This window comes from Methylobacterium sp. BE186 (assembly GCF_031457035.1).
Classification (GTDB): domain Bacteria; phylum Pseudomonadota; class Alphaproteobacteria; order Rhizobiales; family Beijerinckiaceae; genus Methylobacterium; species Methylobacterium segetis.
The window spans coordinates 1-56668 of sequence record NZ_JAVDVV010000027.1; the positions used below are offsets into that span (position 1 = coordinate 1).

Sequence of the window (56668 nt, forward strand, 5' to 3'; positions counted from 1 at the left end):
TCGGTGAGGGCGAGCAGGAAGGCTTCGTGCGCGTCGAGCTTGGAGCCGGGTGGGCGGCCCTGACGCTGAGCCCGCGTCTCTCCTGTCGTCGTCGCGTGCGCGGCCCAGCGGATCACCGTGGCGACGCCGACCCGATAGCGCAGGGCCGCGGCCCGGCGGGACAGACCCGCGCTCACCGCGTCCAGGACGCGGACACGCAGATCGTGGCTGTAGGCACGGGCCATGGCGATCTCCCTGACAAACCCTCAGGGATCAACGCTCACCCCGCCACGCCGACTCAGGGATCGTGGAAAACGCTCTAATAGGGATTGCCCTAACGGAACGTTCCAGAGCTTTTCCAACAGAGTGATCTCGGGCTTCCGGGACGCGCGGCCGGGGAACGGTTGAGAACCCTGTGGAACGGTTCAATGCATGTGCCCGTCCCTTGGGGTGTAGCGCGCTGTCCACTCCTCGACCGTGAGCGGCGGCTGCATTAGCCAGGGAACCTTGCCCTTCACGGATGCTCGGCCATCCGTAACCCACCCAAGTACGCTTAGGGCATCGTGGGCGCCTGCATCTCCTGCAGAAAAATCCGAGCCGATCGCGGTTCACGCAGGACCAGCGAAGCTCATCGAGCTTGAGCATGCGCTACTGGCATGCCAGTACCAACAAATGTGTGCTGGAGCACTGCGGCGCGGTATGGGATATGCCTGAAGACAGCGCGGCGATGGCGTCGCCGCACTGGCCCTTCATGGGCGTTTCCTCCCTAGACTGCGGGCCGCTCTCATCGGGCGGCCCTTTTTCTGTCCGGGAGGCAGGCTTCTAGCCGCCACGCCATCTCCCAGCAAGCATCATCTTTCATCGCTCGCGGGGGGGGTGGTGATTTTGTGCACAGTCGAGCTGGTTCGGAGAAGATCATTCTGAGGGTAGCGATACCCCCGACCTTACCTCCGTGGCAGGCAAATTAAACGGCTCGGCCTGCCAACGTGCCGCGTAACCGCTGCCCGCTCTCGCGCTTCATGCGGAACTTAAGCGCGCCGCAGGGACGATTTCTGCCAAACGGCATTTCCGTAAAATTTCCGTACGGATGCAACCCTGCGCCTTAACCAATCAGATAAGTCGTTGATTTTATTGGCGCGCCCTACGGGAATCGAACCCGTGTTTTCGCCGTGAAAGGGCGACGTCCTGGACCGCTAGACGAAGGGCGCTTGCGTGAGCGAGGCGTTCTATAATCGGCTTGGCGTGCGAGGGCAACGGGCCTCGCGCGGCAGCGCCTGCGGCTTGACGGATCGGCGCGCGGTCGGTTTGTCGCGGATCACGCTCAGATGTGCGGCCGGCTCGGACAGGGCCGGGTCCGCGAGGGGACCGGTGCAGCATGACCATCCGACGCGATCGACCCGGCGGCTCCCGCCCCGCCCCGCAAGGCGCGGGCCGGGGCCGGCCCGGCGGCTTTCGCCCTGGCGAGCGACGCGGCGGGCCCGGCGGCCCCCGGGGCGGCCCGGACGATCCCGTCGTGCTCTACGGATGGCACCCCGTCCTGCAGGCGCTCGGTAATGCGGGGCGGCGGCTGCACCGATTGGTCGCCACCGAGAACGGCGCCGCGCGGCTCACGGAGGCTCTCGGCACCCTGCCGATCGTTCCCGAGATCGTGCGGCCATCCGCGATCAACGCCCTGCTCGGGCCCGACGCGGTCCACCAGGGGCTTTACCTCGAGGTGGATCCCCTCGCCGCCCCCGGTCTCGACGACCTGCCGGCGGACGCGCTGCTCCTCGCCCTCGACCAGATCACCGATCCGCACAATGTCGGCGCCATCGTGCGGACAGCCGCCGCCTTCGGGGTGGCGGGGATCGTGACGACCCTGCGCCACTCGCCGAGCGCCACGGGCGTCCTGGCGAAGTCGGCCTCCGGCGGCCTCGAGCACGTGCCGCTCATCACGGTGCGCAACCTCGCGGAGGCCCTGATCGAACTCGGCGAGCGGGGTTTCACCCGGATCGGTCTCGATTCCGAGGCCGGCACCGATCTCGACGCGGTCGGCCCGCGGCGGCCGGCCATCGTCGTGCTCGGAGCGGAGGGCAAGGGCCTGCGGCAGCGCACGCGCGATTGTTGCGACATCCTCGCTCGCATCGCCTTCACGGGCGAGATCCGCAGCCTCAATGTCTCGAACGCCGCCGCGATCACCCTCTACGCCCTGAGCCGGCCGACCCAGGGCTGAGGCCTCTCAGCGCCAGAACGGCTTCGCGTCGGAGAGGTCGTCGTGCGCCTCCTCCGCGGCGGCCAGAAGCTGCTTCGTGCGCGCCTCGTTGTCGGCGGCCGTCAGGCCCGCGGCGAACAGGGCCGGCCCGCTCGCGGCCACGCCGGGCGGTCCGTCGGCGAGGCTCGCCATGACGGAATGCGCGGTCGCGAGGTCGTTCAGGGCGCCGAGATGATCCTGCAGGTCGGACAGGGCCGCCGAGAAGGTCTTGTGGCGCTTGCGCGCCTTCTTGTCCGGAAACAGCGAGGCGAAGAAGTCGGCGCCGTAGCGCAGCTTCTTGCCGGCAATCCGCACCTGGTGGCGCGCCTCCGGGTCGAGCTTGGCGAGATGGCGCCCGCGCTTGCACACCCGCTTGCGAAAGCGCTCCAGCACCGTGGCGGCAAAGTCCCTGGCGGGTTCGTCACGGGCGGGATCGGCGCCCTCCCCGAGCCAGGGGCCGGTCTGGAGCCAGCTGAGCAGATCGAGGAGGAGCCGCCGCCACTCGGGCGAGGCGAGGATCTCCGACACCGTCCCGTGCGCCCGGTCGCGCTCGGCCCCGAGCCGCGCCGCGAGCTCCTCCAGCCCCGGCTCGTCCGGGCGGCGCGCCATCTCCTCGGGCAGCGTCGTCTCCAGGAAGACGTCGAGGTTGCGGGCCCGGCCGAAAGGCTCGGTCGCCTGCTTGATCTCCGCCCCGAGGCCCGCGGCGCGGGGATCGTGCGCGAGGATCGGCTTGAACAGGCTGAAGGCCGAGCGCAGCCGCCGTAGCGAGACCCGGATCTGGTGGAGGGCCTCCGGGTCCCGGCTCGCCAGGAACACCGCCTCGTTGAGGCGCAGGTGGCGCAGGCAGGCCATCACGATGCTGCGGAAGGCGTCGCCCGCGCTCGCATCCTCGCGCAGCACCACGGCGCCCGCCTTGCTCGGCCGGCCGAGCCGCCCGTCGCGCAGCGCGAAGCCGCGCTCGCTCTTGGAAAGGGCGCCCAGGCGCAGGGGGACCGTCTCGGCGAGGGCCTGGGCGAGGGCGAAGAGGTCGGCGGTCGTGCCCTCCTCGAGTTCGAGCTCCAGTTCGCACAGGGGAGCGTCACCCGCTTGCGTCTCCACGCGCCCCTCGTCGAGGGTCACGCTGATGCGCGAGGCGCCGTAACTCAGCGTCCGCTCCCTCCGCATCACCACCGTGGTGAAGCAGGGCTCAAGGCGCGCGTCCTTGGCATCCGCGAGGATGGCGGCCACGGGCGTGTCGGCGTAGACGGCCGGGTCGGGCGCGTCGCCCGCGATCGGGCTCTCCCATTCCGGCCGGTCGAACAGGCCGGCCGCTGCCGCCCCCCCTTCCGCCTTGACGGTCTGAATCCGCTCCTCGCCCCGGCTGCGCACGCGAAGCGTCAGGCCCGCGGCGCGCAGGTCCTCGTTGGGCGTGTCGAAATAGGTCGAGACGAGGGTGGCGGGCGCGCCGTCTCCCTGGAGGAGCGGGTGGGCTCCGAGGGCGGTCAGATCGAGACGGTCGCATTCCAGCTTCAGCTCGGTCTCGCGCGGTCTGCTCATGCTCGTCTGGTCTCCTGCCCCGCCGGTCGTTCGTCGGCGTCGCCCCGCCAACGTTCGGGCGAGCCCCCGGTGCCGGGTCGGGCAGGTCATTCTGTCACGCTCGGGGCTGCCGTGCACGGGGGCGCAATCCCTCGCCGTCGCGGGTTCGCCGCTCCTCAGGCGTCCGCCGTGGCGGGGTCGCGGCGCGAGCAGGCCGCGTAGGCGGAGAGATGCCGGCTCGCGCAGGCCGCCCAGCCGTGCAGGGAGGCGACCCGGCGCCCGGCCTCGGCGAGCCGCGCCCGCTCGGCAGGGTCGAGGACGGCACGGAAGGCCTGCGCGATCGCCTCCGCATCCTCCGGATCGACGAGGTGCGCGTCCCGGGCGGCGAGGCTCTCCGTGAAGGGGGGCCGCGCCGCGCCGACGACCGGGATGCCGCAGGCCATCGCCTCGAGCACGCTCGGACCGAAGCCGCCCCTGAGGGCGGGGGCGGCGAGGACATCCGCAAGCCGGTAGATCGCGGGCATCTCCGCCTGCGGCACGATCCCGGCCTGGATCACCGCCCGGCCGATCCCGACTCCCAGAGACGCCCGGTCGAGGGCAGCGCGGCAACGGGCCTGATAGCCGGCATGGTCGAGGATCGAGCCGCCGCCGACGACGAGGAGTTGCGCCTGCGGCTGCTCCGTCCGGAGCCGGCGGAAGGCCTCGATCACGGCAAGCGAATTCCGCCGCTCCTCGAAGCCCCCGACGCAGAGCACGACCGGACCCGCTCCGAGGCCCCAGCGCAGGCGAAGGCCCTCGTCCTCCGCAGCCCCCGCCGGGCGGAACAGGGTCTGATCGACGCCGTTGCCGACGACCTGGGCCATGACGCCGTGATCGTGCGCCAGCGCCTCGGCCGAGGCCCGGTCGACACAGAGCAGCCGGTTCGCGTCGAAGATTGCCCGGTCCTGCCAATAGGCGAGCTGTGGGTCGGCGAAGGTCTCCAGGTGGTGGACGGTCCGCACGAAACCGTGCACCAGCCGGCGGCGGCTCAGGGTGGCGAGGGCGTTGCCGCCGATGCCGCACTGGGCGTGGAACACGTCGAAATCGCAGGCGGCCGGCGTCGCGAAGTGGCGAAGGTAATCCTCAATCCGCGCCCGCACGAGGTCGGCGGTCGCGCCGCCGACCGGCCGCGCGGCCACGGACACGACGGGACAGCGAGCGTCCCGGTAGAAGCCGCGGCCCGTGGGGTCGGGCGCGTGTACCACCGCCTCGTGCCCGAGGTCGCAGAGGGCCTCGCCGACGGCGAGCGCGTGAGCGACGCTCCCGCGCGGGCTCGTCGAGGTTGCCAGAATCGCGATGCGCGAAGGACCACCCGCCATGCCGCGTTGAAATCCGTAGCGGCCGGAGGAGCCGGCCGTGGAGCCCGGGACCGGCGGAGCCCGAGGCTGCCGGTCGTGCCGGGCACGACGCATCGTTCATGCCGGTCCGGGCACCGGGCGGCGGGCAGGATGGGCCGGCGGCGCCCTCCCCGGCCGGATCTACCGCGCCGGCCCGTCGAGGCAGAGCAGGTACTGCACGAGGGCCGCCTGCTCGGCCGGACCCACGCCGGCTTGCGCGTCCGCCCAGTAGGCGTGGCCCTCGCCGGTGACGCGGGCGGTCACCGCGCGGGGGCTGGCCCGGTTCGCCGCGATCACCCGCGCGCGCAGATCCCGGTCGACGAGGGCGCGCAGGCTCTCGGCCGGGTCGGCCTGCACCGCCGGATCGAGGAGCGGCCCGATCCCGGGCTCACGGGCGGGGCCGGGACCCACGGCGACCCCGCCGTCGTGGAGGTAGGGCGCGGATTCGTTGAGCCCGATCAGGTTCGGCACCTTGTAGCCGCCGGGCGTGCCGGCATGCGCCCAGGCGAGCTGCACCTGCGCCCGGTCAGCCTCGCCGAGCGGCACCGGGAGCGTCTTCGTCCCCGGCGGCACCGGGAAGGGGGTGCCGGCGGCGTAGAGGTCCGGCGGCCGGAGCGTTCCCTCGGTCTTGGCGAAGGAGCGGGCGCGTGTCGGCTCGGTGCCGATCTCGGGGGCCGGGACCACCCGGTTGTTGGTGTAGGCCGGCCCCGCATGGCAGCCGGCGCAGCCTGCCCGCTCGAAGATCTGCCGGCCGGTCGCGAGGATCTCCGGCGGCGCCGGCCGCGCGGGCGCGCGTAGAGCGTTCTGGAAGGCCGACATGGCGTCGTTGGCGTAGCCGACGGGCTCGCCCGGGCTCGTCGCCACGAGGCCGTTCGTGGTCACGTAATTGGCGTTCGGGAAACTCGGGAGCGCCGCATAGCTGTTCAGCCCCGGCGCGTCGGGCGTCGGGTCGGCCGCCTTCAGGACCTGCGAGGGCGTGCGCCCGCCCTGCGGGTCGAAGCGGAAGCTCGGGGACGGGGCCCGCTGCAGGAGCGTGCCGAGATAGACTTCCGGATCGAGGCCGAACAGGAACGGCGCGGCGTCGGCCTGGGCGGTCGTGTCGGAATTCAGCGCGTGGACGTTGTTGTTGAGCGCCGACAGGCCGCGGAAGGGGCCGATCCCGGCATGCCCGCTCCAGCCGTAGGGATGGCCGTGGGCCGTGAAACTCGACGGGATCGAGGTCGGGTTGGTGACGAGATCGGGCGAGGAATCGAAGCTGCCGGGGGGCCAGCTCGCCGCCTGCACCTTGGCGGCGGCCTCCAGCGCCTCCGGGTCCGGCAGGCGCTCGCGGCCGCCGGCGCGCGTCGCGACGCTGCGGTTCGGATCGGTCCGGAACGGGTCGAGGGAGGGCGTCGAGCCGTGCATGTAGTAGGCGGTGGTGTTCGAGGCCAGGGCCATCATCAGGCCGACGTTGAGGTCGCGGTTCGGCGCGCCGTCCACCACCTTGCCGGTGCCCGGGTCGTAGGCCGCATGGCAGAGGGCGCAGGTGATGCCCATGCGCACGTGGCCGCGGTCGTAGAAGGTCCGGATGCCGAGCGGGAACAGGCTGCCCTTCGCGACGTCGAGGCCGGTCGGGATCAGCTCCCCCACTTGGTAGGTCCGGCCGCCGACCGTCACCGGCCGGGCGACGCGCACTTCGAGGTTGGTGGTGCCCCGCCCCGCCAGCAGGGTGAGCGCGCGCGAGACCTCGTAGAGGCTGAGCGCGCCGTCGAGCATGCCCATCACGTCGGTGAGGAAGACCTCGTTGCCGAAGGTCTCCCGGTAGAAGGCCTCCCGCCCGCGCCGGATCAGCGCGTCGTCGATCCGCACGGCGCCGGGCTCGGGTGAGGCGGCGGGGCGGCCGAGCACGTCGTAGGCGGCGGGCTGGGCGTTCCGCGCAGGGTTGGCGAGGTCGGCCTCGTCCGGCAGCGGCGCGTGGCCGAAGCGGCCGAAGGCGGCCGCGAGCCCGCCGGCGGCGATCAGGATGCCGGCGGCGGCGAGGAGGCGGCGGGACGAGCCCATCGGGTGCGGCATGCTCCGGAAGCGGGGTTGCCGGGCACAACACCGTCGGGCCTGCGATGGTTCAGGCCTCCTGCCGTCCGAAATCCCCCTCGCCCGGCCGGGCGCGTGCCGCCCGCCCGATGGCAGGGTCAGGGGCGCGCGGAGATGCTTCCGTCGCGCCGGGAACGCAGGCAGAGGAACAGGTAATAGCCCGTCAGGCTCGTCGCGGCCTGCGCGGCGCGCGGACGGAAGTCCGGTGGCGCCTCCCGCGCATCCGCGATCGTGCCCGCGTAGGACCAGCCCTCGACGAAATCGGGCACGGGTTGATCCTGGCGGACGGCGCAGCAGAGGCCGCCGTCCGGCTCCTTCGCGAAGAGGCTGTAGGACAGGAACGGTCCCTCCTCGTCGGACATGCCCACTGATCCCCCGGTCCCGTTTCGCCGTGACGCCGCATCCGCCGCGCAGGCGCGGCGTCCGACGCCCTCTCGCATTGCAAGGATCCGGCCAGCGCTTAAGCTTCGCCCCGCAGCAGGTGGAGGCTGAACAGGCCCTCGGGATCGAGCCAGCAGCGCACCGGCTCCCACCCCGCATCGGCCGCCATCTCCTGGAAGACGCCCGGCGCGTAGCGGTAGGCGCAGCCCGTGCGCACGCTCTCCCCGTGCGTGAAGGGCACGGCTTCGCGGCCGACCCGGAGCAGGCCGGCCCGCTCGGCCACGAGATGGGTCTCGACGCGGAACGGGTCGAGCAGCACCCGCGCCTCGTGCCGGAAATCCTCCGGTGCGAGGGGCGCCCCGGCGCCCTCCCGGTCCGATCCCTCCTGGCCCGGCGCCGCCCCGCCATCGGCGCGGGCGAGGCGGCGGAGGATGTTGAGGTGCAGGGCCGCCATCAGGCCGTCGTCGTCCGCGTGCGCGCGCAGCAGGCTCTCCGTGTCGCCGTTCGGATCGATGCCGACGAGGAGCCAGCCGCGCCCGAGAACCGTGCGGGCGCGCTCCAGGAAGGCCGCGAGATCGGCCGGAGGGAGGCTGCCGGCGGTGGCTCCGAGGCAGAGGCCGAGGCCACCGCCCGGCCGCGCGCCGTCCTCGGGACCGGGCGGCGTCTCGCCCGCGGGCGCAACGATCTCCGGCGGATGCGGGCGGTCGAGGGCGGCGAGGAGGAGATCGACGCCGCGGGCCGACCCGGTCCCGAAGGCGAGGATCCGGGGCTCGGGCCCCACCAGGGTCGCGACTTCGGAAGCGACATCCGTGAGAAGCGCGATCTCCCGCTGGGTCGGATAGCAATCCGGATGCTCCGCGGCCCGCGCCATCAACTCCGCCCCCGCCTCGTCCCAGAGGCAGGCGGAGGGAAGCGCCTTCTCGGGCAGCGCGAGGCCCTGCGCCACGGCATCCAGAAAGGCCGAATCAGTGCCCGGATCGTCCTCCGCCAGCCGTGCCCGGGCGCCGGGCCAGGGCCGGACCGAGCAATGCGGCGCCTCCGCGCCGGCGTCGCTGCCGGGGTGCCATCGGTTCAGCCAGACGGGCTCCGAGGCAGTACGCGACTCGAACTCATGACGCATGGGCCTGTTCCGCACTGGAATTCAGACACTCCGGCAAGCATCCGAAGGCGCGGGACTGTAGCAATCCGAGACGCAGGGGATCTAACACGGGTTAAATTATTGGTGAGAAACGTCCCGTTTTCCCCGGGAGAGCGCCGGATTTCAGCTTCGTACGCGATCCGACATCGGGCAGGATGAGCGAGACTTCGCCGTGCGGGTTCGGACGGTTTCCGATGAGGCGAGCAGACGTATCATGAATTTTGTGTTACGAACTTCCGCCGCATTCAAGTGATCCAACGAGCGGGCTCTTCCAGTTTGGCCTGTATGCTCCCTAGTGTGAAGACGCCGACCCTGCTGCTCCGATGATCGCTCTGCTCGCCTCCTCCCTCCGGTCTCGTGTGCGGCCGCTGCGTGCCCTGATGCGGGGCATCGCCGTGCTGGCCGGCCTCAGCGTGCTGCCGACCGCGGTGCTCGCCTACGCGGATCTCCTGCCCGAGGGCTTCGATCTCGCCATCTTCGGCTTCGAGGCCTCGCCCGCCGTGGATCTGCCGCATGTCCGGGAGCAGCTCGCCTCCGGCGGCCCGCTGCGGATCGTCGCCTTCGGCTCGTCCTCGACGGAGGGCATCGGCGCGAGCAGCCCGGCGGCGAGCTATCCCGCCCGCCTGCAGGTCGATCTCAACCGCTCCCTGCCGCATCTCGTCGGCGGCGTCACGGTGCTGAACCGCGGCATCGGCGGCGAGCACGTCGACGACATGATGCGCCGCCTCGGCCGCGACGTCGTCGCGGCCAAGCCCCATCTCGTGATCTGGCAGACCGGCAGCAACGACCCGCTGCGCGGGATCGACCTCGATCATTTCCGCGAGGCGACCCTGGCGGGCCTGCGCACCCTCCGGGAGGCCGGCATCGACGTGGTTCTGATGGAGCCGCAATGGTGCCCGAAATTCGATGCGACACCGGGCTCCTACCGCTTCCGGGACGCGGTTCGCGAGATCGGTGAGGAGATGAGCGTGCCGGTGATCCGCCGCTCGGAGCTGATGCGCAGCTGGGTCGACGAGGCACGGCTCACCCGCAAGGAACTGTTCGCCGCCGATGGCCTTCACATGGCCGACCGCGGCTACGCCCTCCTGGCGCGCGCCGCGGCCGACGAGATCCTGCGCGACGCCGGACCTGTCCGGGTCGCCGCCGCGGAGTAGAGGCGAAGCCTCCCCCGTTTCCGGCCCTTCCTCGGTTCCCGCGCGGGGCTCCGCGTGATCCTGGCCCTCCGTCCCGTCCGGGCGTGGCGGCTGCCGAGCGCCCTTGTCTCGCCAAAAATCCCCTCCGCTCGTTCGGACATCGCCTCGTGCCGCTGGTGAGCCGCACGTCGTCCGTTGGCGTCGACCCAGCCGATCGATGGATTGCCGCATCGGCGAGCAGATCCCCGAAGGAAGACCGCTGCCTTCGGCCGAGGGAGTTCTCGCAGGGTCCCGCGAGCCGGGTCCGGGGCGGCCACTCCGTGTGGGACCGGGAACAGGCCAGGATCGGCCGCGGTTGCCCAGGCGAGAACGGAGGGAGACCTTTCATGAGCCCTGTGCGCTCGCGCCGCGCCGTGCCGCATGGGCCCGGCGGCCTCGTCCGAGAGCGGCGGACATGAAGGATCCGGAGGGACCCGTCATCGTCCTCACCGGCGCGTCGAGCGGCATCGGACGGGCCGCGGCTCTCGCCTTCGCGCGTCGCGGCGCCCGTCTCGCGCTCGCTGCCCGCAGGCCCGAGGCGCTCGATGCGATCGCCTCCGAGTGCCGTGCGTGCGGCGCCGAGGCCATCGCGGTCTCGACGGACGTCACCGATCCGGTGGCGGTGGAGCGCCTCGCCCGGCGCGCCGAGGAGACGTTCGGGCGGCTCGACGTCTGGATCAACAATGCCGGCACGGGTGTGTTCGGACCCTATCAGGATGCACCGCTCGACCTTCACCGCCGAACCGTCGAGATCAACCTGCTCGGCGGCATGTACGGCGCCTACGCCGCCCTGCCCCGCTTCCTCGGTCAGGGACACGGCGTGCTCATCACCAACATCTCGCTGGGTGGCTGGGCACCGGCCCCGTTCGCGGCTGCCTATTCCGCGAGCAAGTTCGGGCTGCGGGCTTTCACCGCGAGCCTGCGCCAGGAATTGCGGCGCCATCCCCGCATCCACGTCTGCTCCGTCTTTCCCGCCATGGTCGACACGCCCGGCCTGGAGCACGGCGCCAATGTCTCGGGCCGCAGGATCGACACGGGACCCCTCGTCTACGCCCCCGAGGACGTGGCCGAGACCTTCGTGCGCCTCGTCCGCCATCCTCGGGACGAGGTCGCGGTCGGCTGGCCGGCCCGCGCCGCGCAAGTGGCCTACGCTCTCGCTCCCGGCCCGACCGAGCACCTGACGGGTGCTGCCATCCACCGGATGCTCGACCGGGCAACGCCCGCGCGCCACAGCTACGGCGCCATCCGCCAGCCCCTCGACGACGTACCGCGCACGAGCGGCGGCTGGCGGAGGCGGCACGGCGTCCCCTCGGCGCGCACGCTGAGCCTGACGGGGCTGGCGATCCTCGGCGGGGCGACGCTCGTCGCGCTCGGCAGTGCGGCCGCCCGTGCCGGCCGCTGAGGTCGCGACTCGGCAGCGCGAAAGATTATTTTCACAATCGCCCGAAACCGCGAGCCAAGCTCGGCCGTAAGAGCGGTCGAGCCGCCCGGCGCGCCCGTGCCGGCCCCGCCCCCAGGAGCCGACCGTGCCCCCCGATGCCGCGCCCTTCCCCGCCGATTCGGAGGCGGACCTGCGCAGGATCCTTGCCGCCTCGGGCGTCGTCGGGACGTGGTCGTGGTTCGAGGCCGGCGATCACTGCGTGCTCGACGCGGGCGCCGCCGCGCTCCTCGCGGGAGACCGGGCGCTGGCCGGAGCGGCGCTTCCCGCGGATCGGGCGCGGGCCTGCCTCCACGCCGACGACCGGAATACGGTCCTCGCCCGCTTCTCCGCGCTTTGTCGCTCGGGTGGCCTCTTCGTCGCCCAGTACCGTGTCCTCGCCCCCGGGGGCCGGACGCATGCGATCCTCGACCGGGGCCGGATCTTCCGCGGGAGCGGCGGCGCGCCGGGCCACGGCCACGGTCTGCTGATCGATCTCGGGGACGAGGCTCTCCCCGATGGGGCACGGACCGGCCGGGCCCTCGACGAGGCGGCGTCCCGGATCATCGCCTGTCGGCGCACCATCGACCGATTCGGTTTCCTCAGCCTCAGGCCGGCCGTCGACCGGCTGCTCCTGCGCATCGCGCAGGACATCGCCCGCAGCGAGTGCGGACGCCTGCACTGAGCCGCCGCCATGTCCCGGATGTCCCGTCCCGTTCAGGCGGGCAGCGCCAGGGCGGCCCGCGCCTCGGCGGGCGTGGCCGGCCGCCGGCCGTGGCGGGCGATCGCCTCCACGGCGAGGCCGACGAGTTCGGCGTTGCTCGCGGCGAGGCGGTCCTTCGTGATCCGGATGTTGTCCTCGAGGCCCGTGCGGACCGCATCCGCCCCGCGGGCCAGCGCCCAATCCATCACCACCGCCTGCTGGCGGCCGATGCCGGCGGCCGTCCAAGTGGCGCGCGGCAGGATCCGGCGCAATTCGCCGAGCAGGATGTCGAGGAGGGGCTCCTCGGCCGGCATGGCGTTCTGCACGCCCAGCACGAACTGCACGTGCGGCCGCTCGTCGATCAGCCCCGCCTCGACCAGGCGCTTGGCACCGTGGAGGTGCGAGAGGTCGAAGATCTCGATCTCGGGCCGCACGCCGAACTCGCGCATCCGCGCGGCGAGATCCGTCACGAGGCCGGCGTGGTTCTCGTAGACGATGGTGGGAAAGTTCACCGAGCCCGTCGAGAGCGAGGCCATGTCGGGCCGGTGCTTCAGCGGCAGGCCGCGGGCGCTGGGGTCGCGCCCGCGCCCGCCGGTAGAGAATTGCACGATCAGGCCCGGACAGTGCCGGCGCAGGCCCTCCTGCACGGCGGCGAACCTGTCGGGGTCGGAGGACGGGCTCTCGTCGTCGTTGCGCACGTGGATATGGGCGAGGCTGGCGCCGGCCTCGAAGGCTTCCTGCGTCGATTCGATCTGCTCGGCGGCGGTGACCGGCAGGGCCGGGTTGTCCGCCTTGCGCGGCACCGACCCGGTGATCGCGACGGCGATGACGACGGGCTTGCTCATGATCTCAGGACCCTCGCTGGTCTCGCTCCGCGCCCCCGAGCGCTCGTAGCCGCGGCGGCCCGGGAACGCCAAGCGTCTTCCTGCCTCGCCACGTGAGAGCGGGGCTCGTCCGTCACGGGATCCGGTGCCGCGTGCCGTCCGCCGCGTGACAGGGGACCGGTTTCGCGCCACACTCGGCCCCTCGGTGCGAGGCAGGTCAACCGCCCGCGCCGGCGGGGGGGCGGGCAGCGGATGGTGCCATGCCGAGATTTTACTTCGACGTCCGGACCCCGTCGGGGGTCGTGTGCCTCGACCACGAGGGGCTCGATTGCGCCGACGCTTCGGCCGCGCTCGCGGAGGCCCGCCACGGTGCCCGTTTCGTGGAGCCGGAGGAGGGAGCGGGCAACCCGCTCTTCAGCGGCTATCGCTTCTCGGTGGCCGACGAGGCGCACCGGTTCCTGTTCACGGTGCCCTTCACGGAGCTGGAGATCGACGGCGCAGTGCCGCCCGCGCCGATAGGCAGGGGCGCGCCGGCCAAGAGGGCGCGGCACCTGTCCTGACGCGCCGCGCCGGAGACGTCCCGGAGGCGATGCCGCGGACGCGCGCCGGAAGGGGGGCGAGCATCACGGGAGATCGGCGTGTTCGACCGTCCGGACTTCATCGAGATCGAGACCCGCCTCGGCGCGCACAATTACAAGCCCCTCGACGTGGTGCTGACGCAGGGCCGGGGCGTCTGGGTCACCGACACGGACGGGCGGCGCTACCTCGACTGCCTGTCGGCCTACTCGGCGGTCAACCAGGGCCATTGCCATCCGAGGATCCTCGCGGCGCTGACCGAGCAGGCCGGCCGCCTCGCCATCACCTCGCGGGCCTTCCGCAACGACCAGCTCGGGCCCTTCTACGAGGAGCTCGCCGCCCTCACCGGGTCCCACAAGGTGCTGCCGATGAACAGCGGCGCCGAGGCGGTCGAGACGGCGATCAAGGCGGTGCGCAAATGGGGCTACGAGGTCAAGGGCGTGCCCGAAGGGTCGGCCGAGATCGTCGTCTGTGCCGGCAACTTCCACGGCCGCACCCTGGGGATCGTGTCCTTCTCGACGGATCCGGACGCGCGGGGCGGCTTCGGCCCCTTCCTGCCGGGCTTCGCCCTGGTGCCGTTCGGGGACGCGGCCGCGCTCGAGGCGGCGATCACCCCGAACACGGTGGCCTTCCTCGTCGAGCCGATCCAGGGCGAGGCCGGCGTGATCATCCCGCCCGAGGGCTACCTGCGCGCGGTGCGCGAGATCTGCACGCGCAACCGGGTCGTCCTGATCCTCGACGAGATCCAGACCGGGCTCGGCCGGACGGGGCGGCTGCTCGCCGAGGAGCACGAGGGAATCGTGGCCGACGTGACCCTCGTCGGAAAGGCGCTCGGCGGCGGCTTCTACCCGATCTCGGCGGTGCTCTCGACGACCGAGGTGCTCGGCGTCCTGAAGCCGGGCCAGCACGGCAGCACCTTCGGCGGCAACCCGCTGGCCTGCGCGGTGGCGCGGGCGGCGCTGCGGGTCCTCGTCGAGGAGGGCATGTTCGAGAACGCGGCCGCCAACGGCGCCTATTTCCTCGAGAGGCTGCGAGCCCTGACCTCGAACCGCATTCGCGAGGCGCGCGGGCGCGGCCTGATGCTGGCCCTCGAGTTCCACCCCGACGCGGGAGGCGCCCGCCCCGTCGTCGAGGGTCTGAGGGCCCGCGGCCTCCTCGCCAAGGACACGCACGAGCACACGATCCGCTTCACCCCGCCCCTCGTCATCACCCGCGAGGAGATCGACTGGGCGATGGAGCGGATCGAGGCCGTGATGCAGGGCTGATGGCACCTGCCGGCAGCGGAGCTGGCCCCGGCCCTACTGCGGCGCAGGGTCCGTGAACCCCGCGCCCCCGCGGTGCGGCCGAACGACCGGAAGCCGGAAGCCCGGGAAATCGAACGGACAGACGTCAGAACATGAAGATCGAGCCCGCCGCGGACTTCGCCGCCTGCTTCGCCTCGCGGGCGGATTCCAGGCGCTCGATCTCCCGTCGCAGCAGCGCGATGCGCTCGCCCAGTTCCTCGACCGAGAGGTCGTCGAGCTTCTGCCCGATCTCGTGCGCGGTCACGGTCCGGCGTACCGGAAAGATCTCGTCATCCATCGTCCGACCCCCGTCCCAAGCGTCAGGCTGTTCCTATCTGGGACCGGGTCGGCTGCCGTCAAACGGGCCGCTCACGCCTCCGCCAGCTCGCCGAATGCCGGGCCGCGCGGGCGTTCCTTCACGAAGTGCGGCAGGAAGCTCGACATGACGCTCGCGGGGATGTCGAGGGGCCGATGGCGCACGGTGTCGACGAACATCAGGGATTGCTCCCCACGCCCGAGCAGGCCCTGGGTGCGGCTGTGGATCTCGTGGGACAAAGTGACGAACTTGCGATTGTAGCTCGCGATCCGGATCCGGACGATGACGGGCTCGAACTCCCGTGCCTCCCGCCGAAAATCATGACTGAAGGACCGGGTCAGGATGTAGAAGTTCGTCGTCGCGAGGTCGAAATCCGGCATGCAGGCGTGGAAGAACAATTCCCGCGCCTTGCCGACCCAACGGAAGTAATTGGCGAAGTAGACGTTCCCGACCGAGTTGGTGTCGTCGTAGGTCGGCAGGAGCTGCAGCACGAACCAGGGTCCGTCGAACCCGTGCGCGGCGACGGGATCCGCACGCGGCACGACGAGGGTCGCGAGGCCGGGCGCGTCCGCTGCAGCCTGCGGAGCTCCCTCCCCGCTTCCCCTCCGGCCCGCGATCAGGTTGCCGAGCGCGGGCAGCGCGCCGACGGCGCCGACGAGGGGCGCGATCGCGAGAAGCGCCCCGACGGGTGCGACGTAGCCCGTCACGAAGATCAGGGCCGAGGCCGTCCCGATCATCGCGCAGAGCACCCCGTCATAAGCCGGCCGCGCGCCGAGGGCCTCGCAGAGGAGGCAGAGGGTCGCCCCGACGAACAGGCTCGCGAAGGGCAGCATCAGATAGATCATCGGGATGTTCGCCGCGATGAGCCCGGCCGCGAGCGCGACCGCGGCGGCCAGGGTCCAGAGCGGCGAGGCGACGAGGCCGGCGGGCAGGAAGGCGAGGAGCGGGCTCTCGCTGCGACGGGTCACGGAGGTGAGGAGCCAGCGCGTCGCGCAGTAGAAGCTGTCGACGGTCGAGGCCATCGCGATGGCGGCCCAGACGAGGAAGGCCGCGGTGAGGCCGGGGTCGAGGAGGCGGGCGAGGGCCTGCGCCACGGCTCCCTGCGCCTGCGGAATCCCGTCGGCGGCGAGGACGGGGGTGCCGGCTCCGGCCAAGGCGGCAAGGCCGCCGTTGAGGGTCAGCAATCCGAGGAAGAGGAGGGAGCCGCCGGCATAGGCTGCACGCACCGAGCCGCCCTCCCGGTGGATCGCCACGACCCTCTGCCAGTGCTGCACGTCGCTCCACGGCCCGAGCAGGAAGCCGACGAGGCAGGGCAGCATCAGCCCGTAGAAGCGCTCGTCGAAGGCCGCGAGGGGGACGGGGGCGGAAGGTGCGGCACGCATGAGGCCCTGGGCTGCGACGAGGGCCGCCCCCACGCCGACGACGAGATAGAGGGCGTGGAGCCGCCGCAAGGCCCCGATCGGGGCCGCGTGCCCGATGGCGGCGGCGAGCAGGAACAGCAGCACCGCCCCGAGCAGGCTGCCATGGCCGAACAGCGGCAGGAGCAGATGGGCGCAGAGCCCGTAGGCCGTGAGCGCGAGCGCGGCGAGCTGGCAGGCCAGGAACAGACCGGTGTACCGGTCCTCAACCGCCTTGAGGATCTCGGCCGGGTTGCGGCCGGGCGCTCCGAGCACGTGCCCGAAGAGGTAGAGGCCGGCGGCGTTCGGCAGCGCGAAGGCGGCGAAGCCGAGCCAGCCATACGTCACCGTGACGTGGATCGCGTAGAAGAACCCCAGGCCCCAGAGCCAGGACAGGCCGATCGTCGGCGCCCAGGCGAGGGAGCTGAGAAGGCGGGAACCCTCGGTAGAGTGCATGCTGACAACCTGAACGTGCGCACACCATCATGGCCGTTCGCGCCGTCCCGGTCCATTTCCGGATCGCAACACTCGTCCGATCAGAACGATTGGCTCGGCTGCATCGCGCAAACCCGGCGTGCCGCCATCCCGTCCCGACGCCCGCTCCGCCGTTGGCCGGATCCGGCCAAGTCACAGCAGCCATTGAGGCTCGGCTCAGCGGCCCACGACGAGGCGCGGCTGGATCTCGGTGCGGACGGGGGATGGAAACAGCCTGTGGAAATCCTTCGGCACCCGCGCGATCAGGTCGGGGATCTCGGAGGCGGGTCGGGCGGGGCTGATCAGGAAGCCCTGGATGTCGTTGCAGGCGCGGGCTCGCAGGACCTGCGCCTGTTCGGCCGTCTCGACGCCCTCGGCGGTGACGGCGATCGAGAGCTTCTGGGCGATGGCCAGGATCGCTTCGATCACCGCGAGGTTGCCGCCCTCGTCGTCGATGTCCCGCACGAAGGAGCGGTCGATCTTGATCTTGTCGACCGGAAACTTGGCGAGGTAGCTCAGCGACGAGTAGCCGGTGCCGAAATCGTCGAGCGCGATGCGGATCCCGCGCGAGCGCAGCTCGTGCAGGTTCGCCATCGTGATCGCGGTCTTGTCGAGGAAGACGGATTCGGTGATCTCGATCTCGAGCCGGCCCGGCTCCAGGCCGCTCGCCTCCAGGGCCGCCGCGATGTCCCGGAGGAACTCGCTGGTACGGAACTGGATCGGCGAGATATTGACGGCGATCCGGGTCTCAGCGGGCCAGCGCGCCGCCTCCCGGCAGGCCGTCTGGAGGGCGTAGCGGCCGATCGCCACGATCATGCCCGTCGCCTCGGCCACCGGGATGAACTCGGCCGGCGGCACGAAGCCGCGGGTCGGGCTGCGCCAGCGCAGCAACGCCTCGAAGCCGACGACCCGCCCGTCGCGCAGCGCGGTGAGCGGCTGATAGTGCAGCTCGAATTCCCGGCGCTGGAGCGCGAGCTTGAGGTCTGCCTCGAGTTCGCGGCGGGTGCGCTGGTTGACTTCGAGATCGCGCTCGAACAGGTGGAAGGTGCCCTTCCCCCGCGCCTTCGCCCGGTAGAGGGCGAGATCCGCCTTGAGCAGGAGGCTGCCGGGATCGAGCGCGTCCGTCGGCGTCAGGGCGATGCCGATGCTCACGCCGATCTCCGCAGCGAGAGCGTCGATGCGGTAGGGCGCGCTCACCGCCGCGATGATCGCCCCCGCGAGGAGCGTGGCCTCGGCGGCGCCGCGGCAGCGGTGCAGAACCGCGAACTCGTCGCCACCGAGCCGGAAGATCCAGGTGCCCTCGGCGGCGAAGGGCTGCAGGCGCTGGGCCACGCTGCGCAGGAGTTGGTCGCCGGCCCCGTGACCGAAGGAATCGTTGACCACCTTGAACCCGTCGAGGTCGAGGTAGAGCAGCGCGCAGGCGCCCCCGCCCTCGGCGGCGCGGTCGCACTCGGCACTGGCCAGATCTTGGAACAGGGCGCGGTTGGCGAGGCCCGTGAGGGAATCGTAGCTCGCCAGGAAGGCGATCCGCGCCTCCGAGATCCGACTCGCGGTCACGTCCGAGCCGACGCCGCGGAACCCCGCGAGGCGGCCCGTCCGGTCGAGGACCGGCTTTCCGCTGAGCTGCCACCAGCGCGTCCCCTCGGCCCGCGGTAGTTCGACGACGAGGTCCTGAAAGGCGATCCCCTCGCGCAGGAAGCCGAGCATCTCCACGGCGCCCGCTCCGAAGCGTCCGCCATCGCCGCAGGCGAGGAGTTCCGCGAAGGGAAGGCCCTGCAATTGCTCGACCGGGCGTCCCACCACCTGCGCCACCCGCCGGGAGACGTGGTCGAAGCACCCCTCCCGGTCCGTCTCCCAGAGCCAGTCGCTGGTGCTCGCCTCGAACTCGCGCAGGAGCAGGCCGATGGTCTGGTTCTGGTCGCTCACCCGCACCCGGTCGAGGATGCGCTGGAACGAGAGCAGGCTCATGCTCCGGACGCTGAACAGCACGAAGGTCGCATAGATCGCGAGCAGGACCGCGATGCTCGCCGCGACGCCGTCGCCGCTCGTCGCCAGGGCGATGAAGCTGCCGAGCACGACCGGCGCCGCGAAGAGCAGGGCCACGGAGAGGATCGGCCCGAGGACGTAGGCATCCGAGATCAGCCCGGCGGCGATCGCGACGACGATCATGCGATGGTCGGCGTCCGAGGGCGGGAACAGCACCATCGGCATGGTGCTCCAACTGGAGCCGATCGCGAGCGCGATCGCCCCCGCGACCCGATAGCCGCGCTCGATCTGCGCCTCGGTCGGCGTGCCCGCGAACAGCCCCTGATAGCGCCAGGCGGCGACGACCGCGCCGATGCTCGTCGTGCCGATGACGAGGAGAAGGGCGACGAGGTAGGTCGGGGACGCCGCGTTCCAGAACAGGCCGACCACCGTGAGCGCGACGGCGCCGTGCGTGATCGCCGAGAATTTGGCGAGCCTGAGCGTCTCCACGAGCATGCCGGAGCGTGTCTCCAGCATGTAGCGATCGAGCGTCGCCGGGGAGGTGGATGACGCCTCCGCGGAAACCTCGTGCCGCCGGAACCCGCAGACGGCGCCGAGGCGCTCGGCCGCACCGAGGAGGCCGCGCAGGGCCGCCGCGCCGACGCGGCGGTTCGAGGCGGCGGATCTGCGCGGCTCGCTCACGGTGCCGGCTGCCCGCGCGGCGACAGGGTCATGGCGACGCCGCCATGGGGGCGCAGCGTGACCTTGAAGCGCGTCTCCGGGCGCGACGGGGCGGCCCGCACAGCGCGGAAGGCGGGCAGAAGCTCGGCGAGGATCGCGAGGCACTCGGTCAGCGCGAAGTTCATGCCGATGCAGACCCGCGGACCCGCGCCGAAGGGCAAGTAGGCGTAACGGTCGCGCCCGGCGCTGCGGGCCGGGTCGAAGCGGCCGGGGTCGAAGCGCTCGGGCTGCGCCCAGAGCCGGGCATGCCGGTGCACGGCATAGACCGGCACGTGGACGGAGCGTCCCGCGGGAATGCGCGTGGAGCCGAGCCGGACCTCGGACAGCGTCTTGCGCACGATGAGCGGGGCAGGCGGGTAGAGGCGCATCACCTCCATCACGACCTGTCGGGTATAGGTCAGGGCCTCGAGGTTCGGGCCCTGACCGCGCTGGCAAGCGGCCCCGATCTCGGTCAGAACCCGCGCCTCGACCTCGGGATGCTCCGACAGGAGCCAGAAGGTCCAGGCGAGCACGATCGCGGTGGTCTCGTGGCCCGCCGCGATGAAGGTCAGGAGGTTGTCGACGAGGGACGCGTCCGGCATCCCCTCCCCGGTCTCGGGATCGTGGGCCTGCAGCATCAGTCCGAGGAGATCGTCGCCGCACCGGCCGCTTGCGCGCCGGCTGGCGATCGCCCGCGATATGGTACCCCGCAGATAGCGGGCGGCCGCGGCGCCCCGGACCGAGCCCGGATGAGGCGTCCAGGCCGGCGCTCCGAGCAGGCTCAGCGCCATCTTCCAGGTCGCTTGGTCGAGGTAGGTGTTCATCGCCCGGCCGAAGCGCGCGGTGTCGAGCCCGCTCTCGCCGGACATCATCGTCGCGACGATGATGTCGAAGGTGGTGCGCATCATCTCCGAGAGCATGTCGACCTGCGCGGGGCCTTTTGCCGCCCAGCGCGTCCGGGTCTCGGTGGCGACCGCGCGCATGGCAGGAACGAAGGCGCGGATCCGGTCGTGCCGGAAGACGGGCGTCGCGATCCGGCGCTGGTGACGCCAGCGCTCGCCGTCGGAGGTCAGGATCCCCTTGCCGAGGACGGGCGAGAGGGAGCGCGTCAGGAACTCCTCCCGCCCGAGGAGCGCTGCCTGATCGACGAGCAGGGAGCGGATCAGGACGGGGTCGCTCACGAAGACGGTCCGGCGGCCGATGAATCGGGCCTCGACGAGCCCCTCCCGGTAGACTTCCGCCGGCCAAGCCTCGATCAGGTTGCGCACGATCGTGCGGATCAGGCGCGGGAACCCGGCCGCTTCCGAGACGATGTCCCTCAGTCCCGGGCCTGCTCCGACGGGCAACCCCGCCGCTGAATCGTACTGCATCCGAGACGTCCCGGTTCCGAGACTTCAGGTTTGCAGGTCGCTGCTTGCCGGCCCGTTAAGCTACCCGTTCGAATACGGGTCTTGTCCGGGTTTTTCGATCCTGAGTTGCGAAATCGGCGGTCCGTCCGCCTGCAATCCGGGCGTGGGCGGGACCTGCCGCCTCGCGCGACGCGTGCGCGCCCGGCGGCCGGGCTCTTCACAGCCCGTCCGGCCGGACGTCTCGTTTCCTGCGATCGCGCGTCAGGCGGCCTTGTTGCGTCCGCGTGGCTTCGGACGATCCGCATCGTCCTGCATCGCACCCGGTCGGCCGAGTCCGATGGACTTGGCGAGTTCCGAGCGCTGGGCGGCGTAAGCCGCGGCCACCATCGGGTAGTCGTTGGGCAGGCCGTAGCGCTGGCGGTAGCTGTAGGGGTCGAGCCCGTGGGTCGAGAGATGGCGCTTGAGTGTCTTGTAGGGCTTGCCGTCGATGAACGAGATCAGCGCGTCCGGCGTGATCGACTTGCGGACCTGCGCAGGCGTCGGCTTCTCGACCGTCTCCGCTGGCGGAGCTTCCGGCTGGGCCAAGCCGGAGAGGGAGGCGTGAACCGCGTGGATCAGCGCCGGGATGTCAGTGGCGGCCACATGATTGCGCGCGACGTATGCCGAAACGACTTGAGCAGACAGTTCGATAAACTGGTCGTGCGCACGCGAAGACGTTTCTTCTGGTTCCATCGGCATCTCCTTAATCGCCTACGTACTTCGCCGCAAACACAACGGAATGCAAGCGTAAGTCGCTGGTCGATGCACAGGCATTTCTGCTTGTGCGGTGAGAAAAGCCTTAGGGGTAACCAGCTGTACGTTGAATCGTTCGATTTGCGTTTCGCAAACCTATCAAATGACGACCTCGGATCCTCGCGCAGGATGGCGGCTTCAGCTGCGCCGGGGCCTCGGCCCGCCCCGGCGCTCGTCACGCGGCGTCCGCGCTCAGGCGGCCGCGGCCTTGCGTCGGCCCCGCGCCCTCGGGGCCGGCATCTCGGCCGGGGCCTCCGGCTGCTGGACCTCGGCGGCGGGACGGCGCTGCTGGCCGAGACCGAGACTCTTGGCGAGCTGCGAGCGCTGGGCCGAGTAATTGGCCGCTGTCGACGGGTAATCGTTGGGCAGGCCGTAGCGCTGGCGATAGGCGTGGATGTCGAGCCCGTGGGTCGAGAGATGGCGCTTGAGCGTCTTGTAGGGCTTGCCGTCGATGAACGAGATCAGCGCGTCCGGCGTGATCGACTTGCGGACCTGAGCCGGCGTCGGCCGCGACGCGGATTCCGCCTCGGCTTCGGCGCTCTCGGCTGTCAGCCCGCTCAGCGCCGCGTGGACGCTCGAAATCAGCGCGGGCAGATCCGTGAGGGGAAGCGAATTGCTGGATACGTAGGCCGCCACGATGTCGGCCGCCAGTTCCGTGTAATCTTTCCGAAGAGCCTCGGTACTATCCGCCATGAGTCCGGTCCTTGTTCGCGGTAACGGACTGCTCAAGTCGATATCGGCCGCGAAAAAGCAATCGGTATTGCCGCGCTGTTCACAGCTCACGGTCGATGTGAGGCGGATTTTTTCAATCGAGCCTTCAGGGCAGGAACAGTTCCGCTGGACCGGATCACCAACTCCGCCGCGGATTCAGCCCGCCGGCCGCAGAGCCTCGAGGATCCGGCGGGCGATGCCGGGATAGTCGCCGTCGAAATGGTGGCCGCCCTCCAGGCGGATCGTGCGGATGCCGGCGAGGCTCGGGTCGGTGCAGGCAGGCTCCTTCTCGGCCGAGCCGTAGATGCAGAGCACCCTGGCCGCGGGCAGCGCCGCGATCTGCGGCACCACCGCGTGGGCGCCCCCGAGACCGAGGAAGCCCTTCACGGACACGCTGAAGCCGGTGCTGCGGCCCGGACCCAGGAGGGCGACGAGGCCGATCCGATCCGTGAGGCTCGCGGGCAGGTACGGCCAGGCGAAGGGAAAGACGTCGGCGCCGAAGGAGTAGCCGAGGACGAGGATGGGCAACCGCCCGTCGGGATCGGCGGCCTTGAGCGCCGATACGGTGTCGGCCGCCACCGTCTGCGGGGCCTTCTCCGACCAGAAATAGCGCAGGGCGTCGACGCCGATGACGTGCACGCCCTCGCGTGCCAACCGGTCACCGATCGTCTTGTCGATATCGCGCCAGCCTCCGTCGCCGGAATAGAAGATGGCGAGCGCCCTCGCCGGCCCGACGGCGGGATGCTCCACGATGGGGAGCTGGCCGGTGCCGGCATCCCGCGCGGCGAGGGCGACCGCGGCCTCGGCCGCCTCCACGATGCGGGCCTCGGGCTCCGGGCGCAGGCGTGTCTCGGGCCGGTGCGGTCCGCGCGCGGCGCCCGGCTCCGAATGCGGCGGAGCCGCTCCCTGAACCGCGACGAAGGGCTCCTGCAGCGAGGTCTGCCTGGGATAGCGGAAGCCGTCGGGCGCGGGCTCGGCGGGCAGGCCGTCGCAGAGCGGGCGCCGGAGGGCGAGCGTCTCGGCCGGCTCGAGGGCGACGCCCCCCGCGACCGTCGCCGAGAGCGCTTGGCCGAGGATGGCGTGGACGAGCGCACCGCCCTCCCCGATCCCGAGGAGGACGGGGTGGAAATAGCGCTTGGCCTTGAGCGCCCGCTGGAGGTTCTTCGAGAGATCCTCAACGTCGGACATCGGGCGAAGGCAGGGCCCTGCGTCGCGCTCCAGACCGGCGCGCCATGTCTCGAGGTCGAGGCTCAGGACCATCAGCCCGCGGCGGCGCAGGCCTTCGGACAGGGCTGCGTCCGCCGCTCCCGGACCCCCGCTGCCGGAGACGAGCAGGGCGAGGCCAACCGGGCTCCCGCCCGGCATCGCGACGGGCACGTCCGTGAAATGCGCGGAGGAGACCCGCACCGGCGTCGCCGAGGCGATCAGGGTCGGTGCGGGCGGGCGCCAGGCGAGGAGGAGGCCCGCGCCCGCGGCGGCGAGGAGCAGGGCCGCCCCGATCCCGAGGGCGAGGCGTGCCCCGCTCCGCCGCCTCATCGCCGGATCAGCCCGAAGGGCGAGCCGTTGACGAGGGTCGCCACGTCGAGGAGGGCGCGCGGGGTGCCGAGGCCGCCGGGGCAGATGAGGTAGTAGGGCGTCCAGACCGGATCGAACTTCTGCTTGAACGCCCGCAGGCCGTCGAAGCTGTAGAGATCCGCCCCGCGCCGGTAGAGGAAGGCGCCGAACCGGTTCCAGCGGGAGGCGAGGCGCCGGTCGACGAGGCCCGAGAGGGGCGCCGCGCCGAGGTTGAACCAGCGATAGCCCTCGTCCTTCGCGGCGAGCAGGAGGTTGGCGAACAGCGCGTCCATGATCACCCGCGAGGCGTCGGGCGTGTAGCGGATCAGGTCGATCGCCATCTCGTTCCGGTCGGCTCCCCGCCAGAGATTGGCGAAGGCGACGATGCGGCCCTCCTTGCGCATCACCGCGATGTCGAACCGGGCGAGGTAGGCGGGGTCGAAGTAGCCGAGGGAGAAGCGCTTCTCGCTGCCGGACTTCATGAGGAGCCACGCGTCGGAGACGGCGGCGAGTTCCTCCATCGCGGCCGGGACTTCGGCGCGGGGCAGGATCGCGAAGCTCAGCCCCTCCTTCTCCGCCCGGCGGGCGCCGTAGCGCAGATCGTGGCGGGCCGGGCCCTTCAGGGAGAAGTTGGCAAGCGGTACGCGGGCGACCTCGCCGAGCTTGAGGGCGGCGAGCCCCATGTCGAGGAAGAGCGGCAGGTTCTCGGGGCCGACCCCATAGAAGACGGGGCGCGCCGCCGCGCGGTCGGCGAGCTCGCGGAAGGCCCAGGCGAGGTCGGGCGCGGTGCCTTCCGGCGCCACGGGCTCGCCGAGGGCCACGAGGCTGCGGCCGGCACGGGCGTACATCACGAAGCCCTGCCCATCGGCGGAGGTGAGGAACTCCTTGTCGCCGAGGAGCGCCAACGCCGCGGCGGCGCCGGGCGCGCGGGCGACGGCCTCGACCACGGCCTGCGGAATCTCGGGCTCGGCCCCGTGCGCACCACGGCGGTTGACCGCGCTGTCGAAGCCGATCGCCGCCATGCCGGCCATCAGGGCGAAGGACGCGCGGATCAGGCTCGGTGCGTCCCCGTCCCAGGCGACCTGCCACCAGAGAGCGTCGGCATCCGCGCAGTGGCGCCACGCGATGAAGCCGAGGCCGATCGCCCCCGTGAGGAGGGCCGCGACGCCCGCGAGCGCCGGGCGGCTCAGGGCGAAGAGGCTCGCCGGTGCGGCGCGCGGGCAGCGGTAGAACGAGGATCGGAAGGCAGCGAGAAGCGCGGCCAAGGTGCCGAGGAGGGTCGCCTCCTCCCAGTCGAGACCCTTGCCGAGGGAGAAGGCGGCGCCGAGGACGAGAAGCATCAGCGCGAAGCGCCAAGCCCGGGCGAGGCGGCGGTTGAGGCCCCGCGCCAGCACGAGAAGGGCGAGGCCGACGAGGGAGGCCGCGAAGTGCGAGGCCTCGACGAAGGGCAGCGGCACGACCTGCGACAGGATCTCGATGCGGGCGGCGAGATCCCGCGTCGCGCCGGAGGCCAGCAGCATCACGCCGCCGACGAGCGCGATGCCGGCAGCGGCGCGCGGCACCATCGGCTCTAGGAAGCGGCCGGCCGCCCGGGCCGGTCCGGCGAAGGCGGCGCGGCGGCGCACCAGCTCGGCGGACGAGAGGCCGAGGATCGCGGCCGCGAAGGGCAGGAGCGTGTAGATGATCCGGTAGGCGAGGAGGCCGCCGAGCATGTCCGCGCGACCGCCGGCGCCGAGGCTCGCGATCAGCGTCGCCTCGAAGGCGCCGAGGCCCCCCGGCGCGTGGCTGGCGATGCCGACGACGGTGGCGGCGACGTAGATCAGGGCGAAGGCCGGGAAGCTGCCGACGGCATCGGCGGGCAGGAGCACGTACAGGGTGGCGGCCGCGGCCGTGAGGTCGACGATTCCGGCCCCGATCTGCACGAGGGCGGCCCGGGTGGTGGGCAGGCGCATCGAGAACCCGCCGCGGCCGAATCCGCCCACGCGCAGGACGCGCTCGGTCCGCCCGAGCCAGAGCACGAGCCCGGCCACGAGGCAGAGGATCGCGACGCCCACGCTCGCCTCCGCGCGCGGCAGCCCGGAGGGCACCGTGGCACCCTGCAGGCCGGGCAGGTTCGCCGGGCCGAGCACCAGGGCCACCGCGGCCATGGTCACCAGCGAGACGAGAAGGGCGAACCACGAGGCGCCGAGGATGCGCCCGACGTCGCCGAGCGGCACCGCGTGCGGTCCGTAGGCCCGGTAGCGAAAGGCGCCCTGCGTCAGGAGCGGGAAGCCGAGGGCGTTCGAGACCGCGTATCCTCCCGCTCCCGTTGCGGCGGCGCGGGAGCGTGGAATGCGGCCGGGCGCCACCGTTTCCACCGCGACGAGATCGTACACGCCGATCGCCGCGAAGCTGATCCCCGTGAAGAGGCAGGCGAGGGCGAGGGCGAGCGCCGGGATCTGGCCGAAGGCGTCGGAGACGGAGGTCAACGTGACGCTGCCGAGCGTGCGGTGGAGCATCGCGAGCGCGATCGCCGCGATGCAGAGCCCAGCGAGCGAGGGCAGCAACCGGCGAAGCTGCGAGCCCGAACCCGCCTCGGCGGCGATGTCCTCTCGTAGGGGCAGGGTCTCGGGACTCGTCGGCATGGGCGGCGTCGGGCTCGATGCGGTGAGGGTCCGGGGCGTCGGAGGTCTGTTCGGGCGCCTGCTCGCTCCCGCCGCCGAAGCTGGCCCGGGGGTGGCGTGAAGGTCGCTCAGATGCGGATTCCGGTTCGTTCCGTCAGGTCGGACATCTGCGTACTGTTTAAACAGGAAAGCTCAACGCTGCCTGAATAAAACCCACGGCGTGTCTGTGATGCGAGCAAAATCGGCCTTGGCATGTCCGATCCTCGTTTGGCGAAAATCGGGCGCACGGCCGGAGTGGTCGATCGATATCTTCTCGCTGCGGTTGCCGCCCTGCCGGACCGGGGCGCGGGCTCACACGTGCCGCGGGAGATAAGGGCGAATCGCCCCGGCCTTCGCGGCGAAACCGGGGCGGCGGCGGCTCACGGCCGGCTTGAGCGGAATGCATGGCCGCGAGGCCGATCGAGCGAGACTTCGCCCCGCGGTTTCGCCTATACGGCCCGTCCCGAATCACCGAGGCACAAGGCTCCCGACCGGATGAACGACGCGCTGTGGACGGAAGAGGCGACCCGGAAGGCGGTCGTTCAGTGGATCGAGGGCCGCGACGCGTCGGAGATCGCGGCCGAGTTCGGCACCACCCCCGAGGATGTGGTTCGCCGTGTCGCGCAGGCCGCGCAGACCCTCGGAGCGAAGCCGAAGAAGCCGGCCTCAGCCGCCGCGCCCCGCCCGGCGGCACCCGCCCCGGCGCGGACGAACCCGAACCCGCGGACGGCCGAGGCCGCCGCCCCGACGCCTCGGATCCTGCCGCGTACCGAGCCGCCGGCCCCGAAGGCGGCGCGGAGCGAGGTGATCCGCAGGGCCGCTTCCGCGCCGGCTCCCACGACCGCCGCGGCACGGGCGGTACCCGCCGCGCCGTCGAACCCTGTCCCGAGCGCCCCCGTAGCCCTGTCCGTGCCAGCGCCGACGGCTCTGGCCGTGCCGGGCACGGCGCCCGAATCCCCGATGGGAGGCCCTGCCCTGCCCACGACGGGAGCCCGGCGGCCCCTCGTGGCGGCCGACGGGGGCGAGGGCGTGCCCTTCATGAAGGCCGGCCTCCTCGATTGCGTCTTCCCCCTGTGGTCGGACCACGAGGGCGGCTCCATCGAGACGAAGCGCGTCTGCGGCTGCCGCGTCGTCACCGGCAAGCGCTGGTGCCCGCAGCACTACGCAATCGTGTTCGAGCCGCTGCGCAAGCCCCAGCGCGCGGCCTGACCAAGCGGACCCGAGGGCCGCGCGTCAGGTCCGCCAGCGCGGCGGCTCCTCGTAGCTGAGGGAGCCGACGATCGCACGGAAGGCGGCTTCCGGGAATGCCTTCATGGTCTCGGCGCGGACATTTCCGAGCATCCCGAGCTGAAGGCTGAACCGGGCCGCGACCGCATCGTCCGGCGCCTCGTAGATCCCGACCACGTCATAGGCGCCCATGGTCAGGAAGAAGTGCCGGAACTCGCCGCCCATCCCGGCGAGCAGCGCCTTGGCCGCGTCGAGGCGGCGCGGCGCATCGACGGCCGAGCGCGCGCCCTGATCCGTCCAGCGTCCGAGCATGATGTAGGTGGTCACGACAAGCCTCCGTCGGTGAGAGACGCGCCAAGCCCGATTCTCTCACGCCGGGAGGCCGACGCACAGGCCGCCGATCCATGCCCTGCGGGTATGGCCCGTCTCGCAGCAAGACGACAGCTGCATGTTCGTACGAAAATGTGCCGTGTTGTCGGTGTGTTTGCTGACTTTGTCGGTGCGGTTGCTTCGCTTTGACCTGGGACGGATCTTCAACGATCGGATATAACATGACCCGTTCGTGCCCCAGACCGTCAGCGGCAGGTGCCGACCGGGCATCTGCCATGTGCATGCCGTCCCGCGGAGGGTCCTGCCATGACGACGCTTCACGCCGTCTTCCAGCACACGTCGGCGGCGCACCCGCGGGTGCGCGCCCTCGGCCTCGGCGATCTCCGGATCGCGCTGTCCAAGGGCGTCGAGGACTTCCTCGCCATGCCCACCCACGTCCTGTTCGCGATCGCCATCTACCCGATCGCCGGCATCGTGATCGCGACCCTGACCTTCGAGGAGAGCCTCATTCCCCTGCTCTTTCCCCTCGCCTCGGGCTTCGCGCTGGTCGGCCCCTTCGCGGCGATCGGCCTCTACGAGATGAGCCGACGGCGGGAGCAGGGCCTCGAGGCGACGTGGTCGAGCGCCTACGAGCCCCTCCGGGCGCGCTCGGCCGGCTCGATCTTCGCGGTCGGCTTCCTCCTGATGACGATCTTCCTCGCCTGGCTCGTCTCCGCCATGGGCCTGTACTGGGCGCTCTACGACGGCACGAGCCACGCCTCCGTCCTCGCCTTCGCGGAGGAGGTGGTGACGACCGGCCGGGGTTGGATCCTCATCATGCTCGGCAACCTCGTCGGCTTCGCGTTCTCCCTCGTCGCTCTCGCGGTGAGCGTCATCTCGATCCCGCTTCTCGTCGACCGCGACGTGGACGCGCTCGCGGCGATCGAGACCTCGATGACGGTGGTCCGGGAGAATCCGGGGCCGATGCTGGCCTGGGGCTTCATCGTCGCGGGGTTGCTCGTTCTCGGGATGCTGCCGCTCTTTATCGGATTGGCCGTGGTTCTGCCGGTGCTCGGCCACGCGACCTGGCATCTCTATCGCCGCGCGGTGACGCCGCCCTGAGAGGGCTCGCGCTCCGCGGCGTGATCGCGCATAAGCCACCGCTCTCGGTCATGGAAGGCGGCGCGATGACGGCGGCTGATCTGGTTCCCTATGCCCATCGGGTGCTGCGCGAGGCGAGCCTGCCCGACCTGCCGAACCACTACCGCGGCAAGGTGCGCGACAATTACGATCTGACCGACGGCCGCCGCATCCTGATCAGCAGCGACCGGCTGAGCGCGTTCGACCGGATCCTCACCGCGATTCCCTTCAAGGGGCAGGTGCTGACCCAGACGGCCCGCTACTGGTTCGAGGCGACCGCCGACATCTGCCCGAACCACGTCCTCGCCTATCCGGACCCGAACGTCGTGGTGGGGCGCCGCCTCAGCATCCTGCCCGTCGAGATCGTGGTGCGCGGCTATCTCGCCGGCACCACGGCGACCTCGATCCTGACGCAGTACAAGGCCGGTGCCCGCACCCTCTACGGCCGCCGGCTCCCGGACGGGATGCGCCCGAACGAGCGCCTGCCCCATCCCATCATCACGCCCACCACGAAGGCCGATGCCGGCGGGCACGACGAGCCGCTGACCGAGGCGGAGATCCTCTCGAAGGGCCTGCTGACGCCCGAGCAGTGGCGAACGGTGTCGGAGGCGGCGCTCGCCCTCTTCGTCCGCGGGCAGGAGATGGCGGCCGCGCGCGGCCTCATCCTCGCCGACACCAAGTACGAGTTCGGTACCGACGCCGAGGGCCGGATCGTCCTCGCCGACGAGGTGCATACGCCGGACAGCAGCCGCTACTGGTTTGCCGGAAGCTACGCCGAGCGCTTCGCCGCGGGTGCGTCCCCTGAGAGCTTCGACAAGGATTTCGTGCGCAACTGGGTGGCCGCCCGCTGCGACCCCTACCGGGACGACATCCCCGAGATCCCGCAGGAGGTCGTCGTGGAGACGGCTGCCGTCTACATCCGCGCCTTCGAGACGATCACCGGGCAATCCTTCCCCCTGCCCGACGGGGACGAGGCGCCGCTCGATCGCATCCGGCGGAATCTCGCGGCCTATCTCGCGGCGTGACCGGCCTCGCACGCGATCCCGGCTTCTTCGCGCTCCTCTCCGGCAGTCACGCCCGGCTCCTGGGGCGGCCGCTCGTGCCGGAGGGCCGCGATGCGGTCTGGCTCTACGAGGAGGCGCCCTTCGCCGTCCTCGCCCACGACGGATCGGCGGATCCGCGCTTCGTCTACGCGAACCGGACCGCCCAATCCTGCTTCGGGTACGGCTGGGCCGCCTTCACCGCCCTTCCCTCCCGTCTCTCCGCGGAGGCGCCCCACCGCGCCTCGCGCCGAGCGCTTCTGGAGCGCGTCGCGCGCGAGGGATTCGCGACGGGCTATCGGGGCCTGCGCGTCGCCGCCTCGGGACGCCGGTTCTGGATCGAGGACGGCACGGTGTGGCAATTGATCGATGTGGACGGCACCGTGCGGGGGCAGGCCGCGTGGTTCGCCCGCTGGCATGACGCCTGAGACCCCGCAACGCTCTGGGTGCGGACGGGAATCCCCGCCTCCTCCGTAGCGCCGCGCAGCCGCGGTTCAGGCGCCGACGAGGGATCGGACGAAGGTCGTTATGGCACTGAGGGAGCCGAACTTCGCCGCGACGTCCGGATCGAAGAACGCCACCCGCGCGGCTACGATCCCGATCACCAGGATCCAGAACAGGCCGACGCCGACGCGCAGGACACCGCGCGAAAGGGATCCAGGGCGTGCGGTCGGGCGGCCTTCGCGCAGATCCTGCGCGATCGGCTCTCCGTAAGGGTCGAATTCGCTCTGGCGCATGGAGGCTGGGAAACGGCCGGACATCCTCGCGGATTCATGTCGTGCCGAGACCCTCGATGGCAATGGGCACGGCCGTCGATTGTCGGCCCGTTGCGGAAGAGCCGGTTCACGCGAAGTGGCCGAGGGCGAGCGTTCGTTCCTGTGGGGCGAGCCCCTTCGGTGCCGAGGCGTTCCGCGGTCGCGCACGCCGCCTGATGCGGCCGACCACGGCCGGCCCGTCTCGACCCGGTCTGCCGGGAACAGGGTGCCGGTCCGTCCCTTCCCGCGCTGTCCGGCTCAGTGACGTACGCTGGACGACGGGTTCGGCCACATGTCGAGGGCGATCATCAGGTCCCGGCGGCGGCGCAGCATCTCCAGGGCGTCCTGGGCGGCCGGGCTCGCCTCGAACAGTTCGGCGGGGTGGGCCTTGCCGAGCGAGGCGAAGACCCGATCCGCAAACTCGGCGCCGTTGGCTTCGATGATCCGGGCGATCTCAGCGAGCGTCATGCTTGCCTCCCGATATCGCGTTCCCAGCGAATCGCTAGCCTATTGCATGATGCGTTTTCGCAACGGTCAAGTCTTATTTCGAAAATCCGTCCTTTTTGGATGCCGCCGCGTGCCCTGACGAGCCGGCCCCCCCCGCGCACTCTGCCCCTGCCTCGCTGCCGGTGCGACGTCGGTCAAACAGGCAATCCAGATTGCCGAAATGTCCTGATCTAGAAAAGGCTATTCTCGCATTTGTCGTCCATCGCTCAGGACTGTACTATGGGTTCATTCCGCGAGAGATGGATTTATCAATCGTGCAAGTTGTGAAGGGGGTCGAGATTATCAACCAAGTCGTGCATTCCGACGCGCGAGGCGAACTCGTCGCGCTGGATCAGCACGAGAATCTGCCCTTCCCGCCCCGGCGCGTCTTCTTCATGTCGGTCGACCGGCCCGGGACCGTTCGCGGCGGGCATGCCAATTCCTGCGACGAATTCATCGTCGTCCTGAAGGGCTCGGTGCTCGTCGAGGTCGATAACGGCGGGGAACGGGCCGGCATCCGCCTCGAGGGATACGACCGGGGTCTGTGGATCCGGGCGGGCATCCTCATCCACCTGCGCGAATTCGAGGCCGGGACCATCCTCCTCGTCTGCGCCTCCGAACTCTACGAGGACACGCGCCATTACGATCGGGCGCGGCCGGACCTGTTCCGGGCGGATTGCCACGCATGACGATCCCGCAGGCGGCCCCGCCGCTGCGCGTCGCCCGGTTCCGCGCGGACATCGACCGCGCGATCGCGTCCGTCCTCGGCGGCGACAGCTACATCCTGGGACAGGCGGTGGCCTCATTCGAGGCGGCCTTCGCGGCCGGTGCCGGCCTCGACCACGGTGTCGGCGTCGCCTCCGGCACCGATGCGCTGGCGCTCGCGCTCCGCGCCCTCGGGATCGGCCCCGGCGACGAGGTGATCGCGCCCGCCCTCACCTTCGCGGGGACCGCGCAGGCGATCCTTCAATCCGGCGCGCAGGCCCGGCTCGTCGACGTCGACCCTGTGACCCGCTGCATCGATCCCGCCCGCGTCGCCGAAGCGGTCGGTCCGCGCACCGCCGCGATCCTGCCCGTGCACCTGTTCGGCCACCCGGCCGACATGCCGGCGCTGATGGACATCGCCGAGCGCCACGGGCTCGCCGTGATCGAGGATTGCGCGCAGAGCCACGGCGCCCACCTCGATGGGCGGCCGCTCGGCAGCTTCGGGCAGGCTGCCGCCTATTCCTTCTACCCGACGAAGAATCTCGGCTGCATCGGCGACGGAGGCGCGATCCTGACCCGCGATGCCGCCCTCGCCGACCGGCTGCGCGCCCTGCGCCATTACGGCTTCTCAGGCTCCGAGCGCGTGAGCGCCGGACCCGGCTTCAACTCGCGCCTCGACGAGATCCAGGCGGCGATCCTCCTCGCGCTCCTGCCGCATCTCGGGGCCGGCAACGCCGAGCGCCGCGCCATCGCCGCGCGCTACCGCGAGTGCCTGAGCCGAACAGGCCTCGCCCTGCCGCCCGACACGCCGGGCAGCGTCTACCACCAGTTCGCCGTGACCCATCCCGAGCGCGACCGGCTGATGCGCCGCCTCGCCGAGGCCGGCATCGGCACCGCGGTGCATTACACCCCCGGCCTGCACCGGCATCCCGCCTTCCGGGAAGCCGCTGCCTTCCCGCTGCCGGTCACCGACACCCTCGCTGCCACCCTCCTCAGCCTGCCGATTCAGCCCGAGGTCGCGGCCGAGGCGCCGATGCGGGTCGCGGAGGCGCTGCGGGACTTCCGCCCATGACGACGCGCGTGGTCCTGTACGGCATCGGCTCACCCGTGGCGGCCGACGTGGAGGAGAGCCTGCACCGGGCGGGGCTCGTCCTCGCCGCCGGCATCCGCAACCGCCCCGTCGAGAGCCATCTGTCGGATGAGGCGATCATCCTGGAGCCCGAAGGGGTCGGGCCCGATCTCGTCGCTCTGCCGCATCTCATCCCGCTCTTCACGCCGGCGCACCGCCAGCGGGCCGCGCGCGAGGCGGCCGAGGCCGGGTTCCTCCGCCCCTTCAGCCTGATCGACCCGAGCGTCGCGGCGCCCCGGCGGCTCGACCTCGGGCCGGGCTGCTACGTGAATGCGGGCTGCAGCCTCGGCGCCGCGAGCCGCTTCGGCGCCCACGTCTTCGTCAATCGCGGGGCGAGCGTGGGTCACCACGCGCAGCTCTCCGATTTCGTCTCGCTCGGGCCGGGCGTGGTCCTGGCCGGCCACGTCGCCCTGGGCCGCGGCAGCGTCGTGGGCGCGGGCGCCACCATCCTGCCCGAGCGCAGCGTCGGCGCGAACGCGGTCGTCGGCGCCGGCGCCGTGGTGACGCGGGACGTGCCGGAGGGCTGCCTCGTCCTCGGCAACCCCGCCCGGATCGTGCGGCGCGACATCGGCGGTTACCACGGGCTTCCCGTCACATGAGAAAGCCGGTCGTCGAGCTCTACACGGTGTGCTGGGACGAGGCCGACATGCTCGGCTTCTTCTTCCGCCACTACGACGCTTTCGTCGACCGCTACGTCGTCTACGACGACGGCTCGACGGACGGGTCCCGCGAGATCCTGCGCGCCCACCCGCGGGTCGAGCTTCGGGACTTCGCCCGTGTCGCGGCGGAGTCCTTCGTCCTCTCCCACAAGGCCATGCAGGACGAAGCCTGGAAGGAGAGCCGCGGCCGGGCGGATTGGGTGATCGTCACGGCGATCGACGAGCATCTGCACGTCCCCGGGCGCCCGATGGCGGAATACCTCGCCGAGCAGGCCGATCACGGCGTGACGCTGATCCCGGCGCTCGGCTTCGACATGAACCACAAGGAGATGCCGGACGATTCCGGCCTCCTCGTCGAGCGCGTGACGCGCGGCCGCCCGCGGATCGCCTTCAACAAGCTCAGCGTGTTCCGGCCGGACGCCGTCCGCGAGAGCGGGTTCACCGCCGGCCGCCACGCCGCCGAGCCCGTCGGCGACCTGCGCCTGCCCGCCCGCGATGCCCTGATGCTCTGGCACTACAAGCATCTCGGCTTCGCGCGGAACGCCGCCCGCGAGGCGGCGCAGGCCGAGCGCCTCGGCAGGGTCGATCGCGCGCAGGGCTACGGCCAGCACTATCTCTGGGGCGAGGCGAGGCTGCGCGCCTTCTGGGACGAGATGGAGCGCGAGGCGCGCGACCTCTCCGCAGAGGGCTTCGACCCGGAAGCGGCCGCGATCCGGCCGCTCTGGTGGGAGACGCAAGGGCTGCCGCGGGCCGACCCGATCCGCATCGGCGCGGAGCCGGCGCCCGCCGTGTCGGTCCTCGTCAAGAGCTACAACCACGCGCCCTACGTGGCGCAGACCATCCGGAGCCTCCTCGACCAATCCTTCCAGGATTTCGAGATCGTCGTCACGGACGATGCCTCCACCGACGCCACGGCCGCGATCGTGCGCGGCTTCGACGATCCGCGCATCCGCCTCGAGGTCAGCCCGGAGAACCGCGGCATCTCGGGCGCGATGAACGCGACCATCGCCCGCGCCCGTGGCCGCTACCTCGCGATCCTGAACTCGGACGATTGGGCCCTCCCCGGCCGGCTCGCGCGGCAGGCCGCCTTCCTCGATGCGAACCCGGACGTCTCGGCCGTGTTCGGGATGCCGCGCGCGGTCGACGAGGGTGGCACGCCGACCGTGCCCTTCAACGATTTCCGCGCGCCGCTGCGGCTGCCCGACTTCTCGCGCCGCTCCTGGCTCCGGCAGTTCTTCTTCCACGGCAATTGCCTGTGCGCGCCGACCGCGATGATCCGGCGCGAGGCCTACACGGCGGCGGGCCGCTACGACCCGCGGCTCACCAACTACCAGGATCTCGACATGTGGATCCGGATGCTGGTGTCCGGACAGACAATCCACCTGCTCGACGAGGAGTTGACGGCGTTCCGCATCCGGGCCGGGGATGCCAACATGAGCGCGCCGCGCGCCGACACGCAGCTGCGCTCGGCCTTCGAGAAGACGAAGCTCCTGCGCCACTTCGCGACTCTCGACCGCGCGACCTTCGAGGAGGTGTTCGGCCCGGGCGAGGACGGCTGGGGCGAGGACTTTCCGCACGACAGGCCGGTCGCGCTCTGCGTTGCCGAGCTCGCGCGGCGCATTCCCCGGGTCGAGTACAACCATTTCGCGCTGGAGATCTTCTACGAGGCGGCCGAGCGGACCGAGGATTTCCACCGGCTCCGTACCGAGGCCGGCACGATCGACGCCTTCGGCCTGCAGGCGGTGACCGCCCGCGACCGGATCATCGCCGATCTCAGCCGGAAGCCGGGTTTCGGTTTCACCTACCCGCACGATGCGACGGAATGCGCCCGCCTCAGCGACCTCGTCCTGCTCTACCGGCTCGCCCTCGGCCGCGACCCCGACGACGGCGGTTTGCGGCACCACCTCGATTTCCTGCGGGCGGGCGGCGCCCTGTCGTCGGTCGTGCGGGACTTCGTCGGTTCGGCGGAGTTCGGGGGGCTGTGCGCGTCGAGCGACCCGGCGGCCGTACTCTGCCGCCAGGCGGCCGGGCGTGCGCCGGAGGCGGCGGAGCGCGCCCTTGCGGCGGCCGACCTCGCCCTGGCGCTGCTGCGCTCGCCTGAAGTCCGGGCCCGCCACGCGGTGCTGCCCATCCTCTATCCGGACGGGCTTCCGCCGGACGTTCCCCATCTCTACGCGTGGTGGGCCGAGGAAGCCGAGCGGCTCCGGGACGCCCTGCCGCCGGAGGGCGTTGCCGAACGCGCCGGTCCCGCCCTGTCCATCGTCGTCCTGATCGACCATGTGCCCGATGCGGCATCGGCGGCGTTCCTGCGCCGGATGGCCGGGGCGTTGGATGCCGCCGCGGAGATCGTCCTCGCGCCGGTCGGTGCGGATTGCGCCGCCGCCGGCCGCGCGATCTGCAGCGGGCAGGCCCGGATCGCCTGCGGGCCGGCGGGCGAGGATGCGGCCGACGCCCTCCACCGGGCGCAGGGCCTCTGCCGCGGCCTCTTCACCGGGCTCGTCCGACCGGGCGACGGGATCGCCGTCGCGGCGATCCCCGGCCTCCTGCCCCTGCTCGACGGGGCCGACGTGCTCCTCGCCGACGAGGATGTGCGCTCGCCCGGCGGCCGGCGCAGCGACCCCGCCTTCAACGGGCGCTGGGATCCGGATGCCTGCCTCGCGCGGCCGCCCTCGAGCCTCGTCCTGTTCCGCTCCGAGCTCGTCGCGCCGTTCGGTGGCTGGGCGGCGGCGGGCGCCGGAACGGCCGATCCATTGCTGATCCAGTGGGGATTGCTGCTGCGCGCAGGCCGGCACCTCGCACCTGAACGGATCCGCCCTGCCCACCGCATCCTCGTGCATCGCCGCGAGGGGGCCCCTGCCGTACCGGATACGGCGGCGATGGCGGAGGTCTTGGAGCGCTTCCTCACTGAGGGCGACCGCCGGCCGGCCACGGTCGAGCGTGGGGCGGGAATCCTGCGCCCGCGCTATGTCTGCCCAGACCCGCCCAAGGTCACGATCGTCGTTCCGACGCGGGACCGGCTCGACCTGCTCGGCGCCTGTGTCGAGAGCGTCCTGTCCGGAACGCGCTACCCGCGTTTCGAGATCCTCGTCATCGACAACGGGAGCTCCTGTCGAGAGACCCTGGCCTACCTCGCCGACCGGGCTGCCGACCCGCGCTTTCGCGTCCTGCCCTGCGGCGGCATCTTCAACTGGGCACGGCTCAACAATCTCGGCGTCGCGCGCTCGGACGGCGCGATCCTCGTCCTCCTCAACAACGACACCGTCGTGCTCGAGGGCGGCTGGCTCGAGGAACTGGTGGCCCTGGCGCTGCGGCCCGAAATCGGCGTGGTGGGCGCGAAGCTCTCCTATCCGGACGACCGGGTCCAGCATGCCGGGATCGAGATCGGCGCGGACGGGGAGGCGCGCCATGTCTGGCGTCACGCCCCCCGCACCGCGGCGGGCTACAGCGATCAATTGCGGATCGTCCGCAACGTCTCGGCCGTGACAGGCGCCTGCATGGCGTTCCGGCGCGAGGTCTTCGACGCCCTCGGCGGCTTCGACGAGACCCTTCGGGTGACGTGGAACGATGTCGATTTCTGCCTGCGTGCCCGCGAGGCGGGCCTGAGGGTCCTGTGGACGCCGCATGCCGAGCTGCATCACCACGAGGGCGCGACGCGTCCTGTCGACGCCTCGCCCCAGGACGCCCGGCGGTTCGCGCGGGAAGCCGAGCAGGCGCGCGCGAACCGGATGCTTCGCCTCGCGGAACTCGGCTATCAGAGCCCCAACCTCCTGATAGACGGGGGCCAGCCCCGCCTCGCGACACGCCCGCTCGCGGCGCTGGCCGAGCACAATCGCGCGGCGATGGACGGCGACGCCCGCTCGAACCCGAACGCCGGGACCGTCGCCGATCCCGCGCCGGAACGCGCGATGCGGCTTCCGCGCTACCTCCGTGCGCCCGTCGAGCGCACGAAGCGGCTGTGGCGCGATCTGCGCCCGTCCCGCCCCTGAGGCTGGCCGGATCGTCGGCTCATTCCCTTCGCCGAAGCGGCCCGCCCCGCCACGGGACGGTCACCTGCGTTCGGCGGCACGCGGGGCGTGCCTCTCGGCATTTGCCACTTCATCCCGGGTGTCTATGCCGAACGATCCGGAACTCGTTGCCAATATATAATAAGTACCCTTGTCTATTGCGCAAACCGATCAGTTCGGAGTGCTAAATTTGCATCAATCTATCGAAAGGCTATGACCGTATATTTTGTGAAATGGATTAGAATTGACTCTACCGAGCTGTCTCGCACTCATGGCCGAGTTGGTCGCCGATCGCGCGGCAGGGTCTTGAAGAAGACAACCGTAAGTTTTGGGGGAAATCATGTCGACGGTCGCATCGTCTCTGCGCCGGTCTCTACTGATGAGCGTTCCGGTCTGGGCAGTTCTGGTTGCGGACGGCCGCGCCGATTGCCAGCCGGCGACGCCTGCCAGCAATCAGACCGTGACCTGCACGGGCAACCAGCCCACCGGCTTCATCGCTCCCGCGGGCGCCACGGGCCTCACCGTGAACATCCAGTCGGGCGCCACCATCGGCTTCCAGCAGACCAGCGCGGGCAACAACCCGAGCTTCGCGAACGTGCGCGTCAACGGGTCCAGCACCGTCAACAATGCCGGCACGATCAGCAACGCGGCGCCGCTCAACCGCGACAATTTCGGCGTCAACCTCGCGGGCGACCTCTCGACCCTGAACAACACGGGCACGATCACCCTGACCGCACCGGCCGGCAACGCCACCACGCGCGTCTACGGCGCCTATTCGAGCGCGCCGACAGGGGCGGAGTACGATGCCATCACCGTGACGAACAGCGGCACGATCAGCGTGACGCAGAACGGGAACGGCGTCGCCCGCGGCGTCTATTCGGGCGAGGACATCGAGGTCTTCACGCTGAACAATACCGGTCTGATCCAGGCCACGCGCGGCACCACGGCGACCGCGACGACGGCGGCGGTCGCGGGCGTCGATGCCGACGACGACACCGACAAGCTCGTCGTCAACAACGCGGCGAGCGGGCGCATCCTCGCCACCGGCACGAACACCCGCGCGCTCAACGGGCGGGCGGCCGAGTACGAGATCAACAACAGCGGCACGATCGGCAACACGACGGCGGGCGAGGCGGCGATCGCCACCTACGCCCTGAACGCCGGCAATGCGGGCGCCACCACCGCGCGCGCCTACAACACGGTGATCACCAACACCGCGACGGGCGTGATCAACGGCGACGTGCGCAACACCGATCAGGACCTGCAGACGGCGGCGACGGTGGTGAACATCCGCCGCACCGGCACCCTCAACAATGCCGGCCTGATCACCGGCAACGTCAGCTTCGGCGGCGGCAACCAGACGGTCAACAACACGGGCCGCATCGGCGGCAACATCACCTTCCTCGACGTGGCGGGGACGGTGAACACGGTCAATCTCGGCACCGGCTCGAGCATCGGCGGGAACATCACGGCCCAGGGCCTCGGCACCAACGCGCTGAACCTCTCGGGCACGGACACCCTCACCGGCACCGTGTCGGGCTTCACCAGCCTGACCCAGAATGCCGGCGCCTGGACCCTCGGCAGCGGCTCGGTCCAGAACCTGTCCGGCAACCTCACGGTGGCGGGCGGAAACCTGACCCTCGCTGCCGGCTCGACGCAGAACGTCGGCGGCCAGATCCAGGTGACCGGCTCGGGCGCGCAGCTCACCGTCAACAACACGATCACCAACAAGACCGTGCTGATGTCGGGCTCGAACACCACGGTGGTGAACAACGGCACCCTGACCGGCACCGGCGCCGCGGGCCGGCCCAACACGGCCGCCACCCGCGTCTACGGCGTGCTCGCCAACTCCAATGCGGGAGACATCTCGAACCTGACGGTCGTCAACACCGGCACGATCAGCGTGACCGAGAACGGGATCGGCATCTCGCGGGGCGTCTACGCGGGCGAGGACATCGCCTCGATGACCGTGACCAACACCGGCCGCATCTCGGCGACCCGGGCGGCCACCAGCACCGGGACCGCGGCTGTCGCCGCGATCGATTCCGACGACGACGTCGCCGCGCTCACCGTGAACAACCGGGCCGGCGGCCAGATCACCGGCACCGGCACGGGCGTGCGCGCCGTTCAGGGCCGGGCGCGCAACTACACCCTCGTCAACGAGGGCACGATCACCGGACCCGCGGGGGGGCAGGCGATCGTGATCTTCGGCGCGGGCAACGCCACCCTCACCAACGCGGCGTCGGGCACGATCACGGGCGACGTCCGCCTCGTCGATGCCGACTCGGCCAACCCCACCAACAACCGCCGCAACAGCACCACGGTCAATGCCGGCCGCGTCGCGGGCAACGTCGTCTACGGCGCGGGCAGCCACACGCTGACCAACACCGGCACGATCACCGGCGCCATCACCTTCAACGACGTCGCCGCCAGCGTGAACACCGTCAATCTCGGCACGGGCTCGGTGATCGGCGGCACGATCACCGCGCAGGGGCGCGGGACGAACAGCCTCAACCTGTCGGGCACCGGCACGCTCGCCAGCAACGTCGTCGGCTTCACCTCCCTGTCGCAGGCAAGCGGCGCCTACACGCTCGCGGCCGGCACGACGCAAGGCTTCTCGGGCGGCGCCTCCGTCACCGGCGGCACGCTGACCGTGAACTCGACGCTCAACGCCGCCACGCGCGTCGGCGGCGCCGGCACCCTCAGCGGCACCGGCACGATCGGCGGCAGCCTGACGAACGCGGGCACCGTCGCGCCGGGCAACGCCGCCGCGCCGACCGGCACGCTCAATGTCGCGGGCGCCTACGTCCAGGGGGCCGGCGGCACGCTGCAGAGCACGATCACGCCCGAGGGTCAGGCCGCGCGACTCGCCGTGACGGGGGCCGCAACCCTCGACGGCACCGTCCAGGTCAAGCCGATTGCCGGCAGCTACCTGCCGGGTACGCGCTACACGGTGCTGACGGCGCAGGGCGGTGTGCGCGGCGCCTTCGCCGCGGCGGCCGACGACGGGACTCTGCCCTTCCTGATCCGGCCCGTCGCCTCGCACGACGCCAACAACGCCTACGTCACGCTGACCCAGCAGAGCTTCGCACTGGTGGCGCAGACGCCGAACCAGGCCTCGGCCGCCCGCGGCCTCGACGCGGCGCTCGCCAGCAACCCGGCGGCTTTGCTCGCCCTCGACAGCCAGAGCAACGCGGCCCTGGCCGGCGTCCTCGACCGCGCCGCGGGGCAGGGCTACGCCTCGATGGCCGACCCGCAGCTGCGGGCCGGTCGCGCCTTCACCGACCAGCTCGTCTCGCGCGCCTACGTCGCGACGTTCGAGCCCGGCCCGACCCAGTTCACCCTGCCGCCGGCGGTTTACGCCGCCGACCTGCCGAAGCGCGGGCCCGTGCCCGAGCCGAAGATCATCGAGACGAGTCGCGGCTACGGCGTCTGGGCGAACGGCTACGGCCAGTTCGGGCGGGTGGAGAACACGCTCAACGCCGCGGGGCGCAACGAGACCATCGCGGGATTCGCGGGCGGCATCGACATCCACCCGCAGGTCGGCACGGTGCTCGGTATCTCGGCGGGCTACGGCTCGGTCGATGTCAGCCTCGGCCGCACCGGCGAGCGGGCCCACACGGATAACGGCCAGGTCGGCGTCTATGGCGGCATCACGAACGGCGCGCTCTACGCGAACGCCGCGCTCGGCTACGCCCGCGCGGAAGGCCGCCTCGATCGTGCGCCCGTCTTCGCGGCCCTGCAGGGCAACGGGGCACGGGGCACTATCAGCGGCAACCAGTTCCTGTCGGCGGGCGAGGCGGGCTACCGCTTCACCTACGCGCCGGGACAGGTCCTCACGCCCTTCGTCGGCTTCCAGGTCTCGACCTTCGATCAGGACCGGGTGCGCGAGGTCGGCGGCGGGTTGTTCAACCTGAACGTGGCGGCGCGGGACTTCCTCTCCGCCCGCACCCTGGTCGGCGGGCGCTTCGAATCCTCCGCCACGATCGGCGGCCGCGTCGTCACCCTGGCGTTCAAGGCGGCCTACGTGCACGACTTCGCCGACGTGAGCCGGACGATCAGCTCCGCCTTCGCGCTCGCGCCAGCCGTGCCGTTCGCGGTGGCCGGACGCCGCCTCGACCGGGACCGGGCCCTCATCGGTCTCGGTATCGGCACGCTGCTCGCGCCCGGGCTGACGGGCTTCGTCAACTACGACGCGGAGGTCGCCTCGACCGACTCGATCCAGGCCGTGAGGGGCGGGCTCCGCTACAACTTCTGATGCGGAGACGGGGGACGGGGGCCGCGTTCAGCGGCTCCCGCCGCCCCCACCGTTGGCGCTCCCGTTCGGAACCGCCCGTTCGGGGAAGCTCGCGTTTCCGCCCGCGGCCGAGTTCGTGGTGATCGTCTCGGCGCCCGTGGCGCCCGGGGCGATCACGACGTCCCGGCTGTTGCCGGTCGTGTTTGGCTGGTTCTGGATCACGACGCCGGGCCGGCCGTGGGGCACCGGACCCGGAAGGATCTGGGCCAGGGCCGGGCCCGCCGTCACGAGGACGAGGCCGACGAGGATCGTGCGCGTCATCGAAGTTCTCACGGTCTGTGGCATCCGCGGCGCCCTGCGCCGCGCCGGTGGCGGAGAAAAAAAGATCTCCGCTGGCTGAGAGCTAAGGCGTCCGCGGTTCGCTGCAAGCGGCGGGGCCGGAGCGAGGGAGCCGCCGAGAAAAAGCCCGCCACGGTCGCGAGACCGGGCGGGCGAAGCCTTGGGAGGAACGCCGTCGGAACAGCGATGGGTCCAACTTAAGCCCTGTCGCAACCGTGACAATTCCGATGCACGCTGGGCTGGTATGCCAGAGGCGCGTGGATGGGCGCGTGCGCACGCTTCGTGGGCGCGGCTGCGGCCTCGGCCCGGGTCAGGCGTCGTTCTCGGGCGCGAAGACCTCGCCCTTCTCGGCAAGGCGGGCATTGTCCTCGTCGGCCCGCAATTCCTGGAGTGCGCGGTATTCCGCGATCAGCCTTCGCAGGTCCGGGCTCGCGGGCGGGACCGCGTCGGCTTCGAGAACCGCCTCGGTCGCGGCCTCGATCCGGGCCAAGTCCTCGCCCGGGAGCGAGGCGGGATCACCGAGGCCGAATTCCTTCGCGATGCGGGCGGTGATCTCGGCCCGTTTCCCATCCAGATCGGACATGCTCTCAACCCTCTCCAGACCGTGCCCGACCGGGGCCGCTCTGCCGGTCGAAGGACCCGTCCTGAAAATCCGCAGGCCGAACTCCGTTCCGCGCGCGCCGTACACGAAGACGCGCGGCCGTCCTCCTTCGGGGTCCACGGGCATGATCGGCGTCGCGCGGCCTCGCCGAGGTTCTCCTTCCCCTGTCCATCACGGAACGCGAGCGTACCGAGCGGGGAGAGGGCACGAACGGTCAAGCTTTCGTCACGCTTCGTCCCCAAGGAGGGGGCCCGCCAACACGGACCGGACAGGAGCCTGCCCTTGCAGAAATCCCACGCCGACTTGCGCGCCACCCCTCCTTTCGACGGAGCCCCCAAGACCGCCAAGATCCTGCTCGGAAACGAGATCATCGGCTGCCGCCTGCATGAGGACGGCGCGCAGGAAGGCCGCCTGGAACTGAGCAGCGCGGCCGGCATTCCCGAGCATTTCGTCCTCGCGGTCGGGACCGGGGACGAGCGCCTCGCGCGCGTGACCTGCCGGAAGCAGGGCGGGAACGGCGCCGAACTCTGGGTGCGGTTCCTCGGCTCCGCCCGGCTCGCGGCCTGAACCCTCCGCGCGAGGCCCGATCCCGGGCCTCGGGCACCGCGGCCCTCCTGCGGCGTTGGCGCATGGACCGACGCACCGCAGGGAAGGGTCCGATGACGAAGGACGGCACCGACACGCAGGCCGAGCGGATGCCGCACGGCAAGCCCGCGAGCGAGGGGCTGGCGAACGCCCCTCAGGACACGGCGACCGGCCGCGTGCAATCGCAGGACGGTCCCCTCGAGCGACCGGGCACCGAGGCCGAGGACGAGGCCGCGAACGGAGCCGACGTCAAGCGGCGGACGGATTTCTGACGCGTCGCCCGTGCGGCGCGCGGGGGAACTGCGACCTCCGCCGCCCCGTTGGCCCGGAAAGCGATCTCGGAGATCACCATGGGTACGACGACCCGCGCCGCCCTGGCGGCCGCCCTCCTCATCGCCCTCACCGGTGCCGCCTCCGCGCGCGGGGGCGGAAGCTCGGGGAGCGGTCTCTCGCCTTTCGCGGCGGAATCCGGCAACGACCGCTCGGCGGGCGTGAACAACGGCAATTACCGCAACCCCCGCCTCGATCCCTACATCCGAGCCTACGGGGGCCGCTACGACCGCCCGGCCCGGTACCGCCGCGAGCCCGTTCCGGGGCCGTATTACGGCTATCCCTACTGAGGATCGCGAGAGCCGTCGCGGGGCTGCGCCCGCGCCGCTCCGCCGAACGGCTCCCCTCGGGCCGGAGGCGATATCAGGCGGGCTCCGGAAGCCTGTAGCCGGCCGCGCGCCCCGCCCGCGCCGCGACCGCCGCGATGAGGCCGTCGAGGCGCTCTTCGGGCAGCACGGCGCTCGCCGCGAGATGGTAGGTCTCCCAGCCGATGCTGAGGAAATCGAGGCCGAACCGCTCGGCCGCCGAGCGGGCGCCGAGCCCCGCATCGGCCGTGCCCGTGGCGATCACGGCGGCGACCGCTTGGTGGGTGAATTCCTCGACGCCGTATCCGGTGATCGCGGACGGCGCGAGCCCCGCCTCCGCCAGCATCCGGTCGAACCACGCCCGCGTGCCGGACCCTCTCTGCCTGTTGACGTAGCGGACCCGCCCCGTCGCGAGGTCGTCGAGGCCGCGGATGCCAAGGGGGTTTCCGCGCGCGAGCAGCAAGCCCTGCTCGCGCGCGAACAGCGCCTGCACCCGCAGACCCGGATTGTCGACGAGGTCGGTGAAGGGGGCGCCCGCCTCCGTGAGCCCGTGCGAGCCGCAATGGAACCCCGCCACGTCCGCCTGCCCGTCGAGGAGGCGCTGCACCGCCTCGCGGCTGCCCACGACAGCGACGTCGCAATCGTCGAGCGCGGCGAGCGTGTCCATCAGGACGAGATCGTGGCTCGCCGCGATGGCGAGCGGACGGGGTGCCCCGCCGACCAGGCTCGCGAGCCGCGCCTCGATCGCCCGAGCCTCCCGCGCAAGGGGCGCGGCGAGGCCCGCCGCCGCGTCGGAGAGGGCCTGCGCCAGGGCTTGGCCGACGGGGGTCAGGGTGGTGCCGTGCCCGCGGGTCTTGCGCACCAGCTGCTGCCCGAGCGCCGTCTCCAGGCTGCGCAGGCGATCCCAGGCGGCGCGGTAGGAGAGGTCGAGGGCCGTCGCGACGCCCTGTACGGAGCCGCTGCTCTCGATGGCGCTCAGGAGCGCGAGCGCGTCGGCGACGGCGACCCGGCGCGTCCCGAAGCGCAGCACGCCGCCGAGCCCGAGTTCGACCGCGACCTCGGTGCGGGCCGGTTCCGTCATGTCGCGATCCGCCCCTCCTCGCCTGCCGCGGCCGACGCGGCATAGCACATCGCAGTTCTGCGATCCGATTGAGCCAATATTAACCAAACCGGTGCTCAATCGGGACACTTCAGGTCGAACGTGCCCCGCATCGGTGAACGGCCCGAACCCTCTTCGCGCAGCGCGCTGAGGGCCGGGGCGCGTGCGGCCCGAGGGCAACGCGTATCCGAGTCGAGCCCGCATGGTCCAGGTTGCGTACCCGCCCCGTTGCCTCGCCGAGCGCGTTCACCGGCGCCGTCGCCTCCGCCGATTTCTCGGCCTCGCCCTCGGCGGCGCGGGCGTCGCGGCGGCGATCGGCGGCGTCCTGCCTCCGGCGGCGCGGCTGGCCGGCCCCATGCCCGCCGCATCGCCCGCCCCCGATGCCGGCGCACCCGCCACGCCGTCGCCCCTCGCCCGTTCCGCGGTCGCCGCCGAGACCGCCTGGATGCTCGATCCGACGCCCCTGCCGGGACGCGCGGCGGGGTTCATCCTCGCCCGGGCCGAGAGCGCCGCGCCGCGTCCGCCCGAGACGCCCGTTCCCGCATCCGCGCCCGACGCCCTGCCGATGGCAGAGCCGCAGCGCCTCGCCCAGGCCGTGCCGCTGCCGGTACCGCGCCCGCCCGAATTCCGTTCCCCCGTCGCGGTCCCGGCGCGCGTCGCCGCGCGACCGCCGCAGCCCACGACGCGCAGCGTCTTCAGCGCCGCGACGGCGGCCGAGCGTCCCTTCTTCGAGCGCTTCCTCGGCAAGGGCGACGAGCCGGCGGGCCCGGCCCTCGCCTACGCCGCTCCGCAGAGCGATGCGATCGACGATTCGCCCCGGTCCCGGCTCACGCCGATCCCGGCCCCGACGGCGGGTGCGGGCACGGCGATCTACGACATCAGCGCGGCCCGGGTCACACTGCCGAGCGGCGAGGTGCTGGAGGCGCATTCCGGGCTCGGCCCGAGCCTCGACAATCCGCGCCACGTCCACCTGCGCATGCGCGGCTCGACGCCGCCGGGTACCTACGATCTCACCGAGCGCGAGCGGCTGTTCCACGGGGTACGGGCGATCCGTCTCAACCCCGTCGGCGGCAGCACCGCGATCCATGGGCGGGACGGCCTCCTCGCCCACACCTACATGCTGGGCCCGAGCGGCGCCTCGAACGGCTGCGTCGTCTTCCGCCAGTACGACCGCTTCCTGCAGGCCTACCTGCGCGGCGAGGTCCGGCGCCTCGTCGTCGTGGCGGGATCGCGCCAGGATGGCCCCGGTCCGGGGGGCGCGAGCCGCATCGGCCTGTGGGACCGCCTGACGGGCCGGGCGGGCGGCTGAGGGCCGCCCCCGATCAGGGACCGCCGTCGATGCGCTGGCCGAGCAGCGCGATGGCGCGCTGGTAGACCTGGGCCGCGTTCCAGCCCTGGATCGCGGCGAAGTTCGGCTCGCCCGGCTGGTAGCCGGCGCCGGCGCGCCATCCGTGGGCCTTGAGGAAGTTGGCGGTGGCATTGAGCGCGTTCGGAGCGCTGTCGAGGCTGCCGCCGGTGCCGTAGTTCAGCACGTTCTTCGGCAGGAACTGCGTGTGCCCGACCTCGCCATGCGCCGCGCCGCGGGTGCTCGCCGTGAGAATTCCGCGATCGACCAGCGTGAGCGCCGCGTAGAGCTGGTCCGTGAAGTAGGCGGAGCGCCGGCAATCATAGGCGAGGGTCGCCACCGCGGAGAGCGTGTTGATGTTGCCGCGCACGGCGCCGAAACCCGTCTCCATGCCCCAGATGGCGAGGAGCGGCCCCGGCGGCACGCCGTAGCGTTGCTCGATCGAGGCGAACAGGGCGGCGTTCTGCTGCTTGAGGGCGCGCCCGCGCGAGACGATGGCCGGCCCGCCGCGCTTGGCCAGGAACTGATCGAGGGAGAGTTTGAAGCTCTTCTGGCCGCGGTCGGCCGCGATGGTCGGGCTCGAATAGGAGGTCTGCGCCAGGGCGGCGAGGCTCGCCGCGCTGGCCCGGCCCCGGGCCTCCTCGGCAAATTCCCGCTTCCAGGCCTCGAATCCGGCGGCCGAGTTGCCGCATTGGGCGGCCTCCGCCCGGCCCGTGAGGCCGACGAGAGCCGCGAGGCCGGCCGCCGCCACGGATCTCCTGTACCCGCTCGTGATCATCCAGAACTCCTGTGTGCAACGGGCCGGGACATGCCGCCCGCGGCGCGGCCGCTCCCGGGATGACCGGTCGCCGGCCACGCCGCGGGCGGTGCTTAGCCATTCCGACCTGCCATGCGCATTCCGGCGCGTCTACGCAAGAGCGGAGGCTCGGCCACGTGCCGTCCCGCACGGGGGCCCCTTCTCGCTCGAAGCCCGTCCCCCGGCCTTGAAGGGCCTCGGGCCGCTCGCGCCGGCGGCGAGGCGCGCTCGCCTGCTGTCTCGCGTCGACCTGCTGCTTTCGAGCGCCGATAATCCATTTATCAAAGGACTTATCCAGAAACGGAAAAGTCCGACTGTTATTCCAAAAGACGTTGATCGTCAGAGATTTAATCGATCATCGGGGGTCGATTATTAAAATCTTCAGGGAAAACTCGGTCTTTAACATTCGTTGGCCGGGCAACGGGGGCGAACAGCAAGGGTTGTATGCGAAATCATCGGAGTGTCTGATGTCCGCATCATCCCTGAACGTCCTCGGCCTGCCGCTGACCCGCAGCCTCGAATGGCTCGTCAGCCCTGAAGCCCTTCTCTCCTCGACGGCCCTGTCGACGGCGCAGCTGTCGAGCCTCGGCCCCGTCGCCTCGCTCGTCGAATCGACCCTCGACGGGACGGGCTCCGACACCCCGAACGCCCTCGTGCCGGACAGCCTGAGCGCCGTCGCGAACGGTCTCGTGCTCGACACGCACGCGCAGCTCGAGGAGACCGGCCATCAGGTCACCGCCCTGAACGGCCCCCTGCACGGCCTCACCCATCTCGGCGAGACGCTCGGCCTCGGCCATATCGGCGAGTCCGGAAACCTGATCACGGATCTGGCCGGTGCGGCCGGTCGCCCGACGGATATCGGGGGTGCCGCCGGCCTGCTCACCGACGCGGGCCACGTCACGGACGCGGCGGGCACGCTGGTGCAATCCCTGACCGCGGCGCCGGCATCGGGCAACGGGATCGTCGGCCCGAACGGCGCGCTCGATCCCGTGACGAACCTGCTCAATCAGGGCGTGCTCGATTTTCACACCACGCTCGAGGATGTCGGGCACCAGAACCCGACGCTGAACGGGCCGATCCACGGGCTCACGGGGCTCGGCGAGACGCTGGGGCTCGGCCATATCGGCGAGCCGGCCCATCTCGTCACCGACGCGCTCAATCTGCCGGGAGGGCTGCTCGGCGGCGGCGGCGTCTCGGCCGTGACGCCCCTCCTGTCGGACCTCGCAGACGTTCTCACCTCGGCCGGCACGCTCGTGGGCAGCCTGACGGGCGCGGCGAGCGCCGGGGGCGGCCTTCTCTCGCCGAACGGGCTCCTCGCCCCGGTCTCGAACCTTGCCAACGCCGCCGTTCTCAACCTGCACGCCGGGATCGAGGATGTCGGGCACGACGTGCCGCTTCTCAACGATGCCCTGCACGGGCTCACGAATCTCGGCGAGACGGTCGGGCTCGGACATCTGGGCGAGGCGGGCACGCTCCTGACCGATGTCGCCGGCCTGCCGGGCGGCCTCCTCGGTGGAGACGGGCTCGGCACCGTCGCTCCGATCCTGGGGGACCTCGGCGCGGTGACGAACGCGGCCGGCGGCCTCCTCGACGGCCTGACCGGCGCCGTCGGAGGGCTCGGACAGGAGAGCGGCAACGGAGGCGCAACCGGCGGCGTCCTCGCGCCGGTGACGACCCTGCTCGACGGTGCGACGGGCGGCACGAACGGGGATCTGCTCGGCGGCCTCCTCGGCGGCTCCGGATCCGGCGGCTCGGGCTCGGCCCATCCCCTCATCGAGATCGGCATCGGTCCGGCCGCAGCGAACCCGATCGCCGACGTGGCGGTGGCCTCGCCCCAGGCCGATCCGTCCCACGCGATCCAGGTCGGTGCCCTCACCGCCCCGGCCGGCCAGCCGGGCCTTGCCAGCATCAACCTGCTCGAGGGCGACAGCATCGCGTTCCCCGAAAGCGGCCTGGGCGGTTCGGACGCGCTCGTCGGCAAGCTCCTCGACCTCGCGCCGGTCTCCTCAGGGCCGGGGGGAACGGAGCATTCGGGCGGGCTGAGCCTCGATCTCGGCATCGCCTCGCTCGATCTCGGCGGCCACGTCGACACCCATCACGCCGATCCGGGCGGGCACACCAGCACCACCGGTCTGCATCTGCTCGGCCTCTGACGGGAGGCGCCTCCGCCGCTGCGCGGCGGAGGCCGTCTCGATGCCGCGGGGGAGGCACTTGAGGGACGAGGGGGACGAGTTGGGTGACGATCGAACCTTGCGTCGGCGCGGGCGCCGCGAGTTCTGGGGCGCCCTGCGGGCCGGCAGGGGTGCGCTCGTCACCGCGATCGTGGCGAGCGGCGTCATCAACCTGCTGATGCTCACCGCCCCCCTGTTCATGCTCCAGGTCTACGACCGGGTGCTGCCGAGCCGCAGCATCCCGACCCTCCTCGGGCTCGCCGGGATCGCGGGGATGCTCTTCCTGATCCAGAGCCTGCTCGAAATGCTGCGAGCCCGCATCCTGGCGCGGTTCGGGCGCCTGGTCGAAGAGCGGCTCGGCGAGCGCCTGTTCCGCACGCTGCTCGCGCGCGGCACCGAGGGGCCGCGCACGGACGAGGGCCCGCAGGCGCTTCGCGACCTCGATACGGTCCGGGGCTTCCTCGGCAGCATGGCCTTCACGGCCATCTTCGACCTGCCGTGGGTGCCCCTCTACATCGCGATCTGCTTCCTGTTCCATCCCTGGATCGGTGTCGCCATCGCGGCGGGTGCCATCGTCCTCGCCGCGCTGACCCTCCTCACCGACTGGGCCAGCGCGGGACCGACCCGGGCGGCCGTGAAGGCCACGGCCGAGCGGCGCGCCTTCACCGACATGGTCCACCGCACCGCGCCCCTTCTGACCGCCCTCGGCATGCGCTCGCGCATGGTCGCGCTCTGGCAGGACAGGTCGCGGCGCAGCCTCGACGTCACGACCTACGGCAACGATCTCGCCATCGGCTTCGGCAGCGCGGCACGGCTCCTGCGCACGATGCTCCAATCCGGCATCCTCGGCCTCGGCGCCTTGCTCGTGGTCCGCGAGGAGGCGACGGCCGGCGTGATGCTCGCCGCTACCATCCTTTCCGCCCGCGCCCTCGCGCCGGTGGATCTGGCGATCGCGAACTGGAAGTCGGTGGCCGCGGCCCGCCAGGCCTGGGCCCGGCTCGTCGCCGCTCTGCCGGACGGCGATGCGGCGACGCCTGTGCCGCTTCCCCGGCCGCGCGAGAGCGTCAGGGTCACGGCCCTGTCGGTCGCCCTGCCGGGGAGCGACACGCTCGCCCTGCACGACGTGAGCTTCGCCCTGGCGCCCGGCAGCGCGCTCGGCGTGATCGGGCAGAGCGGCTCCGGCAAGTCGACGCTCGCCCGCGCCCTCGTCGGGATCACGCCCCCGAGCCGGGGCGTCATCCGGCTCGACGGCGCCGCCCTCGACCAGTGGGACCGGGACGAGCTCGGGCGCAGCCTCGGCTACCTCGCCCAGGACGTCGAGATGATCGAGGGCACCATCGCGCAGAACATCACGCGCTTCGACCCGGATCCCGACCCGGAGGCGTTGCTGGCGGCGGCACGCGCGGCGGGCGTCCACGAGGTCGTGCTGCGGCTGCCCGCGGGCTACGACACGCCCATCGGGCCGGGGCTTCCGGCCCTCTCCGGCGGCCAGCGCCAGCGCATCGCCCTCGCCCGGGCCCTCTACGGCGACCCCTTCCTCGTCGTCCTCGACGAGCCGAACTCCAACCTCGACGTCGATGGCGAGCGGGCGCTGTCCGCCGCGGTGCAGGGGGTGCGCGCCCGGGGCGGCGTCGCCGTCGTCATCGCCCATCGGCCGAGCGCCCTCACGGCGGTCGACCGCATCCTCGTCCTGAGCGACGGCCGGGTGCAGATGCACGGGCCGCGGGACGAGGTCCTGGCGCAACTGGCCGCGCTCACGCGCCAGACCCCGACGAGGGTGGCATGACCGGACAGGATCCCACCCGCGCGACGCGCCGCTCCCTGCGGCGCCACCTCCTCGGCGTCCTGGCCGTCCTCGCCCTCGCGACCGGCGTGGGCGCCTGGACCGCCCTGACGGAATTGTCCGGGGCGATCATCGCCGCGGGCTCGCTCGTGGTCGAGACCAACATCAAGAAGGTGCAGCACCCGACGGGCGGCGTCGTGGCCGACTTGCGCGTGGACGAGGGAAGCCGCGTCAACGCGGGCGACCTCCTGATCCGCCTCGACGCGACCACGGCCAGGGCCACCTACGACAGCGTCAGCAAGAGCCTCTGGGAACTGGCCGCCCGCACGGCGCGCCTCGAGGCCGAGCGCGACGGCCTCGGCGAGGTCGCTTTTCCCGCCGAACTGCGCGCGGCCGGCCCCGATGTCGCCCGCATCGTCGACGGCGAGCGCAAGCTCTTCCGGTTCCGCCGCGACGCGCGGCTCGGGCAGGAGGCGCAGCTGCGCGAGCGGGTGGGCCAGCTCCGGGACGAGATCCGCGGCCTGTCCGAGCAGGGGGAGGCCAAGGAGCAGGAGACGGGCATCATCCAGCGCGAGTACGACGGCGTGCAGGACCTCTGGAGGAAGAACCTGATCCAGCTGAGCCGGGTCACGAGCCTGGAGCGCGACATCGCGCGGCTCAAGGGCGAGCGGGGCGTGCTCGTCGCCAACATCGCGCAGACGAAGGGCAAGATCTCCGAGACGGAATTGCAGATCATCCAGCTGGAGCAGAACCTGCGCAGCGAAGTGGCAAAGGAACTGGCCGAGATCCGGGCCAAGGTCGCCACCCTGATCGAGCAGAAGATCACCGCCTACGACCAGCTTCAACGCATCGAGATCCGCTCGCCTCAGGCCGGATACGTGCACGAACTCGCCGTCCACACGCGCGGCGGGGTCATCTCGCCCGGCGAGCCGATCATGCTGATCGTGCCGACGGCCGATTCGCTCGTCGTCGAGGTCCGGGTCGCGCCCCAGGACATCGACCGGGTGCGGCTCGGGCAGGTGGCGAGCTTGCGCTTCCCGAGCTTCGACCAGCGCACCACGCCCGAGCTCCGGGGCGCGGTGACCCGGATCGCGGCCGATGTCAGCGAGGACAAGCGGACGGGGACCGCATACTACCTGGTGCGGCTCGGCGTGCCGAAGGAGGAACTGGCCCGCCTCGAGGGGACGACGCTGATGCCCGGCATGCCGGTCGAGGCCTTCGTCAAGACGGCGGACCGGACGGTCCTGTCCTACCTCACCAAGCCCCTCACCGATCAGACGCGCCGGGCCTTCCGCGAGAAGTGAGGATCGGCCCGATGATCGCGATCTCCGGCCGCGCCCTCCCCGCGTTGATCGCGATCATCGCGAATCGCGGACAAAGGCGAGGAGATCCCGGTTGATGACGTCCGGATGGGTGGTGCACATCCCGTGCGGGAACCCGTCATAGGTCTTGAGGGTGCCCGCCTTCAGGAGCGGGTGCGAGAGCAGGGCCGAATCCGCGATCGGCACGATCTGGTCGTCGGTGCCGTGCAGCACCAGGACCGGCACCCCGATCGCCTTCAGGTCGTCCGTGAAGTCGGTCTCCGAGAAGGCCGCGATGCAATCGTACTGCGCCTTGGCGCCGCCCATCATCCCCTGCCGCCACCAATTGTCGACGATCCCCTGCGAGACCTGCGCGCCCGCGCGGTTGAAGCCGTAGAAGGGGCCGGCCGGAACGTCGCGGTAGAATTGCGCCCGGTTGGCCGCCAGCGCCGCGCGGAACCCGTCGAAGACCGCGATCGGCAGGCCGCCCGGATTCGCCTCGGACCGGACCATCACCGGCGGCACGGCGCCGATCAGCACGGCCCGCGAGACGCGCCCCGGCTCGGCGCGGGCGACGTAGCGGGCGACCTCGCCCCCGCCGGTCGAGTGGCCGACATGGATGGCCTCCCTCAGGTCGAGGGCGGCGGCGAGCTCGGCGACGTCGGCCGCGTAGGTGTCCATCTCGTTGCCGGTGGCGGTCTGGCTGGAGCGGCCGTGGCCGCGCCGGTCATGCGCGACGACGCGGAAGCCCTGTTCGAGGAAGAACAGCATCTGCGCGTCCCAATCGTCGGCGCTGAGCGGCCAGCCGTGATGGAAGACGATCACCCCTCCGTCCCGCGGCCCCCAATCCTTGTAGAAGATCTCGGTCCCGTCCTTCGTGGTGATCGTCGGCATGGTGAACCTCCTCGGGGTCTGGGGCGGGTCGGGCCGCGGCGCGGCCCCTGATCGCGGAACGACGAGCAGAGTGCCGCGCCGCGCGTTCTCCGGAAACGGAAACGATCGAAAGCCACCGTTTCCGTTTGGGGGCCGGCGGCGCATGGGGGCGCGGGGCCTCAGCCGGCGAGCTGGCGAAGCTCGTTGCGGGCGATGCCGAGGAGCGTGCGCAGCGCCAGGCCGGCGATGAGGATCGTGGCGAGGGCGAGCAGGAGCAGGGCGAGGCCGTCCGCCGCGACGTCGCCGACATGCTCGGCGTAGCGCAGGGCCGCCACGGCCATCGCGGCCGCGGGGAAGCTCACGGCCCACCACGACACCCGGAACGGGCAGCAGCGCGGCAGGTCGCGCAGGCGGCCGACGAGGACCACGAAGACGAACAGCGCGATGAGGAACAGGGCCTCCGCGAAGGCGTCGATCCGGCCGAGCGTCGCCGCGTAGCTGGAGAACCCGACCGCGAAGGGCGCCACCAGGATCATCAGCGTCGGCTGCTGCGCGGCGGGCAGCGGCTCCTCGAAGACGAGGCGGGCGAAGACCAGGGTGAAGAGCGGGAGCGCGAAGAACAGCCCCACGCTCAGGGAGAACAGGCTCAGCGTCTGCGTGTGCGGAAGGCCGACCGAGGGGGCGGCGAGCGGCACGTCGAGGAGGCCGACGACGGGCACCATCCAGGCCGGGGTGGCATGGGCGAGCCTCTGGCGGCTGCCCATCCAGCGGTTCACGATGAGCACGGCGAAGGGCACCATGCCGACGACGCCGAGGATCCAGGCCGCCGCGGCCAGGGTCGGGCTGAGGCCCCGGAGAACGAAGGGCAGCAGCAGCAGGCTGATCAGCACGGTGCCGAACAGGTTGCCGGCGATGGGGTGCCGGAACTCGGCGAGGACCGCCGGCCACGCGGTGACGGCCTTGGCGCCGTAGGCGAGCGCGAGCCCCACGAAGGTGGCGAGGGCGCCCCACCCGATCAGGTCGGACACGAGCGCGGGAAGGCCGTAGCGCGCGCTCGCGAGGCGCCACGCGACGCTCAGGCCGGCCAGCCCCATCACGGCGCCGAACAGGCTGACCGGCAGGTAGTCGAACAGGGGCGCGCGGCCCGCCCGGACGGGGGCCGCCGCCTCCGCCGTCGCGATCGTGGTCATGGCCGGCTCCACCCTCAGACCCCCGAGAGCTGCGCCTTGGCGAGCGGCAGGCTGCGCACGCGCCGGCCGGTCAGGGCCGCGACCGCGTTGACCACCGCCGGCGGCACGCCGGGCAGGCCCGGCTCGCCGATCCCGCCCATCGGCGCGCCGCTCTCGACGATGGTGACGTGGACGCGCGGCATCCGCTCGCGGTCGAGGATCGGGTAGGCGTCGTAGTTGCGCGCCTGCCGCCGGCCGCCCTCGTAGACGACCTGCTCCAGCAGCGTCGCCGAGAGGCCGAGCGCCGCCGCGCCCTCGACCTGCCGCGCGACGATGCCCGGATTGACCACGCTGCCCGGATCGATGGCGATCCAGAGGTCGTGCACCCGCGCCTGGCCGTCCGTGAGGGACACCTCCGCGATGGTCGCGGTCTCCGAGCCGAAGGGCGAGGCCATCGCGATGCCGCGCGCCCGGCGCGTGCCGTCGGGCGCCTCGAACGGCCCGCGCTTCCATCCCCCGGCGCGATCGGCGACCGTCTGCAGGAGCGTGCGGTGGCGCGGGCTGTCCTTCAGAAGCGCCATGCGGAGGGCGAAGGGGTCGTGGCCGCCGGCCGCGGCCACCTCGTCGAGGAAGCTCTCGTAGAAATAGTCGTTCATCGAGTGGCCGACCGAGCGCCAGAAGGCGATCGTGACGGGGTGGGGCACCTTCACGTAGTCGAGGCGCCGGTTCGGGATCGCGTAGGGCTTCCGGTCGAGGCCCTCGACGACGGAGGAATCGACCGGCGCCTTGAACAGCGCGCCGAACCAGCGGCCGATCGGGCCCTCGCCCACCGCCCGGATCTGCAGGGCCACCGGCAGCCCGTCGGGGCCGAGCGCCGCGCGGAACCGCGCGAAGCTCAGGGGACGCACCGCGTCCATCCCGAATTCCTCCTCGCGCGACCACAGGACCCGCACGGCGCTGCCGGTCGCCCGGGCGAGCAGGATCGCCTGCGGGAAGGGATTGGCCGGCCCGTAATAGAAGTGGCGGCCGAAGAAGCCGCCCAGCATCGGCGAGTGGATGCGCACCTGCGCCGGCTGCAGCCCGGCGATTCCGGCGGCGACCTGCTGGAACACCTCCGGCATCTGGTTGGGCAGCCAGAGATCGAGCGTCCCGTCCGCCGCGAAGCGGGCGACGGCCGAGGGCGGTTCGAGCTGCGCGTGGGCGAGATAGGGCGCGTCGTACTCCGCCTCGACGAGCGTCGCGGCCCCGGCGAAGGCGCCCGCCACGTCGCCCTCCTGCTCGGCCGGGATGCCCGCATCCGTCGCGCCCTTCAGGGCCTCGAGCATCGCGGCCGACGAGAAGCCGGCGGAGACCGTCGCGATGCCCTCGGCGGCGGGGCTCGTCCAGGCGACGCGGAGGGCCTCGGCCCCCTTGCGCGCGCGCCACCAGGAATCGGCCACGACCGCCACGGCGCCCGGCAGGCGGTGCACCGAGCGGACGCCCGGCATCGCGCGCACCTCCGCCTCGTTGGCGATGTCCTGCGGCTCGGTGCCGAGATGGGGGGCGTGCTGGACGGCCGCGTGCAGCATCCCGTCCAGGCGGATGTCGATCGCGTAGATCGCCCGGCCCGTCGACTTGTCGCGCGCGTCGAGCCGCGCGACCGGCTTGCCGATCCACCGGAAGGTCTTCGGGTCCTTCAGGGGCACGTCGTCCCGCG

47 protein-coding genes and 1 tRNA gene (1 of these 48 cut by a window edge) are annotated in these 56668 nt (G+C 71.6%); 22 read left to right on the forward strand and 26 right to left on the reverse strand.

Features of this window, described 5'->3' with window-relative positions; genetic code table 11:
• Together J2X36_RS21620 and J2X36_RS21625 are read right to left on the reverse strand one after the other, a co-directional pair.
• On the reverse strand, positions 1–224 hold a 224-nt coding region (locus tag J2X36_RS21620), incomplete at its 3' end, for an IS630 transposase-related protein (protein ID WP_310353647.1).
• Between the two features lie 887 nt (positions 225–1111).
• Positions 1112–1187 (reverse strand) — tRNA-Glu (locus J2X36_RS21625).
• Between the two features lie 167 nt (positions 1188–1354).
• On the opposite strand from J2X36_RS21625, the gene rlmB reads away from it, so the two are divergent.
• Complete coding sequence (gene rlmB / locus J2X36_RS21630) at positions 1355–2191, forward strand: 23S rRNA (guanosine(2251)-2'-O)-methyltransferase RlmB (protein WP_310353648.1); 837 nt, start codon at positions 1355–1357, stop codon at positions 2189–2191.
• A gap of 6 nt (positions 2192–2197) precedes the next feature.
• On the opposite strand, the gene J2X36_RS21635 is transcribed toward rlmB, so the two are convergent.
• The 5 genes from J2X36_RS21635 to J2X36_RS21655 form a co-directional block, all read right to left on the reverse strand.
• Positions 2198–3745 carry a CHAD domain-containing protein gene (locus tag J2X36_RS21635; RefSeq protein ID WP_310353651.1) on the reverse strand — a complete coding sequence of 516 codons (1548 nt, stop codon included), beginning with the start codon at positions 3743–3745 and terminating at the stop codon, positions 2198–2200.
• Positions 3746–3900: 155 nt separating this feature from the next.
• Positions 3901–5082, reverse strand: coding sequence for an MSMEG_0565 family glycosyltransferase (locus J2X36_RS21640; RefSeq protein ID WP_310353653.1), 1182 nt, complete (start codon positions 5080–5082; stop codon positions 3901–3903).
• Positions 5083–5241: 159 nt separating this feature from the next.
• Positions 5242–7140: a cytochrome C oxidase Cbb3 gene (locus tag J2X36_RS21645; protein ID WP_310353654.1), complete on the reverse strand. Its 1899-nt coding sequence runs from the start codon at positions 7138–7140 to the stop codon at positions 5242–5244.
• 128 nt (positions 7141–7268) lie between these two features.
• Positions 7269–7532: a hypothetical protein gene (locus J2X36_RS21650; protein ID WP_132255819.1), complete on the reverse strand. Its 264-nt coding sequence runs from the start codon at positions 7530–7532 to the stop codon at positions 7269–7271.
• A 98-nt stretch (positions 7533–7630) separates the two neighbouring features.
• Entirely contained in the window at positions 7631–8671 is a 1041-nt protein-coding gene (locus J2X36_RS21655) for an L-histidine N(alpha)-methyltransferase (protein WP_310353656.1), read from the reverse strand.
• 341 nt (positions 8672–9012) lie between these two features.
• Here J2X36_RS21655 and J2X36_RS21660 point away from each other — a divergent pair, with 341 nt between their 5' ends.
• The 3 genes from J2X36_RS21660 to J2X36_RS21670 all read left to right on the forward strand — a co-directional run bounded on the left by J2X36_RS21660 (position 9013) and on the right by J2X36_RS21670 (position 11963).
• Positions 9013–9843 carry an SGNH/GDSL hydrolase family protein gene (locus J2X36_RS21660; protein WP_310353658.1) on the forward strand — a complete coding sequence of 277 codons (831 nt, stop codon included), beginning with the start codon at positions 9013–9015 and terminating at the stop codon, positions 9841–9843.
• Between the two features lie 433 nt (positions 9844–10276).
• Positions 10277–11263 (forward strand): SDR family oxidoreductase, encoded by a 987-nt coding sequence (locus tag J2X36_RS21665; protein ID WP_310353661.1) that lies wholly within the window; start codon positions 10277–10279, stop codon positions 11261–11263.
• 124 nt (positions 11264–11387) lie between these two features.
• Entirely contained in the window at positions 11388–11963 is a 576-nt protein-coding gene (locus J2X36_RS21670; RefSeq protein ID WP_310353663.1) for a PAS domain-containing protein, read from the forward strand.
• Positions 11964–11995: 32 nt separating this feature from the next.
• On the opposite strand, the gene J2X36_RS21675 is transcribed toward J2X36_RS21670, so the two are convergent.
• Positions 11996–12826, reverse strand: coding sequence for a 3-keto-5-aminohexanoate cleavage protein (locus J2X36_RS21675; protein ID WP_310353759.1), 831 nt, complete (start codon positions 12824–12826; stop codon positions 11996–11998).
• Between the two features lie 239 nt (positions 12827–13065).
• Here J2X36_RS21675 and J2X36_RS21680 point away from each other — a divergent pair, with 239 nt between their 5' ends.
• Positions 13066–13365 carry a DUF6894 family protein gene (locus J2X36_RS21680; RefSeq protein ID WP_207919264.1) on the forward strand — a complete coding sequence of 100 codons (300 nt, stop codon included), beginning with the start codon at positions 13066–13068 and terminating at the stop codon, positions 13363–13365.
• 78 nt (positions 13366–13443) lie between these two features.
• Complete coding sequence (gene rocD, locus J2X36_RS21685) at positions 13444–14646, forward strand: ornithine--oxo-acid transaminase (protein WP_310353668.1); 1203 nt, start codon at positions 13444–13446, stop codon at positions 14644–14646.
• A gap of 124 nt (positions 14647–14770) precedes the next feature.
• Here rocD and J2X36_RS21690 read toward each other — a convergent pair whose 3' ends face one another.
• The 8 genes from J2X36_RS21690 to mprF form a co-directional block, all read right to left on the reverse strand.
• Positions 14771–14962, reverse strand: a complete 192-nt coding sequence (locus J2X36_RS21690) for a DUF1192 domain-containing protein (RefSeq protein ID WP_310353670.1) — start codon at positions 14960–14962, stop codon at positions 14771–14773.
• A 71-nt stretch (positions 14963–15033) separates the two neighbouring features.
• A complete protein-coding gene (locus J2X36_RS21695; RefSeq protein WP_310353672.1) occupies positions 15034–16833 on the reverse strand; it encodes a thioesterase family protein in 1800 nt (599 codons plus the stop codon).
• Positions 16834–17028: 195 nt separating this feature from the next.
• Positions 17029–19518 carry an EAL domain-containing protein gene (locus J2X36_RS21700; RefSeq protein ID WP_310353674.1) on the reverse strand — a complete coding sequence of 830 codons (2490 nt, stop codon included), beginning with the start codon at positions 19516–19518 and terminating at the stop codon, positions 17029–17031.
• A complete protein-coding gene (locus tag J2X36_RS21705; RefSeq protein WP_310353677.1) occupies positions 19515–20906 on the reverse strand; it encodes a cytochrome P450 in 1392 nt (463 codons plus the stop codon). The genes J2X36_RS21700 and J2X36_RS21705 overlap by 4 nt, the downstream gene beginning before the upstream one ends.
• 240 nt (positions 20907–21146) lie before the next feature.
• Complete coding sequence (locus J2X36_RS21710) at positions 21147–21617, reverse strand: MucR family transcriptional regulator (protein WP_132255823.1); 471 nt, start codon at positions 21615–21617, stop codon at positions 21147–21149.
• Between the two features lie 252 nt (positions 21618–21869).
• Positions 21870–22370 carry a MucR family transcriptional regulator gene (locus J2X36_RS21715; protein ID WP_310353679.1) on the reverse strand — a complete coding sequence of 167 codons (501 nt, stop codon included), beginning with the start codon at positions 22368–22370 and terminating at the stop codon, positions 21870–21872.
• Positions 22371–22544: 174 nt separating this feature from the next.
• A complete protein-coding gene (locus J2X36_RS21720) occupies positions 22545–23924 on the reverse strand; it encodes an AcvB/VirJ family lysyl-phosphatidylglycerol hydrolase (RefSeq protein ID WP_310353681.1) in 1380 nt (459 codons plus the stop codon).
• Positions 23921–26566, reverse strand: coding sequence for a bifunctional lysylphosphatidylglycerol flippase/synthetase MprF (gene mprF / locus J2X36_RS21725; RefSeq protein ID WP_310353683.1), 2646 nt, complete (start codon positions 26564–26566; stop codon positions 23921–23923). The genes J2X36_RS21720 and mprF overlap by 4 nt, the downstream gene beginning before the upstream one ends.
• A gap of 513 nt (positions 26567–27079) precedes the next feature.
• On the opposite strand from mprF, the gene J2X36_RS21730 reads away from it, so the two are divergent.
• Positions 27080–27793, forward strand: a complete 714-nt coding sequence (locus J2X36_RS21730) for a hypothetical protein (RefSeq protein WP_310353685.1) — start codon at positions 27080–27082, stop codon at positions 27791–27793.
• A 24-nt stretch (positions 27794–27817) separates the two neighbouring features.
• Here the strand turns inward: J2X36_RS21730 and J2X36_RS21735 are convergent, their stop codons facing one another.
• A complete protein-coding gene (locus J2X36_RS21735; protein WP_132254329.1) occupies positions 27818–28138 on the reverse strand; it encodes a GYD domain-containing protein in 321 nt (106 codons plus the stop codon).
• 309 nt (positions 28139–28447) lie between these two features.
• On the opposite strand from J2X36_RS21735, the gene J2X36_RS21740 reads away from it, so the two are divergent.
• The 3 genes from J2X36_RS21740 (at position 28448) to J2X36_RS21750 (ending at position 30728) form a co-directional block, all read left to right on the forward strand.
• Positions 28448–29242 (forward strand): DUF2189 domain-containing protein, encoded by a 795-nt coding sequence (locus J2X36_RS21740; protein ID WP_132254328.1) that lies wholly within the window; start codon positions 28448–28450, stop codon positions 29240–29242.
• A gap of 65 nt (positions 29243–29307) precedes the next feature.
• Positions 29308–30285: a phosphoribosylaminoimidazolesuccinocarboxamide synthase gene (locus tag J2X36_RS21745; RefSeq protein ID WP_310353689.1), complete on the forward strand. Its 978-nt coding sequence runs from the start codon at positions 29308–29310 to the stop codon at positions 30283–30285.
• Positions 30282–30728: an MEKHLA domain-containing protein gene (locus J2X36_RS21750; protein ID WP_310353691.1), complete on the forward strand. Its 447-nt coding sequence runs from the start codon at positions 30282–30284 to the stop codon at positions 30726–30728. Before J2X36_RS21745 ends, J2X36_RS21750 begins: the two co-directional genes overlap by 4 nt.
• A 66-nt stretch (positions 30729–30794) precedes the next feature.
• On the opposite strand, the gene J2X36_RS21755 is transcribed toward J2X36_RS21750, so the two are convergent.
• A complete protein-coding gene (locus tag J2X36_RS21755) occupies positions 30795–31061 on the reverse strand; it encodes a hypothetical protein (protein ID WP_310353693.1) in 267 nt (88 codons plus the stop codon).
• A 252-nt stretch (positions 31062–31313) separates the two neighbouring features.
• Positions 31314–31523, reverse strand: coding sequence for a hypothetical protein (locus J2X36_RS21760; protein ID WP_132254324.1), 210 nt, complete (start codon positions 31521–31523; stop codon positions 31314–31316).
• Between the two features lie 293 nt (positions 31524–31816).
• Here J2X36_RS21760 and J2X36_RS21765 point away from each other — a divergent pair, with 293 nt between their 5' ends.
• From J2X36_RS21765 to J2X36_RS21785, 5 genes are all read left to right on the forward strand, one after another.
• Entirely contained in the window at positions 31817–32230 is a 414-nt protein-coding gene (locus J2X36_RS21765) for an FdtA/QdtA family cupin domain-containing protein (RefSeq protein ID WP_310353696.1), read from the forward strand.
• The gene (locus tag J2X36_RS21770) at positions 32227–33318 is read left to right on the forward strand and encodes a DegT/DnrJ/EryC1/StrS family aminotransferase (RefSeq protein ID WP_310353698.1); all 1092 of its coding nucleotides are present in this window, start codon (positions 32227–32229) and stop codon (positions 33316–33318) included. Before J2X36_RS21765 ends, J2X36_RS21770 begins: the two co-directional genes overlap by 4 nt.
• Positions 33315–33974 (forward strand): acetyltransferase, encoded by a 660-nt coding sequence (locus J2X36_RS21775; protein ID WP_310353699.1) that lies wholly within the window; start codon positions 33315–33317, stop codon positions 33972–33974. The genes J2X36_RS21770 and J2X36_RS21775 overlap by 4 nt, the downstream gene beginning before the upstream one ends.
• Positions 33971–38020, forward strand: a complete 4050-nt coding sequence (locus J2X36_RS21780; RefSeq protein ID WP_310353701.1) for a glycosyltransferase — start codon at positions 33971–33973, stop codon at positions 38018–38020. Before J2X36_RS21775 ends, J2X36_RS21780 begins: the two co-directional genes overlap by 4 nt.
• 397 nt (positions 38021–38417) lie before the next feature.
• Positions 38418–42296, forward strand: a complete 3879-nt coding sequence (locus tag J2X36_RS21785; protein WP_310353704.1) for an autotransporter domain-containing protein — start codon at positions 38418–38420, stop codon at positions 42294–42296.
• A 27-nt stretch (positions 42297–42323) separates the two neighbouring features.
• Here J2X36_RS21785 and J2X36_RS21790 read toward each other — a convergent pair whose 3' ends face one another.
• Complete coding sequence (locus tag J2X36_RS21790; protein WP_132254318.1) at positions 42324–42596, reverse strand: hypothetical protein; 273 nt, start codon at positions 42594–42596, stop codon at positions 42324–42326.
• A gap of 328 nt (positions 42597–42924) precedes the next feature.
• Complete coding sequence (locus J2X36_RS21795) at positions 42925–43197, reverse strand: hypothetical protein (RefSeq protein ID WP_132254317.1); 273 nt, start codon at positions 43195–43197, stop codon at positions 42925–42927.
• A 300-nt stretch (positions 43198–43497) separates the two neighbouring features.
• Here J2X36_RS21795 and J2X36_RS21800 point away from each other — a divergent pair, with 300 nt between their 5' ends.
• The 3 genes from J2X36_RS21800 to J2X36_RS21810 all read left to right on the forward strand — a co-directional run bounded on the left by J2X36_RS21800 (position 43498) and on the right by J2X36_RS21810 (position 44420).
• Positions 43498–43782, forward strand: a complete 285-nt coding sequence (locus J2X36_RS21800; protein ID WP_132254316.1) for a hypothetical protein — start codon at positions 43498–43500, stop codon at positions 43780–43782.
• Positions 43783–43874: 92 nt separating this feature from the next.
• On the forward strand, positions 43875–44072 hold the full coding sequence (locus J2X36_RS21805; protein ID WP_132254315.1) for a hypothetical protein: 198 nt from the start codon (positions 43875–43877) through the stop codon (positions 44070–44072).
• A 78-nt stretch (positions 44073–44150) separates the two neighbouring features.
• Positions 44151–44420 carry a hypothetical protein gene (locus tag J2X36_RS21810; RefSeq protein ID WP_132254314.1) on the forward strand — a complete coding sequence of 90 codons (270 nt, stop codon included), beginning with the start codon at positions 44151–44153 and terminating at the stop codon, positions 44418–44420.
• A 73-nt stretch (positions 44421–44493) separates the two neighbouring features.
• Here J2X36_RS21810 and J2X36_RS21815 read toward each other — a convergent pair whose 3' ends face one another.
• Positions 44494–45516 (reverse strand): substrate-binding domain-containing protein, encoded by a 1023-nt coding sequence (locus J2X36_RS21815; RefSeq protein ID WP_132254313.1) that lies wholly within the window; start codon positions 45514–45516, stop codon positions 44494–44496.
• Positions 45517–45736: 220 nt separating this feature from the next.
• Here J2X36_RS21815 and J2X36_RS21820 point away from each other — a divergent pair, with 220 nt between their 5' ends.
• Positions 45737–46843, forward strand: coding sequence for a tlde1 domain-containing protein (locus J2X36_RS21820; RefSeq protein ID WP_310353710.1), 1107 nt, complete (start codon positions 45737–45739; stop codon positions 46841–46843).
• A 13-nt stretch (positions 46844–46856) separates the two neighbouring features.
• Here the strand turns inward: J2X36_RS21820 and J2X36_RS21825 are convergent, their stop codons facing one another.
• Positions 46857–47657, reverse strand: coding sequence for a lytic transglycosylase domain-containing protein (locus J2X36_RS21825; RefSeq protein ID WP_310353713.1), 801 nt, complete (start codon positions 47655–47657; stop codon positions 46857–46859).
• 485 nt (positions 47658–48142) lie between these two features.
• Between J2X36_RS21825 and J2X36_RS21830 the strand changes: the two genes are divergently transcribed.
• The 3 genes from J2X36_RS21830 (at position 48143) to J2X36_RS21840 (ending at position 52933) form a co-directional block, all read left to right on the forward strand.
• Positions 48143–49828: a hypothetical protein gene (locus tag J2X36_RS21830; protein WP_310353715.1), complete on the forward strand. Its 1686-nt coding sequence runs from the start codon at positions 48143–48145 to the stop codon at positions 49826–49828.
• A gap of 79 nt (positions 49829–49907) precedes the next feature.
• The gene (locus J2X36_RS21835; protein WP_310353717.1) at positions 49908–51632 is read left to right on the forward strand and encodes a type I secretion system permease/ATPase; all 1725 of its coding nucleotides are present in this window, start codon (positions 49908–49910) and stop codon (positions 51630–51632) included.
• Positions 51629–52933, forward strand: a complete 1305-nt coding sequence (locus J2X36_RS21840; protein WP_310353719.1) for an HlyD family type I secretion periplasmic adaptor subunit — start codon at positions 51629–51631, stop codon at positions 52931–52933. Before J2X36_RS21835 ends, J2X36_RS21840 begins: the two co-directional genes overlap by 4 nt.
• 54 nt (positions 52934–52987) lie before the next feature.
• Here the strand turns inward: J2X36_RS21840 and J2X36_RS21845 are convergent, their stop codons facing one another.
• The 3 genes from J2X36_RS21845 to J2X36_RS21855 all read right to left on the reverse strand — a co-directional run.
• On the reverse strand, positions 52988–53824 hold the full coding sequence (locus tag J2X36_RS21845) for an alpha/beta hydrolase (RefSeq protein WP_310353721.1): 837 nt from the start codon (positions 53822–53824) through the stop codon (positions 52988–52990).
• Positions 53825–53982: 158 nt separating this feature from the next.
• Positions 53983–54993: an SLAC1 anion channel family protein gene (locus J2X36_RS21850; RefSeq protein ID WP_310353723.1), complete on the reverse strand. Its 1011-nt coding sequence runs from the start codon at positions 54991–54993 to the stop codon at positions 53983–53985.
• A 14-nt stretch (positions 54994–55007) separates the two neighbouring features.
• A protein-coding gene (locus J2X36_RS21855; protein WP_310353761.1) for a xanthine dehydrogenase family protein molybdopterin-binding subunit crosses the window boundary here: on the reverse strand, positions 55008–56668 show its 3' portion. It continues 595 nt past the right edge of the window; the window shows 1661 of its 2256 coding nt (coding positions 596–2256); its start codon lies beyond the right edge, outside the window; the stop codon is at positions 55008–55010.

What these genes read in the sequence shown, in the direction of transcription:
- J2X36_RS21720 (WP_310353681.1), bottom strand. Translation starts at nt 23,924, where the DNA reads ATGAGGCGGCGGAGCGGGGCACGCCTCGCCCTCGGGATCGGGGCGGCC.
- J2X36_RS21845 (WP_310353721.1), bottom strand. Translation starts at nt 53,824, where the DNA reads ATGCCGACGATCACCACGAAGGACGGGACCGAGATCTTCTACAAGGAT.
- J2X36_RS21815 (WP_132254313.1), bottom strand. Translation starts at nt 45,516, where the DNA reads ATGACGGAACCGGCCCGCACCGAGGTCGCGGTCGAACTCGGGCTCGGC.
- J2X36_RS21665 (WP_310353661.1), top strand. Translation starts at nt 10,277, where the DNA reads ATGAAGGATCCGGAGGGACCCGTCATCGTCCTCACCGGCGCGTCGAGC.
- J2X36_RS21795 (WP_132254317.1), bottom strand. Translation starts at nt 43,197, where the DNA reads ATGTCCGATCTGGATGGGAAACGGGCCGAGATCACCGCCCGCATCGCG.
- J2X36_RS21740 (WP_132254328.1), top strand. Translation starts at nt 28,448, where the DNA reads ATGACGACGCTTCACGCCGTCTTCCAGCACACGTCGGCGGCGCACCCG.
- mprF (WP_310353683.1), bottom strand. Translation starts at nt 26,566, where the DNA reads ATGCCGACGAGTCCCGAGACCCTGCCCCTACGAGAGGACATCGCCGCC.
- J2X36_RS21690 (WP_310353670.1), bottom strand. Translation starts at nt 14,962, where the DNA reads ATGGATGACGAGATCTTTCCGGTACGCCGGACCGTGACCGCGCACGAG.
- J2X36_RS21810 (WP_132254314.1), top strand. Translation starts at nt 44,151, where the DNA reads ATGGGTACGACGACCCGCGCCGCCCTGGCGGCCGCCCTCCTCATCGCC.
- J2X36_RS21680 (WP_207919264.1), top strand. Translation starts at nt 13,066, where the DNA reads ATGCCGAGATTTTACTTCGACGTCCGGACCCCGTCGGGGGTCGTGTGC.
- J2X36_RS21825 (WP_310353713.1), bottom strand. Translation starts at nt 47,657, where the DNA reads ATGATCACGAGCGGGTACAGGAGATCCGTGGCGGCGGCCGGCCTCGCG.
- J2X36_RS21660 (WP_310353658.1), top strand. Translation starts at nt 9,013, where the DNA reads ATGATCGCTCTGCTCGCCTCCTCCCTCCGGTCTCGTGTGCGGCCGCTG.
- J2X36_RS21775 (WP_310353699.1), top strand. Translation starts at nt 33,315, where the DNA reads ATGACGACGCGCGTGGTCCTGTACGGCATCGGCTCACCCGTGGCGGCC.
- J2X36_RS21705 (WP_310353677.1), bottom strand. Translation starts at nt 20,906, where the DNA reads ATGCAGTACGATTCAGCGGCGGGGTTGCCCGTCGGAGCAGGCCCGGGA.
- J2X36_RS21730 (WP_310353685.1), top strand. Translation starts at nt 27,080, where the DNA reads ATGAACGACGCGCTGTGGACGGAAGAGGCGACCCGGAAGGCGGTCGTT.
- J2X36_RS21650 (WP_132255819.1), bottom strand. Translation starts at nt 7,532, where the DNA reads ATGTCCGACGAGGAGGGACCGTTCCTGTCCTACAGCCTCTTCGCGAAG.
- J2X36_RS21745 (WP_310353689.1), top strand. Translation starts at nt 29,308, where the DNA reads ATGACGGCGGCTGATCTGGTTCCCTATGCCCATCGGGTGCTGCGCGAG.
- J2X36_RS21780 (WP_310353701.1), top strand. Translation starts at nt 33,971, where the DNA reads ATGAGAAAGCCGGTCGTCGAGCTCTACACGGTGTGCTGGGACGAGGCC.
- J2X36_RS21785 (WP_310353704.1), top strand. Translation starts at nt 38,418, where the DNA reads ATGAGCGTTCCGGTCTGGGCAGTTCTGGTTGCGGACGGCCGCGCCGAT.
- J2X36_RS21840 (WP_310353719.1), top strand. Translation starts at nt 51,629, where the DNA reads ATGACCGGACAGGATCCCACCCGCGCGACGCGCCGCTCCCTGCGGCGC.
- J2X36_RS21675 (WP_310353759.1), bottom strand. Translation starts at nt 12,826, where the DNA reads ATGAGCAAGCCCGTCGTCATCGCCGTCGCGATCACCGGGTCGGTGCCG.
- J2X36_RS21790 (WP_132254318.1), bottom strand. Translation starts at nt 42,596, where the DNA reads ATGACGCGCACGATCCTCGTCGGCCTCGTCCTCGTGACGGCGGGCCCG.
- rlmB (WP_310353648.1), top strand. Translation starts at nt 1,355, where the DNA reads ATGACCATCCGACGCGATCGACCCGGCGGCTCCCGCCCCGCCCCGCAA.
- J2X36_RS21635 (WP_310353651.1), bottom strand. Translation starts at nt 3,745, where the DNA reads ATGAGCAGACCGCGCGAGACCGAGCTGAAGCTGGAATGCGACCGTCTC.
- J2X36_RS21715 (WP_310353679.1), bottom strand. Translation starts at nt 22,370, where the DNA reads ATGGCGGATAGTACCGAGGCTCTTCGGAAAGATTACACGGAACTGGCG.
- J2X36_RS21830 (WP_310353715.1), top strand. Translation starts at nt 48,143, where the DNA reads ATGTCCGCATCATCCCTGAACGTCCTCGGCCTGCCGCTGACCCGCAGC.
- J2X36_RS21755 (WP_310353693.1), bottom strand. Translation starts at nt 31,061, where the DNA reads ATGTCCGGCCGTTTCCCAGCCTCCATGCGCCAGAGCGAATTCGACCCT.
- J2X36_RS21710 (WP_132255823.1), bottom strand. Translation starts at nt 21,617, where the DNA reads ATGGAACCAGAAGAAACGTCTTCGCGTGCGCACGACCAGTTTATCGAA.
- J2X36_RS21820 (WP_310353710.1), top strand. Translation starts at nt 45,737, where the DNA reads ATGGTCCAGGTTGCGTACCCGCCCCGTTGCCTCGCCGAGCGCGTTCAC.
- J2X36_RS21655 (WP_310353656.1), bottom strand. Translation starts at nt 8,671, where the DNA reads ATGCGTCATGAGTTCGAGTCGCGTACTGCCTCGGAGCCCGTCTGGCTG.
- J2X36_RS21760 (WP_132254324.1), bottom strand. Translation starts at nt 31,523, where the DNA reads ATGACGCTCGCTGAGATCGCCCGGATCATCGAAGCCAACGGCGCCGAG.
- J2X36_RS21770 (WP_310353698.1), top strand. Translation starts at nt 32,227, where the DNA reads ATGACGATCCCGCAGGCGGCCCCGCCGCTGCGCGTCGCCCGGTTCCGC.
- J2X36_RS21695 (WP_310353672.1), bottom strand. Translation starts at nt 16,833, where the DNA reads ATGCACTCTACCGAGGGTTCCCGCCTTCTCAGCTCCCTCGCCTGGGCG.
- J2X36_RS21640 (WP_310353653.1), bottom strand. Translation starts at nt 5,082, where the DNA reads ATGGCGGGTGGTCCTTCGCGCATCGCGATTCTGGCAACCTCGACGAGC.
- J2X36_RS21805 (WP_132254315.1), top strand. Translation starts at nt 43,875, where the DNA reads ATGACGAAGGACGGCACCGACACGCAGGCCGAGCGGATGCCGCACGGC.
- J2X36_RS21850 (WP_310353723.1), bottom strand. Translation starts at nt 54,993, where the DNA reads ATGACCACGATCGCGACGGCGGAGGCGGCGGCCCCCGTCCGGGCGGGC.
- J2X36_RS21645 (WP_310353654.1), bottom strand. Translation starts at nt 7,140, where the DNA reads ATGGGCTCGTCCCGCCGCCTCCTCGCCGCCGCCGGCATCCTGATCGCC.